The sequence below is a fragment of the Massilia sp. CFBP 13721 genome, from assembly GCF_014842025.1.
In the GTDB taxonomy this organism is placed as follows: Bacteria; Pseudomonadota; Gammaproteobacteria; order Burkholderiales; family Burkholderiaceae_D; genus Telluria.
The window spans coordinates 1-46,105 of the sequence record NZ_JACYUY010000039.1 but is presented as its reverse complement, the minus strand read 5'-3'; the positions used below and the strand labels follow the sequence as shown (position 1 = coordinate 46,105).

Here is a 46,105-nt window from a genome sequence, read left to right as displayed (position 1 = left end):
GTGTGCTGAAAACTGGCGAAAAGTTCAATCCGATGCTGCACGCCGCTTGACAGCCATAACAGTATCTACGGGCGAGGCCGCAGGCCGTAGCATGCGAAACCCGGACGAGCCGCAGGCCGTGGGCCGCGAAAACGATAAATGCCGGGGATCTTTGTGGCAAAAAAAAACTCAGACGCTCTGCCCTGCCACGTAGCCGGAGGCCCAGGCCCACTGGAAATTGTAGCCGCCGAGCCAGCCGGTAACGTCGACGGTTTCGCCGATGAAGTAGAGGCCGGGGACATCTTTCGCCATCATCGTCTGTTGCGACAGGGCACGGGTGTCGACGCCGCCGAGGGTGACCTCGGCCTTGCGGTAGCCCTCCGAGCCGGTCGGGACGATGGCCCAGCGGTTGATGGCATCGCCGAGCTTGCGCAGCTTGGCGTCGGGCATGTCGGCCAGGCGGGCGTCAGGGGCAAGGCCGTTGGCCAGCAGCAGGCCCTCGATTAGGCGCGCCGGCAGCCACTGGGTCAGCACGTTGCCGAGCTGTTTCTTGACCGTCGTTTTCGAACCGATCAGCTCTTCGGCGATGTCCATGTCGGGCAGCAGGTTCACCACGATCGGCGTGCCCGGTTGCCAGTAGCTGGAAATCTGCAGGATTGCCGGGCCGGACAGGCCGCGGTGAGTAAATAACAGATCTTCGCGGAACAGGCCGCGCCTGGCGTTCTTCCCTTTGCCGGAGCCGGTCGAGACTTCGACTTCCAGCGCGATGCCGGCCAGCGGCGCGAACGCTTCCCAGCTCGGGCCGTCGAAGGTGAGCGGCACCAGGCCCGGACGCGCTTCCACCAGCGGCAAACCGAACTGGGTGGCGATGCGATAACCCAGGTCGGTGGCGCCGATCTTCGGAATCGACAGGCCGCCGGTGGCGATCACCACGCTGTCGGCTTCGATGTCGCCGTGGTCGGTGTCGATGCGGTAGCCATCCGCCTCTTTCGCGATGCCGTGCACCTTGCACGGCATGCGCCAGTTGACTTCGGCGGCGCTGCATTCGGCCTTCAGCATGGCGATGATCTGCTCGCTCGAGTCGTTGCAGAAGAGCTGGCCGCGGTGCTTTTCGTGGTAACCGATGCGGTGCTTTTTGACCAGCGCCAGGAAATCCTGCGCCGTATAGCGCGACAGCGCGCTCTTGCAGAAGTGCGGGTTCTCGGACAGGAAGTTGGCCGGCCCGGCGTTGATGTTGGTGAAATTGCAGCGTCCGCCGCCCGAGATGCGGATCTTCTCGGCCAGCTTTTCCGCGTGGTCGATCAGGACCACGCGCTTGCCGCGTGCGCCGGCGATTGCCGCGCACATCATTCCGGCCGCGCCTGCGCCGATAATCGCTACATCGAATTGTTTTGCCATGAGCTGCTGCCGCCAAATTCCAAACCCGCCATTGTAAACGCTGGGCCTCGCGGCCGCACGCCCATCGGCGACAGTGTGGTTTTACTGAGCAGCCAGCGGAGTGCGCCGGCGCACCTCGCGCGCGGCCGCCGTCACCCGCGCCACCTGGTTCGCGATCGACACGGGAACCGGCGCCTCGCCGGCCAGTGCAGCGCGAATCCAGGCAGCAGTGGCCGCCGCATCGCGCGCTTCCGGTACTGCGGACAAGGTATCGGCCGGCGGATCGCGCTCGACCAGCACTTCGCGCGCGCCCCCGTGAAACCAGTCGATCTGCTGGGCGCGGTGCGGGTTGGCGACCGTCTCGCCTTCGGTGCCGCGCATCAGGAAGGCGTCGCCGCGCGCGTGCGGCGCGGCGCTCTGGAAGTACTCACCCAGCGTCTGCAGGTATTCGGGATGGGTGTACGAGACCAGGCGCAGCGCCGCGCCCTCGAAGGGTTGCAGGATCTTGACGATAGTATGCGTCGAGTTGCGCACGCCGAGGATGCGGCGCAGCGACAGCATGTGGGCAAGGTTTGGGGCCAGCGCCTCGATCGGCATGAAGGCGGGGCGGCCCGCTTCGAACGCATCATGTACGGCGGCGCTGGTGGCGGCTTCGGCCAGGCCCAGTTCGGCCAGGATCTCGGCGGTGGTGACGCGGCCCGGGTCGGTGCGCACGCCGTGCACCAGCGTCGGCACGCCTTCGCGCGCCAGCAGCAGCGCCAGCAGTGGCGTCAGGTTGGCGAGTTTGCGCGCGCCGTTATAGCTGGGGATCAGCACCGGGGCGTACTCGCCCGGGGGCGCGGGCAGCGGCGCGAACGCGTTTTCGGCGGCGTCCATGAAGCCGGCCAGCTCGTCCACCGACTCGCCCTTGATGCGCATGGCAAGCAGGATGGCGCCCAGTTCCAGGTCGGAGACGCGGCCATCGAGCATGGCGCCGTAGAGCGCGGCGGCATCGATGCGCGACATGCTGCGCGCGCCTTTGACGCCGCGGCCGATCTCCTTGATGAAGTGGGCGGCGGGGAATGGGTTCACATGGTTTTCGGTCGTCATACCGTCAGCTTACACCCACATGCGTTCGCCCTGCTTTTGCGCTGTTTGCTGCACGTTGCTGCAGATAAGCATTTTTGGCGCTACACTCGTCGATCCGACTTTGTCCAACGGACCGCACCATGCAGATCACACCAGATATCGAAAATACCAACGTTACCTCGTTCGGGCGTATGCCGACCCCGACCGAGCTGCACGCCAAGCTGCCGCTTTCCGAGGGGGCGTTTGCCACCGTCATGAACGGCCGCGCCGCGCTGCGCGACATCCTCGACCGCAAGGACGGACGCCTGTTCGTCGTCGTCGGCCCCTGCTCGATCCACGATCCGGAAGCGGGCCTGGACTATGCGCGCCGCCTGAAAGCCTTGCAGGAAGAAGTCGCCGACACCATGCTGCTGGTAATGCGCGTGTATTTTGAGAAGCCGCGCACCACCACCGGCTGGAAAGGCTACATCAACGATCCGTTCATGGACGATTCGTTCCAGGTCGACGTCGGCATGGAACGCGCACGGCAATTCCTGATCGACGTCTGCGAACTTGGCCTGCCGACCGCCACCGAAGCGCTCGATCCGATCTCGCCGCAGTACCTGGGCGATTTGATTGCCTGGACCGCGATTGGCGCGCGTACCACCGAATCGCAGACCCACCGCGAGATGTCTTCGGGCCTCTCCACCCCGGTCGGCTTCAAGAACGGCACCGACGGCGACGTCAGCATCGCAATCAACGCGGTGCTGTCGTCCGCCAATCCGCACGCCTTCCTCGGCATCAACGGCAAGGGCGCGGTCTCGATCGTGCGCACGCGTGGCAACGGCTACGGCCACGTGGTGCTGCGCGGCGGCGGCGACCGGCCGAACTACGATTCGGTATCGGTCACGATCGCCGAGCAGGCCTTGACGAAGGCGGGATTGCCGGCCAACCTGGTGGTCGACTGCTCGCACGCGAACAGCTACAAGAAGCCGGAGCTGCAGCCGCTGGTGATGTCGGACGTGATCCAGCAGATCAAGCACGGCAACCGCTCGCTGGTGGGCGTGATGATCGAGTCGAACATCGTGGCGGGGAACCAGCCGATTCCGTCGGACCTGAGCCAGTTGAAGTATGGCTGCTCGGTGACCGATGGGTGTATCGGGTGGGACGATACGGTGACGATGCTCAGGAATGCGCACAAGGAGTTGCTGGGCCGTCCTTGATCGTCCTTGATTCGATAACGGTGGATTTCCCGCGACCGTAGGGTGGGCCGGGCGGCGAACCGCTCCGCCCACGCGGTACGGCGCGTGATACGTGGAGGCCTGGCTTAACGGCGCCGCGTATCAACCGGTGATCCGCGTGGGCCGAGCGGTTCGCCGCCCGGCCCACCCTACGGTCACGAATGATCAGGGGCAGACAACTGGCGGCCGGCATCACGCGCCGGTCTGCTTTACAATGCCACCTTCCGCTTTTCCCTTCCGGCTTTTCCCATGATTGTTCTCGGCGTCGAATCCTCCTGCGATGAAACCGGCCTGGCTCTGTACGATACCGAGCGCGGGCTGCTGTCCCATGCCCTGCATTCGCAGGTCGCCATGCATGAGGAGTATGGCGGCGTGGTGCCGGAACTGGCCTCGCGCGACCATATCCGGCGCGCCCTGCCCCTGCTCGAACAGACCTTGAGCGACGCCGGCATCGCCAAGTCCGACATCGACGCCATCGCCTACACGCAAGGCCCGGGCCTGGCCGGTGCGCTGCTGGTGGGCTCCTCGGTCGCCTGCAGCCTGGCGCTCGCGCTCGACAAGCCGGTGCTGGGCGTGCACCACCTCGAAGGTCACCTGCTGTCGCCCTTGCTGGCGACGGACCGTCCGGCCTTTCCCTTCATCGCCCTGCTGGTCTCGGGCGGACACACGCAGCTGATGCGGGTCGACGGCGTCGGCCGTTACACGCTGCTCGGCGAAACGCTGGACGACGCCGCCGGCGAAGCCTTCGACAAATCGGCCAAGCTGCTCGGCCTCGGTTATCCGGGTGGGCCCGCGATTTCGCGCCTGGCCGAATTCGGCGACCCAAGCGCCTACACCTTGCCGCGCCCGATGCTGCACTCGAAGGATTTCAATTTCAGCTTCTCGGGCCTGAAAACGGCCGTGCTGACCGTGGTGAAGAACCACGAAGAGAAGGTCATCGCCAATATCTGCGAGCAGGACAAGGCGAACATCGCGCGCGGCTTCGTCGATGCGATCGTCGACGTCCTGACTGCGAAATGCGTGAATGCGCTGCGCCACTCGGGCCTGAAGCGGCTGGTGATCGCCGGCGGCGTCGGCGCGAATGCGCAGCTGCGCGCCTCGCTGAATGCGGCGGCCGAGAAGCGCAAGTTCCGCGTGTTCTATCCGGAGCTCGAGTTCTGCACCGATAACGGCGCGATGATCGCCTTTGCCGGCGCCCTGCGGCTGGAGAGGAATCCGGCCCTGGCGACGCGCGATTACGCCTTCAACGTGCGGCCGCGCTGGCCCCTGGACGAGCTCGAAGCAGCTTGATGCCTCGATGAACTTGCAACGCCCGCATCGATCCTAACGTGTGACCGCCCTGCCCCAAACGGTGGCAAACTCTGGCGGTTCAGTTTTGGGAGGCACTACATGCGCGTTGTAAGTTGGAACATTCACTGGGGCTGCGGGAAGGACGGGCGCATCCGTATTCACGCGATCATCGATGTGCTGCGCAAGCTCAATCCAGACATCATCTGCCTCCAGGAAGTCGCCGCCAACCACCCGGAACTCGAAGGCAGCGCCACCGCCAACCAGTTCAAGCAGCTGGCCGGCGCCTTTGGCGGCTTCCATGCGATCGAGTACGCGCCCAGTGAAATCTACCGCAACAACGTCCCCCGCCTGTTCGGCAACCTGATCCTCTCGAAATACCGCATCACCCAGGCCCACCGCCACCTGCTGCCCTGGCCGGCCGACCCGGACAACCTGCCCGGCATGCCGCGCGGCGCGATTGAGGTCGTGCTCGACACGCCGGGATCGAAGCTGCGCCTGGTCACCACCCACCTCGAATACCATTCGCCGCTGCAGCGCCTGGCCCAGGTGCAGCGCCTGCGCGAACTGCACGCGCAAGCCTGCGCCCGCGCGCGCATCTTCGCGCTGCATCCGGAGATGGATGCGCCTTACCAGCTCGGCGAACGTCCGGCCGCCGCCGTCTACTGCGGCGACTTCAACATGGCGCCCGGCGCCGCCGACTACCAGGCCCTGCTCGCCCCCGGCCTCGACGGCGCATCGACGCTGGTCGACGCCTGGGCCGCCCAGCACGCCGGCCAGGCGCACGCGCCCACGACCGGCCTGCACGGTTACCCATGGCCGGAAAAGCCCGATTGCTACGATTATTTCTTCGTCACCGAAGACCTGGTGCGGCGCGTGGCGTCGGTCGAGGTGCAATCGGAGACGGCGGCGTCGGATCACCAGCCGGTGGTGCTGGAGTTGATTCCGGGGGCGTGATGCGCGCACCGGACGTACGGTGTGTGCAGCAGGACGTAGGGTGGTCGGCGCCACCCGCCGGCATGCAAACAGTTTGCGCGTGCGCCACCCACGCGTTCAACGCACGTGTGCCATGGCGCGAGTTTTCACGAGCCGGTTGAACGCGTGGGCGGCGCCGGCGTTATCGATATTCATGTGCCCGGGTAGAGCCGTCCACCCTACGGGTATGCCAGACGCGTGGCCGATGACGCAGTAGGGTGTTCGGCGCCACCCGCCGGCATGCAAACCGTTTGCGCGTGCGCCGCCCACGCGTTCAACGCACGTGTGCCATGGCGCGAGGTTTCACGAGCTGGTTGAACGCGTGGGCGGCGTCACCTGTGCCGATATTCATGCGCCCGGGTGGAGCCGACCACCTACAAAACCAACCCACCGATCAAATCAGCGGCGCATCCGCCTGTGCCGCGATCTCGCGCAGCGCGCGTTCAAACACGTCCGGCGGCTGGCCGCCGGAGATCAGGTGGCGCTGGTTGATGACGATCGCCGGTACCGAGCGGATGCCCGCGCGCTGGAAGAACAGTTCGGTCTCGCGCACTTCGTCGGCATATTCGCCGCTGTCGAGGATGCGCTGCGCCTCGGTGGTGTCGAGGCCGACCTGGCCGGCCACGCGCACCAGCAATTCGCGCGAGCTCGGGTCTTCGCAGTGGGTGAAATAGGCTTCGAACAGCGCCAGTTTCAATGCATGCTGGCGGCCCTGCTCTTCGGCCCAGTGCAGCAGGCGGTGGGCGTCGAAGGTGTTGTAGATGCGGCCGCGGCGCGCCATGTCGAAGGTGAAGCCGACCGCTTCGCCGCGCTGGCGGATCTGTTCGCGCGAGGCGATCTGCTGCTCGAGCGGGGCGCCGTATTTTTCGGTGATGTGTTCGACGATGTCCTGGCCTTCGGGACCCATGTCGGGATTGAGTTCGAAGGGCTGGAAGTGCAGCTCGGCGGTGACGTCGGGGGCGACTTTTTCGAGCGCCTGTTCGAGTGACTTGAGGCCGATCGCGCACCAGGGGCACGACACGTCCGACACGAAATCAATCCTCAATTGCTTGCTCACGTTGTACCGCCTTCCTGAATGGGTGCCGGGGCGAGGTGCGCCGGCTTGGGACGGTATGTGGGGATGGTTGTGAGGGAATCAACGGGAATGCGCGACTGCGCGTGCGCTGGTTGAACGCGTGGGCGGAAGATCCGCCCACCTTACGTCCCTTCGATTGGCAGCGCGGCCATACAAGAGCCGGTTGAACGCGTGGGCGGCGTCCACGCAGCGTGAGCATCATGGGTCCGGGTGGAGCCGTCCACCCTACGTCCCTGCGCTTTGCGTCACGGGTCTTACTTCTTTTTTGCGCCGGCGGCCTTGCTGCCGATGCGCGATTCCTTGCCGGCGATGAGGTTGCCGATGTTGGTGCTGTGGCGCCACAGCAGGAGCGAGCTCATGGCGATGACGGCGAACAGGATTTCGTTCACGCCGAACAGCAGGCCGTAGTAGAACGGCGCGAACACGGCGGCGATCAGGGCGGCCAGCGACGAGTAGCGGAAGGCATACGCCACCACCAGCCAGGTCACCAGGGTGGCGAGGCCGAGCCAGACGTTCAGGCCGAGCAGCACGCCCAGCGCGGTGGCGACGCCCTTGCCGCCGACGAAGCGGAAGAAAATTGGAAACAGGTGGCCGAGGAAGACGGCAATCGCGACCAGGGCGATGCCGGCGTCGTCGAGACCGTAATCCGGACCGAGCTGGACTGCCAGGAACACGGCCAGCCAACCCTTGGCGCCGTCGCCGATCAGGGTGGCGATCGCCGCTTTCTTGCTGCCGCTGCGCAGCACATTGGTCGCGCCCGGGTTCTTCGAGCCGTATGTGCGCGGGTCGGACAGGCCGAACACGCGGCTCATCACGACGGCAAACGAAATCGAGCCGATCAAATAGGCGGCGATGGTGGCAATCAGGGTGTTCATTGTGTTGTCTCTCTGTTATGACCCTCTGGCGGGCTCGTGAATATACACCAGCACCGCCGCCGGCGATAGGCCAGCCTAGGTTCTTAGTCCGCCAGCGCGCACTGCACCGCTTTGGCGCCGAGCACGTCGACCAGCACGCGGGGCGCGATGCCGACCAGGTAGCCGCGGCGGCCGCCGTTGATGTAGATTTTTTCCAGCGCCAGGATGCTTTCCTCGACGTACACCGGCATCGCCTTGCGCGTCCCGAAGGGAGAGGTGCCGCCGATCAGGTAGCCGGAGTGGCGCTGGGCCACCTCGGGCTTGCACGGTTCGACCGACTTGCAGCCGATCGCGCGCGCCAGGTTTTTGGTGGACACCTTGCAGTCGCCATGCATCAGCACGATCAGCGGACGCGCCGCCTCGTCCTGCATCACCAGGGTCTTGACGACGTCATGCTCGGGCACGCCGAGGGCGCTGGACGAGACCGCGGTGCCGCCGTGGTCTTCATAGGCATAGGGATGCTCGGTGAAACTCACCGCATGCTTGCGCAGGAACCCGGTGGCGGGTGTCTCGGACACGTGCTCTTTCTTGGCCATGCGTGATACGCTAAACACTGGAATAAAGGGTTTCTATTATGCAGCAAGAAATACGCTTTGCCACCTTTAACGTATGCAACCTGGCGCCGCCGGGTGTGAAGCTGTACGACAACCTGCTGCCGACCACGCAGGCCGAATACGAAGCCAAGCTGGACTGGACTGCACACCAGATCGACCTGCTCGATGCCGACGTCATCGGTTTCCAGGAAATCTTTTCGCAGGCAACGCTGAAGGAAGTGCTGGCGCGCACCCGGCGTTACCGCGAAGCCTTCCACCTCGGCTTCGACCCCGACCCGGCCGCGCTGCGCCTGACGCCGAGCGTGGCCCTGGTGTCGCGCCTGCCCCTGCATGGCCCGGCGCAGCCACTGGTCGAATTCCCGCGTGGCATCGAAATGCCGAGCGGCAGCCGCGACGCCGCGCGCTTTACCCGGGCGCCGCTGCACGCGGTGGTGACCGTCTCGCCCGACGTGCTGGTCGACGTGGTGGTGGTGCATTTGAAGTCGCGCCGCCCCGATTACCGCAGCGGCGACACTGGCGAAGACCCGGCCCTGTACGCGCTGGCCTGCCTGCGCTCGCTGATCCGGCGCGGCACCGAAGCGGCCGCGCTGCGCGTGCTGATGACCGAAATGGGCCGGACTTACCGCCGTCCGCGCGTGCTGCTGGGCGACTTCAACGACGTGGCCGATTCGGTCACCACCAGCATCGTGCTCGGCGCCGGCACGCCGCTGGGCGACCGCCTGTACGACGCCAACCAGGTGCAGCGCCGCGCCGACCATGCGCACCATCTTGGCTTTTCGATCGTGCACGAAGGCCACTATTCGACGATCGACCACATCCTGGTGTCGGAAGAGTTCAACGGCGCCCTGCCGAGCGCGATCGGCGAAGTGGTCGACGTAATTTATTTGAACGACCACCTCGACCTGGCGCTGCCGCACGCCTCCGACCATGGCCAGGTGCTGGCGCGCATCCGCCTCTACGACGAGGGACACGGCCTCATGGAGGCGGGCGTATAGGCGGCGCTGCTGGCAGCGCTACTGGTGACGCCGCGCCCTCCCCCGTGCGCGCATAAAACCCCTGGTATTCGTCGCAGCCGTGCCGTTGCAGGTAATCCAGCTGCGCGGCCGTTTCCACCCCTTCCGCGATCACTTTTAATTTGAGGCTGCGCGCCAGCGCGATGATGGCCGGGATCATGGCGGCGCCCTCGGGTGCGTTGACGATGTCGTCGATGAAGCTGCGGTCGATCTTGAGTTTCGACAGCGGAAAGCGGCGCAGGCTCGACAGGCTGGAAAAGCCGGTGCCGAAGTCGTCGACGGTCAGTTGCACGCCGCGCGCGCGCAAGGTGTCGACGGTGGCCAGCGTGGCGGCGTCGCCATTCATGATCGATTGCTCGGTGATTTCCAGGTCGAGGAATTCGGGCGCCAGGCCGGACGCCTGCAAGGCTTCGTCGACATACGGCAGCAGGTCGTCATGGGTGAACTGGACGTTCGACAGGTTCACCGCCACCACCACCGGGAAGCCGGCGTCGTGCCAGCGCCGCCCCTGGCGGCAGGCTTCCTGCAGCACCCACTGGCCGATCGGCACGATCAACCCGGACTCTTCGGCGGCGCGGATAAAGGCGTCCGGGTGCAGCAGTCCGCGCTCGGGATCGCGCCATCGGATCAGCGCTTCGAAACCGACCGTGCGGCCGCTGCCGATGTCGATTTCGGGCTGGTATTCGAGCTCGAATTCGCCGTTCTCCAGCGCCCGGCGCAGGCGGTTTTCGGTTTGCACGCGCTCGAGCACGCGCGAATTCATGGCGGGGCTGAAGAACTGGAAGGCGCTGCGTCCGCTTTCCTTGGCATGGTACATCGCCACGTCGGCGTGGCGCAGCAGGGTTTTCGGGTCGTCGCCGTCGCTCGGGCAGATGGCGATGCCGATCGACACCGACAGCGACACGGACCCGGGTGGCGCCGCCAGCGGGCGCGCCACCGACTGCATGATGGTGGCCGCCACGTGCGCCGCCTGGTCGACGCCGCCGATGTCGGCCAGCAGCACCACGAACTCGTCGCCGCCGAGCCGGCTGACGGTATCGACCCGGCGCACGCAGCGGCGCAGGCGGTTGGCCACTTCCTGCAGCACGCTGTCGCCGACTTCGTGGCCGTGGCTGTCGTTGATCGCCTTGAAATGGTCGAGGTCGATGAACATCAGCGCGAACTGGCGGTGCTGGCGCGCAACAGTCGCCAGCGCCTGCCCGAGGCGGTCCATGAACAGGATCCGGTTCGGCAGCCCGGTCAGGGCGTCGTGCTCGGCCTGGTGGCGCGCCTGCTCGACCGCCCGGCGGCGTTCGCTGATGTCGGTCAGCATCACCATGTAGCTGGTGACGGCGCCACCGGCGTCGGTGATCGGCGACAGCGCCGCGCGGATCGGGATCGTGCTGCCGTCGCGGCGCACGCCCCAGAGTTCTCCTTCCCAGTGCTGGTGGCCGTCGAGCTGGTCGCGCAGGCGGTCGAAGAAGGCGCGGTCCTGCACGCCCAGCTGCAGGCTCGGCAGTTCTGCACCCACCACTTCCTCGACCGCATAGCCGGTCAGGTCGGCATAGGCGCGGTTGGCGGCCAGCACGCGGTGCTCGCGGTCGACCAGCAGGATGGCGTCGCGCGCATGGTCGAACACCTGGCTGGCGCGGCGCAGCGATTCTTCGAGTTCCTTGCGCGCGGTGACGTCGACTTCCATGCAGAACACTTGCCGCACGTCTTCCTTACCGCGGCCGTCCTCGGGAATCGGGAAATGGCTCGAGTGCAGCCACAGGCGCCGGCCGTCGCGCAGCTCGACATGCCACTCGCGCGCGCGTACCGCGGCGCCGGTGCGCCAGACCGAGGCGATGGTGTCGTCGAATTCCTGCTGCTTGCCCAGGTGCCGCACAAGTTTGGCGAAGGGCTGGCCGACGGCTTCGTCGGCGGAGATGCCGGTGAGCTCGGCACAGGCGCGGTTCCAGAAGCGCACCACGCCCTGGCGGTCCTGGCTGTGCACGGCCACCGACGGGCTCAGTTCGATCGCCGCGACGAAGCGGTACAGCCAGTCCAACGCTTCGCGCGCCGGCCCGCCGGAGGGGGTGGACAGGGGCGGCTCGGGCAATTCGCTGCTCACGACACAATCCTTTTCTCGAAGAAACGACGGCGCGATGCCGCCTCCAAGCGATCCATTCTTGATGCGGCCGCCCCTGCGCCGTTTGTGCGTACGCAAAGATATGACACCAGCATAAGCGGCATCGCGTTCCGTCCGCCTTTTCTGCACTTCAGCGTCCAAAAACCCCTGCTTGTCGCATTCCGATGGCGTCCGGTCTTGTCAATTTCTATAGTCCCCACCATGCGCACGGAGCTTCGCCTCACACAAGGTGGAGCACGCGCGCTCCCTCTTCCCTCCGCGCATTAAAACTCGCGCACTAAAAACCCGAATAACGGCCGCCATGAAAATCGAAACCTTGCCGCTCACGTCAAGCCCTCCTCCCGTTACTACCCGGCGCCGCTGGCGCAAGCCGGCCATCGTGCTGGTCGTGGCGGCGCTCGCGGCTGGCGGCTGGTTCGCTTATCAGGGCAATGCAAAGGGCAAGGCGGCGCCACCCGCGGCAAGCGCGGAGAAAAAGGCCGACAAGCCCACCGTTTTCGAGCTGGCGCAGAACGACGTCGTCACGGTCGAGTCGCGCGAACTGGCGCTGCGCCTGCCGCTGTCGGGTTCGCTCGCACCACTGGCGCAGGCCACCGTCAAATCGAAAGTCTCGGGCGTGGTGCTGAGCACGACCGTGCGCGAGGGCATGAACGTGAGCGCCGGCCAGGTCATCGCGCGCCTGGACGACGCCGACGCGCGCGCCCGCGTGGCCCAGCAAGCGGCCATGCTCAAGGAAGCGAACGCACGGCTGGCGCTGGCGAATAAGAACGAAGCCAACAGCCAGGCCCTGCTCAAGCAGAACTACATCTCGCAAAGTTCGTTCGACACGACGCGCAACAGCGTCGAGCTGGCGCAGGCAGCGGTCGACGCGGCGCGCGCCCAGCTGGACTTGGCGCGCATCGCGCTGAACGACACGACGATCCGCGCCCCCCTGTCCGGCGTGGTCAGCAAGCGCTTCGTGCAGGCCGGCGAAAAGCTCTCGCCGGACAGCCCGGTGATGGCGATCGTCGACCTGCAGCACCTGACGCTCGACGCCCAGGTGCCGGCGTCCGACATCCCGCGCGTGCAGGTCGGCCAGGAGGTGCGTTTCAAGGTCGACGGCTTCGACGGGCGCGCCTTCAGCGGCAAGGTGGCGCGCATCAATCCGGCCACCGAGCCGGGCTCGCGCGCGATGCTGGTGTATATCAGCGTGGCCAACGACGACGGCCTGCTGCGCGCCGGCATGTTTGCCAAGGGCGACATCACGACCGACAAATCGGCCGCGCGGCCGATCGTGCCGCTGGCGGCACTGCGCAAGGAGGGCGCGCGCGACGTCGTCTACCGGGTCGACGGCGGCAAGGTGGTGGCGCAGCCGGTCCATCTGGGCATGAAGAGCGAGGACGAGGGACTGGCGGAAGTCACCGGCGGCGTGGAAGCGGGCGCGGTGCTGCTGGCGGTGCCGCTCGACGGCGTCAAGCCGGGCAGCGCGGTCAAGCTAGCAGCGGCGGCAAAGGCGGCACCGTCTGCCGTTACCTTGGCGAAGAAGGACTGACGCCATGTGGATCACCAAAGTCAGCATCCGCCACCCGGTCTTCGCCACCATGGTCATGGTCGGCCTGATGGTGCTCGGCCTGTTCTCGTACCGCTCGCTCGGCGTGGAAAGCATGCCCAACGTCGAGATTCCGTATGCCTGGGTCGAGACCCAGTATCCGGGCGCCTCCCCGGAACAGGTTGAGAACGACGTCACGCGGCCGATGGAAGAAACGATTAACACGGTTAGCGGCATCAAGAACATCCGCAGCAATTCGTGGGAAGGCCGCAGCGGCGTCTCGATCGAATTCCACATCGCCACCAACATGGACAAGGCGATGCAGGATTTACGGGACAAGGTGGCGCGCGTGCGCCCCGGCTTCCCGAAGGAAGTGAAAGAACCCTTCGTCATCCGCGCCGATGGCGAGAATCAGCAGCCGATCGTGCGCCTGTCGGTGACCTCGAACGAACGCGACATGCGCGCCTTGTCGACGCTGGCGGAACAGGTGATCGTGAAACGCCTGCAAAGCGTGGCCGGCGTCGGTGAAGTGCGCACTGGCGGCGTGGCGCGGCGCCAGATCCTGGTCCACGTCAAACCCGAGCAGCTGCGCAGCCAGAACATCGGCATCGACGAAGTGCTGCGCGCGATCCAGGCGACCAATGCGAATCTCCCGGCCGGCAACCTGCAGTACGGTGCGGCCGAGCGCCTGGTGCGGGTCGAGGGCAAGATGCGCGAGGCGCGCGAGTTCAGGAACATCATCGTCGCGCGCCGCGCCAGCGGTCCGGTCTACCTGTCGCAGGTGGCCGACGTCGTCGACGGCGAGCGCGAAGAGACCTCGATCTCGCGCGTGAACGGCGTGCGCGCCATCTCGCTCGACATCACCAAGGTGCAGGATGCGAACACGGTGCAGGTCGGCACCGGCATCATGAAGATGGTCGAGCAGATGCGGAAAACGATGCCGGCCGACGTCCAGTTCCGCGTGATGGACGACCAGTCGACCACGGTCCAGCAACAGCTCGACAACGTCAAGCGCACCATCATCGAGGGGGCAATCCTCACCATGGTGATCGTGTTCCTGTTCCTGCATTCCTGGCGCAGCACGGTGATCACCGGCCTCACCTTGCCGATCTCGGTGCTGGCTTCCTTCATCGCGATGCGCTACTTCGGCTTTACCCTGAATTTCCTGACGCTGATGGCGCTGTCGCTGTGCATTGGCCTCCTGATCGACGATGCGATCGTGGTGCGCGAAAACATCGTGCGCCACCTCGGCATGGGCAAGAGCCACCTGCGCGCGGCCGAAGAAGGCACCAACGAGATCGGCCTCGCGGTGATGGCGACCACCTTCGCCATCGTCGCCGTGTTCGTGCCGATCGCCTTCATGGACGGCATCATCGGGCGCTTCTTCCTGCAGTTCGGCGTCACCGTGGCAGTGGCCGTGCTGGTGTCGCTGTTCGTCTCCTTCACGCTCGATCCGATGCTGTCCTCGGTGTGGCCGGACCCGGTGAAAGACCGCTTCAAGTATGTGCCCTGGCTGGGACGCGCGATGGCGCGCATCGAGGTCGGCATCGAGCACGTGCACGGCATCTACGGCCGCGTGCTGGCGCTGGCCCTGCGCTGGCGGAAATCGACGCTGGCGCTGGCGCTCGGCATCTTTGTCGGCAGCCTGTTCCTGATCCCGCTGATCGGCGGCGAGTTCGCCCCGAAAACCGACAACGGCTTCATCGAGATGCGCTTCAAAACGCCGGTGGGATCGAGCCTGGCCTATACCGACGGCAAAGTGAAGCAGGTCGAGGATGCGCTGCGCTCCTACCCCGAGATCGACGCGGTCAGCAGCGCCATCGGCGTCTACGAAGGCCACAACAGCGCCCAGGTGATCCTGAAACTGACCGATGTGCGCAAGACCAAACGGCGATCGCAGGAAGCGATGGAAGGCGTGATCCGCGAGCGCTTGTCGTCGATCGCCGGCATCACCATGTCGGTCGGGAACAAGCCGGTGTTTATCGCGATCCTCGGACGCGACGAAGCCAAACTCGACGCCGCCGCGCACAAGTTGATGGACAAGATGCGTGCGATCAAAGGCGTGGTCGACCTCGAGTACAGCCAGGAAGGGGCGAATCCCGCCACCGTCATCAAGATCAACAACGAACTGGCCAGCGACCTGGGCCTGTCGGTGGCGCAGGTGGGCGCGGCGCTGCGGCCTTTCGTCGGCGGCGACCAGATCAGCCAGTGGCTGGCGCCGGACGGCCAGAACTACGAGGTGAACGTGCAGCTGCCGAGGAGCGGCCGCCAGAAGGTGGCGGACCTGGCCGACCTGTCGCTGGCCTCGTCGCGCATGGACGCCGCCGGCAATCCGATCATGGTGCCGCTGCGCCAGGTGGTCGAATTCGTGCCCTCGCTCAGCCCGCAAGTGTTAAAACGCCAGGCGCTGGAACGGCGGGTGGCGATCTACGCCGGCATCGAAGGCCGGCCGTCGGGCGACGTCAACGCCGACATCAAGAAGGCGATGGAGTCGATCGAACTGCCGGAAGGCGTGCGCTTCGACGTCGGCGGCGATGCCGAGCAGATGGCCGAAACCATGGCCAACTTCGTGTCGGCGATCGCGATTGCGATCATCTTCATCTACCTGGTGCTGGCCTCGCAGTTCGGCAGCTTCCTGCAGCCGATCGCGATCATGATGTCGCTGCCGATGTCGCTCATCGGCGTGCTGCTGGCGCTGCTGGCGACGGGCAGCACCCTGAACATTTTCTCGGTGATCGGCGTGGTCATGCTGATGGGACTGGTGACCAAGAACGCGATCCTGCTGGTCGACTTCGCCAACCACGGCCAGCGCGAAGGCCGCGCCCAGTTCGCGGCGATCCTGGAAGCGGGGCAAGTGCGCCTGCGCCCGATCTTGATGACGACGCTGGCGATGATCTTCGGCATGCTGCCGATGGCGATCGGCGCTGGTGACGGCGGCGAAACACAAGCGCCGATGGGCCGCGCGGTAATCGGCGGGGTGATTACCTCGACGCTGCTGACCCTGGTCGTGGTGCCGGTGGCCTACAGTTATCTCGACAATATCGGCAAGCGTGCGCGCAAGTGGTTTGCCAAGGGGCACGAGGAAATTGCCGAGGTCATGCCGGTCGCCGCCAAGGAAAGCGTGTAACGTACGGGGTCATCGAGGCCAATGGCCTCGATGACGGGTTCACCGGGCATGCCCACGCGTGAACGCGCCGCAATGTTAGCTCCATTCGAAGCGAACATTGCGGCGCGTTATCGTATTCAGCAGGATTAGTGCAAGCGATGTGGCATGCGGTTCGAATAACCGAACCTTGCGGTGGGCATGCCCACCCTACGGCGTCTGCGTTTCCTGCGCATCCGCATTCATTGCAGCATCGGCTTCGGCGTCCTCCGCCCCCTCTTCCGTCAGCGCATTTGCCTCCCCATTCGGATTGGCCTTTGCTTCTGCTTTACGTTTGGCTTTTTCTTCCGCCTTGCGTTTCTTTTCCAGTTCCCGCTGCCGCTTCTCGTAACTGAAGTTCGTTTTGGCCATGATCACCTCATATGCTTGGTTGAATTGGTGCGCGACTATTATGCGCCAGTTAGGCTGCCAGGATTTGAATTAACCACGTGGGTGGTGCTGTGCATGCAGGTGCTTTAACCGTTCGCGCGCAACATGGGTATAGATCTGTGTGGTGGAAATGTCCGAGTGGCCCAGCAACAATTGCACCACGCGCAAGTCGGCGCCATGGTTCAACAAGTGCGTCGCAAACGCATGGCGCAGCGTGTGCGGCGACAGCGGAGCGCGGATGCCTGCCCTGAGCGCATGCTTTTTGATGACGACCCAGAACATCTGGCGCGTCATCGCCCCGCCGCGGCCGGTGACGAACAGAGCGTCGTCGACCTGGCCGTTGAGGATGATGCCGCGCGCATCGTTCAGGTAGCGTTCGAGCCAGGCGCGCGCCTCGCCGCCGAACGGGACCAGCCGCGTCTTGGCGCCCTTGCCGGTGACGCGCAGCACGCCGTCGTTCAAGCTGAGTTCGACAATTTTCAAGGCCACCAGTTCCGACACGCGCAGGCCGCTCGCGTACATCAGTTCGAGCATCGTGCGTTCGCGCAGGCCGAGCGGCGTCGACACGTCCGGCGCCGCCAGCAGGGCCTCGACCTGCGCTTCGCTGAGCGTGTGGACGAAACGCGTCGGCTGGCGCGCGGTGGCCATTTTGAGGCAGGGGTCGCTGGCAATGCGGCCCTGGCGCAGCGCCAGCGCATAAAACCGCTTCAATACCGACAGGCGCCGGTTGGCCGTGCTCGGTTTGGTGTCGGGATGGCGCTCGGCGAAATAGCCGGCCAGGTCTTCCGGGCCGACGCCCAGCAGGCCGCGGCCGGGCCGCTGCGTGTCCAGCCAGGTGAGAAACATGCGCATGTCGCGCCGGTAGGCGTCGAGCGAGTTCTTCGCCAGGCCCTGCTCGAGCCAGAGCGTGTCGCAGAACTCGTCGATCAGTCCCAGATCGCCTGCTGCTGCCATGGAGATGCGGTGGCGCCTTCGTGGCGCAGCAGCCAGCGCTTGACGGACAGGTGAAACCCGTTCTCGTCGTCGTGGCTGGCAAAGCCGCCGAGGCCGCCGGCGGCGGTCACGCGGTGGCAGGGAATGACGAGCGGGAACCAGTTGGCGCCGCAGGCCTGGCCGACGGCGCGCGGCGCCGAGCCGATGTCCTTGGCGATCCTGCCGTAGGTCTTGACGGTGCCGCGCGGGATCGCGCTGATCGCATCCCAGACGCGCTTCTGGAAAGCGCTGCCGGCGTCACACAATGGCAGATCGAACGTGAAATCGGGATCGGCCAGGTAGCGCTCGACCTGGCGCGCGGCGGCGTCGGCCACCGGGTCCTGCGCCTCCTTGGCCTCGAAGCGCGGCTGCAGGTAGACGAGCTCGCGCACCCGTCCGTCTTCGGTGCGGATGCCGATCGCGCCGAACGGGGCCGCCACGATGGCGGAAAACAGCTCGCTGCCTGGTTGTGTAGTCATGCCCTCAGTTTACTCCTCGCACGGCGCGGCCACCACCCCTTTTTCGCCTAGGAAATTACTCGTCCGTGCGGCTGACTCAGCGGAAAAAGATTATGCTGATTCCATACGTCAGAGGATTCCCATGCCGCCCGCGAAACGCATCCTGGCTTTACTTCTCCTCCTTGGCTGCCTGGCCAGGGCGGAGTCCGTATCGCAGGGCGCATTGGCGGATGGACCAGCGCTCGCGTCACCAGCGCCCTTGCGCGTCGGCGTCTATCCGAATGCACCGAAACTGTTCATCGACGACGGCGGCAAGGCGTCCGGCATCCTGGTCGAACTGCTGCAGGAGATCGCCAGCGCCGAGCACTGGACGCTCGAATTCGTCGCCTGCGAATGGCAGGCCTGCCTGCAGGCGCTGGAAACTGGCCGCATCGACCTGCTGCCGGACATGGCCTGGTCCGAGGAGCGTGCGCGCCGCTACGCATTCCACCAGGTGCCGGCGCTGCACAGCTGGTCGCAAATCTATACGCAGCGCGGCAACAAGATCCGTTCCCTGCTCGACCTGAGGGGCCGCCGCATCGCCGTGCTGGCCAACTCGATCCAGGCGCTCACGCTGCCCAACGTGCTGGCCGGCTACGGCGCGGTGCTGGTGCCGGCAGACTCGCTCGAACGCGCGTTTGCCCTGGTCGCCGCCGGCCAGGCCGATGCCGTGGCGGCCAGCCATTATTTTGGCGACGCCGCCGCCGGCAGGCATGGGCTCGAGGGGACGCCGGTCGTGTTCAATCCGGCGCGCCTGCACTATGCCGCCATGCCGGGACGCCGCCAGGCGGCGCTCGACGCCATCGACCGCCACCTCGCCAGCTGGCGCGCCGATCCGAACTCGGTATATTTCAACACGCTGCGCCGCTGGCAGGCCGGCAGTCCCGCGGCGCCGCTGCCGACCTCGCTGCTGTGGGTGCTGGCCGCCACGGTCGGCCTGCTGCTCTCGGCGCTGGCGGTGGCCAGCTGGCTGCGCACCGAGGTGGCGGTGCGCACGCGCGAACTGCGCGACAACGAGCGCAAGCTGGCGACCATCCTCGACAGCGTCGATAGCCTCATCTACATCAAGGATGCGCAGTCGCGCTACCAGTACGCCAACGGCGCCATGTGCCGCCTGCTCAAGCGCCCGGCGGCGGCCATCGTCGGCCAGACCGACGAGGTCCTGTTCGGCCCCGAGCAGGCGCAGATGACGCGCGCTGGCGACCTGGCCGTGATCGAGGAACACCAGCGCTTCGTCTCCGAAGAGCGCCTGTTCGACAAGGTCTACATCACCACGAAAATCCCGCTCATGCATGGCGAGGAGGTCACGCAGCTGTGCGGCATCACCACCGACATCACGCCGCACAAGCAGGCCGAGGAATCGCTGCGCATCGCCGCGACCGTGTTCCAGTCGGGCGCCGGCATGTGCGTGCTCAGCCCGGACGCCGTGATGATCGAGGCGAACCGGGCCTGGGGAGAACTCTACGGGCGCAGCGCCGAGGAACTGCCCGGCACGCCGTTCCCGCATTTTTCGCTGGAAGCGGAGGGCGACGACGGCCGCGAACGGATGTGGGACACGGTGCGCGAGCAGCAGTCCTGGCAAGGCGAAGTCTGGATGCAGCGCCACGATGGCCGCCGCTATCCGGCCTGGCTGACGGTGACCGCGGTGCGCGACGCAAGCGGCGTGCTGACCAATTTCGTCTGCACCCAGTCCGACATCAGCGCGCGCAAGCAGGCCGACGAAAAGATCGTCCAGCTGGCCTATTACGACGCACTGACCGGACTGCCGAACCGGCGCCTGCTGTATGAACGGGTCGCGCACTGCCTCGGCCTGCACGGGCGCACCGGCCGCACCGGCGCCCTGCTGTTCCTCGACATGGACAATTTCAAGGACCTCAACGATAGCCGCGGCCACGCCGTCGGCGACGAGCTGCTGCAGCAGGTGGCGGCGCGCCTGCTGGCCTGCACGCGCGAGATCGATACCGTGGCGCGCCTGGGCGGCGACGAATTCGTGATCCTGCTCGAATCGAGCGGCGTCGACGAAGCGGAGGCGCAGCAGCACGCCGAAGTCGTCGGCGAAAAGATCCTGAGTGCCCTGCGCGACCCGTTCGAGGTCGGCGGCGCCGTGCACCACGCCAGCTGCAGCATCGGCATCACGCTGTGCACCGGCCAGAAGGACGAACTCGACGACCTGATGCGGCGCGGCGACCTGGCGATGTACGAAGCCAAGCGGCAAGGCCGCAACACGCTGCGCTTCTTCCAGCCGTCGATGGAACAGGAGGTGACTTACCGCACCGAGATCGAAACCGAACTGCGCGCGGCGCTGCTGCATTCGCAGTTCGTGCTGCACTACCAGGGGCAGGTCGATGGCGACGGCATCATGACCGGCGCCGAAGCGCTGGTGCGCTGGCAGCATCCGACGCGCGGGCTGGTGGGACCGGCCGGCTTCATCGCGATTGCCGAAGCGTCCGGCCTGATCGTACCGCTCGGGCGCTGGGTGCTGCGCACCGCCTGCGAACAGCTGGCGCTGTGGGCGCAATCTCCGGCCACGGCGCAATTCACGCTGGCCGTGAACGTCAGCGTGCGCCAGTTCCTGCAGGCGGACTTCGTCGAAGAGACGCTGGCCATCGTGCGCGCCAGCGGCGCCAATCCGATGCGTCTGAAGCTGGAGCTGACGGAAACGCTGATGATCGAGGGCGTCGAGGAAACCATCGGCAAGATGCGCGCCCTGCGCGAACACGGCATCTGCTTCTCGCTCGACGATTTCGGCACCGGCTACTCGTCGCTGAGCTACCTGAAGCGGCTGCCGCTCGACCAGCTGAAAATCGACCAGAGCTTCGTGCGCGACGTGCTGGTCGACCCCAACGACGCCTCGATCGCGCGCAGCGTGGTGGCGCTCGGCAAATCGCTGGGCCTGAGCATCATCGCCGAAGGAGTCGAGACCGAAGCCCAGCGCAACTTCCTGGCGGGGATCGGGTGCGATCACTGGCAGGGGTATTTGTTCAGCCGGCCGGTGGATGCGAGGACGCTGGAAGAACTCGCGGCGTAGGATGGAAGACCCGCGGCGCCGAGGTAACGTAGGGTGGGCTCCCGAGCCCACGCGTTGCGACGCATGCGCAGCGACGATGTAACAACAACCGAGGAGCAAGCATCGCGGGAGGTTTCCGGAAGCGTTGCGGTACGCATCGGCACGTACGCGTGGGCTCGGGAGCCCACCCTACGGTGCGCGGCGGCCACGTATCGATGCGGGCGCCATCGCTGCGGTGAACCGAAATTTGGACAAAAAAAAGCGCACCCAAAGGTGCGCTTCAATCATCAGGCACGTCCCGGCCGTTTGGTCGATGCCAACGGCTTCTGTCGAACGTGTGTCTCCTCGCATGATCTCCGGTATGGACTACCGTATTTTTGTGCCCTCCCCAAGACGTGTGTCCGGGTTGCCTGCACCGCTTTGGTGCCGCAGTGCCCAATCATAACGCAACTGTCCGACAGAGAATAGTTTTTTATATACGGTTTTTGAATTCCCGGCACGGACGAGGTTTGTGCGCCACACGCCAGTATTGACGCCTCTTCTACTGACCCAGGCGTCATTACTTGCGGGCCGCTTCGCGCGTCATCGCGTCGATCAGTTCCTTGCCGATGCGGCGCTCCATCTGGCGGTGTACCGGCAGCAGCGCCGCGCGCCACTGCGCCTGTTCCTGCGGCGTCAGGTAATAAATCGTGGTCTTGCCGGTCTTGCGGATCGCGTCCAGCGCGCGGTCGTTGTCGCGCTGGGCGATGGTCTTCTCGAACGCGGTGGCGTCGCGCATCGCCCGTTCCAGCGCGGCGCGCACGTCGCCTGGCAAGCCGTCCCAGAACTTGCGGTTGACGATCACGGCGTAGCCGAGGTAACCGTGGTTCGACACCGTGAGGTGCTTTTGCACTTCATGCATGCGCTGGGTGTACATATTCGAAGGCGGATTCTCGGTGCCGTCGACCACGCCCGTTTCCAGCGCCTGGTAGGCTTCCGAAAACGCCATCACCTGGGGCCGGGCGCCGAGCGCGCGCATCTGGGCGTCGAGTACGGTCGAAGACTGGATGCGCATGCGCAGGCCGCGAAAATCGGCCGGCACGTGCAGCGGGCGGTTGGCCGACATGATCTTGAAACCGTTGTCCCAGTAGGCCAGGCCGGTGATGCCTTTCGACTGGAGTTTACGCAACAGGTCGCGCCCGATCGGGCCTTCGGTGACGGCGTACAGCGCCGCCTTCGAGGGAAAGATATACGGCAGGTCGAAGGCTTCGAATTCCTTTACGCCGAGCGGGCCGAACTTGGCCAGCGAGGGCGCCAGCATCTGCACCGCGCCCAGCTGCAGGGCTTCGAGCTCTTCCTTGTCCTTGTAGAGCTGGCTGTTCGGATACACTTCCACCTTGACCCGCCCGCGCGTGTACTGTTGGGCGAGCAGCTTGAAACGTTCGGCCGCCTGCCCTTTCGGGGTCTCGGGTGCGACCACGTGGCTGAACTTGATGACGATCGGGGCTTGCGCCCAGGCGTTGCCGAATGAGGCAACAAAGACCGCCACGGCGGCCAGGAACTTGATGGACATGCGTCGATAAAGAAAAAGCAATAAGGGGTGGCGGTTGCGTTGCCGCGACAGCAGTCCACAATAGCATCCGACAAGAAAACCTTCCACATTCCCATGAAAAACCCGTTCTCGCTGCGCCGCCGCGCCAACCTGGCCCGCCCCTGGCGCTGGCTGGTGCCGCTGCTGCTGGTGCTGCTGTTTCTTGCCGTGCTGTTCTGGCTGCCCTGGCAGGCGCGCCAGATGGAAACCACCGAGCGCCAGGAGCAATTGATTGCGGATACGCTGTGGGTCGAGCAAACACTGCGCTTCGAGCTGACGCGTAGCGAAGAAGCGCTGGCCACGCTCGGCACCGACCTGGTGCGCAAACCGCCGCCGCCCGCTGTCTTGCAGGCGCGCATGGCGCAAATGTTCAAGAACGGCCCGGAGCTGCGCCGCGTCTTGTGGCTGAGTCCGGACGGCGAGGTGCTGGCGCGCCACGGCAGCGACCTGCCCCAGGACACGCCCGCCCCCAGCCTGACCGACACCCAGGAAATGGCGCGTTTGACCCGCGCCGGCCGCTACACCGAACCCTACGGCGCCGGCGCGCATTCTCCCGCCCTGCTCGACTATTACCTGCCCCTGTACCGCGGCGGCGCCTACGCCGGCAGCCTGGTCGCCACCTACAGTCTGAAAGTGCTGCTCGACGAAACGGTGCCCTGGTGGTTCGCCCAGGACAATGCCCTCTCCCTGCTCGACCGCAACGACGCGCCGGTGGCGGCGCGCGCCGACGGCGGCCCGGGGCGCGGCGTCTACACGCACCGGCGCGCGCTCGATTTACCCGGCGCCTCGATCGTGCTGGCCACCGACAGCGTCAAGAACGCGCCGCGCCTGCTGCCGAATTTGCTGGTGGGCTCGGTGATCGTGCTGGCCCTCGGCCTGCTGATGAGCCTGATGACGCTGTGGCGCCACATCTCGCGCACGCTGGCGGCGGAAGCCGCGCTGCGCCAGCAGATGGCGTTTCGCACGGCAATGGAAAACTCCCTGATGACCGGCCTGCGTGCACGCGACCTCGAAGGGCGCGTCACCTACGTCAACAAGGCTTTTTGCGAGATCGTCGGCTTGCCGCCGGAAGAGCTGGTCGGGCGCAAGCCGCCGATGCCTTACTGGGCGCCGGAAGTGCGCGGCGATTACGAACAGCGCTTCGCCGGCGTGCTGGCCGGTACCGTGACGCCGCAGTTCGAAACCGTGTTCCAGCGCTCGGACGGCGTGCGCGTGCCGGTGCTGGTGTTCGAGGCGCCCCTGGTCGACAGCCGCGGCAAACAGACCGGCTGGATGAGTTCGATCCTCGACATCACCGACCGCAAGAAGGCCGAAGAACTCAACCGCCAGCAGCAGGAAAAGCTCGAGACCAGCGCACGCCTGGCGACGATGGGAGAAATCTCGTCGATGCTGGCGCACGAACTGAACCAGCCGCTGGCGGCGATTTCGAGTTACACGGCCGGCGCCCTGAACGTGCTCGAACGCGCCGACAAGGGCGTGCCGATCGAGCCGACCCTGCTGCGCCGCGCGCTGGAGCAGGCGCGCCAGCAGGCACAGCGCGCCGGCCAGATCATCAAGAGCGTGCACGAGTTCGTGAAAAAGAGCGAACCGCAGCGCGAGACGGTCGACATCCACAGCGTCGTCGACGGCGTGCGCGCGCTGATCGAACTGCAGACGCGCCAGTCCTACGTGGCGCTGCAGATCAACCTGCCGGCGCAACTGCCGCCGGTGCTGGCCGACCGGGTGATGCTCGAACAGGTGCTGCTGAACCTGACGCGCAACGGCATCGAGGCGATGGCCGGCGTCGCCCCCGAGCGGCGCATCCTGCAGATCACGGCCGCCGCCGACGCCGCCCAGGTGTCGGTGTCGGTGATCGACCATGGCCACGGCATCGCGCCCGACGTCGCCGAGCGCCTGTTCTCACCCTTCTTCTCGACCAAGGCCGAAGGCATGGGCATGGGCCTGTCGATCTGCCGCACCGCGATCGAATTCCACGGTGGTACGCTGAACCACGCGCCGAACCCGGACGGCGGCACGGTCTTCACCTTCAGCCTGCCCCGCTCCACCGCCGCGGGCGCGGTCGAGCTACAATAACGCACCATCAGGAGACCTTCGCATGCTGCATATCGTCGACGACGAAGACGTGATCCGCGACGCCCTCGCGTGGCTGGCGCAATCGCGCGGCCTCGCCGTGCGCGGCCATGCGGGCGGCCAGGCCTTTCTCGACGCCCTCGGCGAACCCGATGCCGACGGCGATTGCGTGTTGTTAGATGTGCGCATGCCCGACATGAACGGCATCGCCGTCTTCGAACAGATCATCCAGCGCGGCTGGCTGGCGCGCATGCCCGTCATCTTCCTCACCGGCCATGGCGACGTGCCGATGGCGGTCGATTCGCTGAAACGCGGCGCCTTCGACTTCTTCGAAAAACCCTTCAACGACAACGACCTGATGGACCGCGTCGACCAGGCCCTGGCCGCCTCGCGCAACGCCGCCAGCGCCGCGCAAGTACAGGCCCGCCTGGCGACCCTGTCGGCGCGCGAGCGCGAAGTGCTCGACCTGATCTTGGCCGGCAAGATGAACAAGGTCGTCGCCGACGAACTGGGCATCAGCATGCGCACGGTCGAGGTGCACCGGGCGCATATTTTCGACAAGATGCAGGTCAAGACGGCAGTAGAGTTGGCGGGGTTGTTGAAATAGTTCGTGGGGCTGTTGCCTGCACGGTTATCGGTATGTTGAATCCGCGTGGGCAGAGCCCACCCTACGGGCACCGCTAACGCCAAGATCATACGAAACCCGGATACGTACCGTGTCCCGTAGGGTGGGCTCCGCCCACGCGGATCGTGCATACTGCTAGCGGCTCAGCAACAGCTCCACCGCCGCTCGCACACCCGCTCAGCCACAACTTCCAGTCACAAACCAGCGCGCACAGAACGTGCCGCCCACCCGCCCTTTTCGACGATCGCTTGTAAAATCCAAAATTGAACGCGTCGCCGCTTGCGCCCCGCGACGCCAACTTCTTTAGGGAAAGCAGATGAACGAAAAGACAGTTGCAGACAGGATGTTTTTGCGTAACGCGAAAGCGATGCAGATCATCAATGGCGGCGTGCACCCGACGGTTGTAGCGCAATTTCCGCAGGAATTGATCCAGGAAGGCGATGGCCCCTTCGACGTGATCATGATGTTTTGCATGAATCGCAAGGACCTGGAACAGTACCTGCCGCAGGCCAAGGAACGCCTCGGCGACAAGGGCTCGCTCTGGATCGCCTACCTGAAGCAGACCGCCTCGAAAGCCACTGATATCAATCGCGACTCAATCAACGCCTATCTGAAGGAAAACGGTATCACAGCCGTGGCGATGATCTCGATCGATGGCGACTGGTCGGCGATGCGCGCCAAGCGCATGGAACTATGATTGGTGGCGTAGCAACGCCCACTCGACGTGCTCGCGCACCAGCGCGGACGGGTGTTCTGCGCGCGCCCGCAATGCCGCCACGATGAGCGGATCGCCGCGCCGCCCTTCCGCCGCATTTCCCATCCCGACCGCCAGGTTGCGCAGCCAGCGCTCGTGACCGATGCGCCGGATCGGACTGCCTTCCATGCGGCGGTTGAATTCTTCTTCTTCCCACGCGAACAACTCGACCATGCTGGAACCGCCGAGCCCGTTGCGTTCCTCGAAATCCGGCACCGTCGCGCGCTGGGCGAACTTGTTCCACGGGCAGGCCAGCTGGCAATCGTCGCAGCCGTAGATCCGGTTGCCGATCAGCGGGCGCAGCTCGACCGGAATGCTGCCCTTGAGTTCGATCGTCAGGTAGGAAATGCAGCGCCGCGCATCCAGCCGGCCGGGGCCGAGGATGGCCTGCGTCGGGCACAGGTCGATGCAGTTGCTGCAGGCGCCGCAATGGTTCGACGTGGCAGCATCGACCGGCAAGGGCAAGTCGACCAGGATCTCGCCGATAAAAAAGGTCGAGCCGGCGTCGCGCGAGAGCAGCAGCGTGTGCTTGCCGCGCCAGCCCAGGCCCGCCTTTTCCGCCAGCGGCAATTCCATCACCGGCGCCGAATCGGTAAACACCCGGTAGCCATACTCGCCGATCTCGGTTTTCACGCGCTCGGCCAGTTGCGCCAGGCGGTTGCGCAGCACCTTGTGATAGTCGCGCCCGCGCGCATACATCGACACCACGGCCGCGCCGGGTTCGACCTGGCGGGCAAGTTCGCGTTCGCGCCAGCCATCCGTCAAAGGCAGGTAATCCATGCGCGCCACGATCGCGCGCACCGTGCCCGGCACCAGTTCGGCCGGCCGGGCGCGCTTCATGCCGTGGCTTGCCATATAATCCATCTCGCCGTGGTGCCCCGCCGCCAGCCAGGCGCGCAGCCCTTCCTCGGCGTGCGCCAGGTCGACGTCGGCGATGCGCACGTCGGCAAAGCCGAGTTCGCGGCCCCAGGCCTTGATGGCGCGGGTCAGTTCCTGCAGGTCGGGAGATTCGATGGACATTCGGTCTGAAGACAATCGCGGCGCAGGTGCGCGCCGCCAAACCTCACATTTTAATTGATGCAGCACTTCACAGCCTACCTGCCGGACGAATCGGCGACCGCCGACTTTGGCGCCGCCCTGGCGCGCGCCGTCGTGCCCGGCCTCGTCATCTACCTGCACGGCGACCTCGGTGCCGGCAAGACCGCGCTCACGCGCGCCCTGCTGCGCGCGGCCGGTTATGCGGGCACGGTCAAGAGCCCAACCTATACCTTGTCGGAACCCTATCGCGTGGAATTGAATGGCGCGCCGGTGAACGTCATCCATTACGACCTGTACCGCATGTCGAGTCCGGAAGAATTCCTCGATGCCGGCTTTCGCGAAGACTTCGACGGCAAGAATATCTGCATCGTCGAATGGCCGGAAAAAGGCGAGCCGGTGTTGCCGCCACCCGACGTCCGCGTTTTGCTCAACGTCAGCGGCGTTGGACGTACTGTAGAATTACAGGCGTTGTCTCAACAGGGCCTGTTATGCCTCGACCGCCTCTCCTACGCCCAGCCACGCTGACTTCCCCCGCCCGCCGCCGTACCGTGCTCAAGCTCGGCGGTACGCTGCTGCTGTCCGTGGTCGCCCCGCTGCCGGCGCGCGCCGCCCAAATCCTCGCCGTGCGCGTCTGGCCGGCGGAGGACTACACGCGCGTCACGCTGGAAAACGACACCGACCTCAAGGCCGAGCACTTCCTGGTGCCCGATCCGCCGCGCCTGGTGGTCGACATCGATGGCCTGGCCCTGAACGACACCCTCAAAGGCCTGGTCGCCAAGATCGAATCGAACGACCCGTACATCAAGCAGGTGCGCGTCGGCCAGAACCGCCCCAACGTGGTGCGCCTGGTGTTCGACCTGAAGGAAGCGGTCAAGCCGCAGGTGTTCACGCTGGCCCCGGTGGCCGAATATAAACACCGGCTGATTTTCGACCTGTATCCGGTGCGCGAAGCCGATCCGATCGCCGCCCTGATCGAAAAGGGAGAATGGTCGCCCGGCGACGGCACGGCCACCGCGGTGCCGGCCGTGCCGGTGCCGCCGGCGCAGCCGGTCGCGCCCGATCCGGTGGCGCGCCTGGAAGCGGAAATCGCCGCGATGAACGCCAATCCGGCGCCACGCGTGACCCAACCCGCATTGATACCGCCGCAGGTGCTCGGCAAGCCGGGGGCAAAGCCGGCGCTCCCCGCCAACAACGTGGTGCGCATGGTCACCATTGCGCTCGACCCCGGCCACGGCGGCGAAGACCCGGGCGCGATCGGCCCGAGCGGCACGCGCGAAAAGGACATCGTGCTGGCGGTGGCGAAAAAACTGAAGGCGCGCCTGGAAGCGCTGCCGAATACGCGCGTCATGCTCACCCGCGACGGCGATTATTTCGTCCCGCTCGGCACGCGCGTGGAAAAGGCGCGGAAGGTGCAGGCCGACCTGTTCGTCTCGATCCACGCCGACGCCTTTATCGAAGCGCGCGCACGCGGCTCCTCGGTATTCGTGCTCTCCGAAAAAGGCGCCAGCTCGACGGCGGCGCGCTGGCTCGCGACCGACCAGAACAAGGCCGACCTGATCGGCGGCGTGAATTTCGCGAAGCACGACCGCCAGCTGGCGAGCGTCCTGTTCGACCTGTCGACGACGGCGCAGATCAACGACAGTTTAAAACTGGGCAAAGCGGTGCTGGGCGAGATCGGCGGCATCAACCGCCTGCACAAGGCAGCCGTCGAGCAGGCGGGCTTCGCGGTGCTGAAGGCGCCCGACATCCCCTCGATCCTGGTCGAGACGGCGTTTATCTCGAATCCGGAAGAGGAAGCGAAACTCCGCGACGACGGCTACCAGGACCAGCTGGCGAACGCGATCACCAAGGGCATCAAGCGGTATTTTTCGGCGAATCCGCCGATGGCGAAGAGCCGGACGACGTAAGACAGCAATCGCGCTCCTAACCGTGTGGACACGCCACGTCCTTAACCGGTTGCCTGCGCTGCTGGCAGGCGCTTCCGGGTTGACTCAAGCGTTCCGGGAAAAGATGAAGCGGTCCATATCGGTTCCTACCGCAATCACCTTCAGCCTGGGCGCATCCAGCCCCTGCTCGTGCCGCTTCTTCAGCAAGGTGTAAAGCCGCACGACATTATGGAAGTCGCTCGGTACGATACAGCCGATGCTGCCGTTGTGTCCCCGCCCGTGAATGGCAAATCCGTCTCTTCCGTACACGGCCGTCCCTTCGAGCGGAAGAATGCGAATCCAGTTTTCCTTTGTTTCGTGGGGATGGAGTTCGTAAACACCCATCGGAATGGGGCCGCCGATCTTCGTGATTTCCCCTCCCGATGAAACGCCCTTGACGTGGACTGCAAAAGGATTGTTGGCAAGGCGTGGATCGAGCGCGCCGGCTGTTTTGCTGCCCGCTCGTCCACCGGAGCCGGCATAGGCGTTGAATACTTCCTTCTTGCCATCGCATTCTAGTTCGCCGGTCAACCGGCTCTCGGGAATATTGTAGAGAAATTCACAGGTAGCGCTCATCTCACACTCCTTCAGGTAACGAGCATGGTCCATGGCGTGATGCGATTCAAACAATCATAGTCGGACCTCCCGTGAATTTTCAATTCCAATGCACGCGTAACGGCTTCAGTGTCGCGTGTTGGATACGGCTTGCCTGTCACGCCCCGCGTGGCATACTAGCCGGCCCACATTCGAACCGTTTTCGACATGAACTCTTCCGACGCCGCCATCGCCACCACCTTCGGCCAGTTGCCATCCCTGCTGCTCAGCGCGCCCGACGGCGCCCAGGCGAGCATCACGCTGTACGGCGCCCACCTGGTGTCGTGGCGCGGCGCCGACGGGCGCGAGCGCCTGTTCTGCAGCGCCAAATCCGCGCTCGACGGCAGCAAGGCCATCCGCGGCGGCGTGCCGGTGATCTTTCCCCAATTTGCCGAACGCGGCAGCGGCATGCGCCACGGGTTCGCGCGCGTCAGCACCTGGCGCGTGCGTGCATCCGGTATCGACGATGGCTGGGCGTATGCCGTTCTTGCATTGACCCCGGCCGACCTGGCCCCGGATCACGCGCAAGCCTGGCCGCACGGTTTTGAACTGGCGCTGCGGATGGCGATCCGCGCCAACGAGCTGACGATGCGCTTCGAGGTGCGCAACACGGGCAGCGCTGCCTTCCCGTTCGCGGCGGCGCTGCATACCTATTTCCTGGTCGACGACGTGACCGGCATCCGCATCCTCGGCGTCGAACGCGAAGAGCTGGCGATCAGCGACAAGTTCGACCGCGTGTACGAAGGGGTCGAGCCGCGCCTGGCGCTGGTCGATGGCGGCGTGGTGCTGACCTTGCGCCAGCAGGGATTTCCGGACGCGGTCGTGTGGAATCCGGGAGCGCAGGATGCGGCGGCGCTGGCGGACATGGGCGATGAAGAATACCGGCGCTTCGTGTGTATCGAGCCGGCGCTGTTGGACGGGCCGATGCTGCAACCTGGTGAAAGCTGGTTAGGCGAATACCACGTCAGCTGAGTGCCATCGCTTGCTAGGGCGACGTAACGTGAAAGAAACCACTATCGAGACGTGCGCAGTCCTGGCCAGTCAAGGCCATTATTTTTGATGACAACAAGTTCAAGCAGGTTGATTGATCAACCCGAACTTGGTCAGTGCCTTGATCCAGCGCGGCGCGTTTTTCTTCACTGACATGGCTTCGTAATCGGTGGCGCTATCCCGGTAGTACTGGCCCCTTTTGAGCATGTGGAAGATGGTGCGCAGGATTNGCCTGAAATTTCGATTTGAAGACGGACGTCGTTCGGCTGGCCGAGTGTGCGAACTCGCAAAGCAGGCGGCGTACGTAGAGGTTGCCTTTGGTGGCGCGGCCTGATTTGCGTTTGCCGGCCGATTCGTTGTTGCCAGGGCAAACCCCGACCCAGGATGCGAGACGATCCGGGCTGCCAAAGGCATCCATGTCGGTGCCAATTTCGACGAGGAGCATGGCAGCGCCAATCAGGTCGATGCCTGGAAGGGTTTGCAGCAGTGCCAGCGCATTGCGCTGCTCGGCCATGCCAGCCAATAATTGACTGTCGAAGCGCGCGATGCGCGCTTCAATTTCTTCGATGTGCTGCATCAGTTCGTGCAGGACGAAGCGGTGACTTGGCGTCAGGTCGCCCTGCAGAGCTTCGAACAACTCTTCGCGGCTGGCCTTGAAACGCGTGCTGGCCAAGGCCAGTATTTCCTGCACGCTGGCCTCGGCAATGAGGGCCTTGACCATCTTGCGCGCCGCTACACCGTGCACATCGCTGACGACAACGCCAAGCCGGATTCCACTGTCGCTGAGCACCTTGTGCAGCCGGTTTTTCTCGGCCGCTAGTTGGCCAACGAGCTTCTGCCGCTGACGCGATACCAGACGCAATTCACGCAGGCGCGCGGGCGGAATGAACGAGCCGCGCAGCAGCCCTGCACGGCCCAGCGTAGCCAGCCATTGCGCATCGCTGACATCGGTTTTGCGCCCAGGCACGTTTTTGACATGTTTGGCGTTGACAACGAGCGTTTTGAGACCAGCCGCTTCCAGTGTCGCGTACGGACTTTTCCAGTAGATGCCCGTACTTTCCATCACCACCAACTCGACCTTCAGCGACGCAGCCCACTCAGCGAGCGCCTTGCGGTCGCGCTTGAAGGTGCCGAACTGACGCTGTATGAGCTGCGGTTCGCCATTCTCATCTTCAATCAATGCACACGCCGTTATCTGTGCCTGGTGCACGTCCAGACCCAGCACGCGTTTATAGAGTGCCGCCAGATTCATTTTTCACCTTTTAAGGTAAAGTTAGAAAATGGAAGGCAGCGATGCGGAAAAGCTGAAGTAGCCTGAAGGCGACAAGTCGCCAGCGGCCTGCTTAACGTTCGCTCTCTGAGGAAGCAATCCGGGGTACGAGTCAGCTCCGCGGGTCACGTTAGGGTCGGGGTTGGCACCTCCACGATAATGCGCGACCTCTATCGTTGCCTTCCACCCCTATTTTCTTTCATGCTCCGGGGCGGCGGCGCTCGCAATGACCGTTAGGGTGGGCGGGTTCCCCGCCCACGCGTTCAACGCACGTATGCAAACCATCATCCTCGATCGGTCACGCGCTGGTTGAACGCGTGGGCGGGGAACCGCGGGGCCGCCTAGGCCCACCCTACGTCGCAAAGGCAAACGCTGCGTAATTCTTACAAAAAAAAGCCGGCAACGCCGGCTTTTCCTTTAATTCGACTCCTTCACCATCCGCCCTTCGCTCGCCTGCACCGGCCGCGCATTGAGCGGATACAGGCGCGAGAACAGCGCCATTTGCGCCGGCGAAGCCGTCATCGGCTGCTTCATCACGATCCACAGCACGTTCTCGGTGCAGGGCGGCTCGGTCAGCGAGCCCATGTAGGTGTAGTATTCGCGCCGGTTCGGCAGCAGCTCGAACGCGTCGAGTTCGATGCCGGGTGCGCCGAGTTGCCCCTTCTCCAGCGGGATGTTGTTCCACACCGTCTGGATGGCATCATTGGCCTTGCCGCGCTCGAGCAGCACCGCCACCACCGCCAGCCGGCCGCGCGCATCGCGGTGCACCAGGTGGATCACCATCTCGGTGCCCTTGCCGTTGATCTTTTCTTCCGACGGACGATGGAAGTGGAACTGCACCAGTTCGAAGCGCTCCACGCCCACATTCAGGAAATTGCCGCGCGCGAGGTTCACCTGCACCGTGTGGCCGTTGTCGATCTCGGTAAAGGTCGAGGGACGGTAGTCGAAATCGATCTCGTCGAGGTCGACCTTGATGCCGTCGCGGATGTCGATCGGCGACTGGCGGTTGCCCTTGCCGCACTGGGACCAGGCCGGGTTGATCTTGCCCCAGTTGTCGGGGCCGAACTCGCCGTCGTAATCCCAGTGGGTGCTGACCTTCGGCGCGGCGGCGACCACGGCCAGCGCCGCTTCCTTCTTACGCCTGGCGTCGGCCGCCTTTTTCGCTTTCGCGGCGGCGGCCACGCGTGCGGCCTGCTTGGCGCGCATCTCGGCCAGGCGCTCGGCAATGCGTACGGACAGGTCGACCTGGTCTTCGTCGTCGGGCGCGGAGATGGCGGCGGCGGCCTTGTCGGCTGTGGCCGCAGTCACGGCTGCCTTGGGCGGCTTTTCGACCAGGGACTTGTCGATGAGCGGCTTGTCGATCAGTGGCTTGGCGACGATCGACGGCGCCGCTTTGGCGCCGTGCTCGGCGGCCGGCTTCTCGATCGCCTTGGCCGGTTTGGCCAGTTCGGCCGCCAGCTTGGCGGCGGCGTCGGCGGTTTTCTTCGCTGCATCAGGCGCCGGCTTGGCAGCCTCGGCGGCTGGCTTGGCGGCGTGCGGCGCGTCGGACGCGCTTGCGCTGAGCATGACAAAACTGCAGGCAAACAGGGCGATCAGGTTACGCATGGGGTAAGGGAAAGTACATTCACCCTCCCTTAACGACGCTTCCGTACGGAAACTTGAGCGCAGAAGTAAAAACGCGCCGGATAATCCGGCGCGCTGGTCCATCCGGCAACGTCGCTGCTTAACGGCTGAGCACCTTGCGCCCGAACTTGTACAGCCCGCCAATCGCGAGCGGCACCAGCGCGGCGCTGACGCCGACCAGGACGATTTCCGTCAGGTGGTTGCGCACCACCGGGATATTGCCGAAGAAATAGCCGGCAGTCACTAGGCTGGCCACCCACAGCACGGCGCCGGTCACGTTGTACAGCTGGAAGCGCCAGTGGGTCATGTCCGACACGCCGGCCACGAAGGGGGCAAAGGTACGCACCACCGGCACGAAGCGCGCCAGGATGATGGTCTTGCCGCCGTGCTTTTCGAAGAAATCGTGAGTGCGGTGCAGCGCATCCTTGTTGATCCAGCGGTAGTTATGGGTAAACATGCGCTGGCCGACGGCTTCGCCGATGTAGTAATTCAGGGTATTCCCGGTGACTGCGGCAACGATCAGCAAGGACATCAGCAACGGATAGCTCATCTGGCCGGTGGCGCAAAAGGCGCCGGCGATGAACAGCAAGGTGTCGCCTGGGAAGAAAAACAGGACCACCAGGCCCGTTTCGCAGAACACGATAGCGAACAGGACAATATAGACATAGATGCCGTACTCGGCCAGCAGCACACCCAGCGTCTTATCGACATGAAGAATCATGTCGAAAAATTGCATCAGATCCATAATTTTCCTAAACGGTAACAGCGAATCATACCATCAGACAGCCATGCCAAACGGCTGGGACGCCATGCGCCGCACCAGATTTTCACTGAGTGTTAAGTTTTTTATACAGGCCAAAAATCGCGATTACAATTGCTCAACATTAACAACGGGGAGCGGGAGATGAAGGCAGTCAGGATGGTAGTCGGGGCCGGCATGGCGCTGGCCGTGCTCGCAGGCAGCACCGTGCAGGCGGCGCCCAAGAAAGAATTGCCGCCGAAACCGAGCGTGGGCGACATCGTCAAGGAATCCAAGGCAGCCGACTGGCGCCCCCTCGACCTCGAGAACACGCTGTACATGGACTTGCCGGGCGGACGCGTCGTGATCGAACTGGCTCCTACCTTTGCGCCGCTGCACGCCGCCAACATCAAGGCGCTGGCGCGCGAACAATATTTTGATGGCCTCGTGATCCTGCGCTCGCAAGACAATTTCGTCGTCCAGTGGGGCGACCCGGACGAGAAGAATCCGCGCCAGCCGAAGAAGGCGAAGATGACCTTGCCGGGCGAATTCACGGTACCGCTCAAGAACGACACGAAATTTACGCGCATGAAGGACGTCGACGGCTACGCGCCGCAGGTCGGCCACTCGAACGGGTTCCCGGTCGGGCGCGACCCGAAGGCGGGCACAACCTGGCTCGCGCACTGCTACGCGATGGTCGGCGTCGGGCGCGATACCGATGCCGACAGCGGCGGCGGCACCGCCCTGTACGTCGTCACTGGCCAGGCGCCGCGCCAGCTCGACCGCAACATTACCGTTGTCGGACGCGTCGTGTCCGGTATGCCGCTGCTGTCGACCGTGGCGCGCGGCCCGGCGCCGATGGGCTTTTTCGACAAGCCGGAGATGCAGGTGCCGATCAAGGCCTTCCGTGTGGCCGCCGACGTGGCGGAAGGCGAGCGCAGCAATTTCGAGGTCATGCGTACCGAGAGCGCCACTTTCCAGAAGGTGGTGGAAGCGACGCGCAACCGCGGTGGGCCGTGGACCAAGGTCGCGGCCGGCCACGTCGACCTGTGCGCGGCGCCGATTCCCGTGCGCGAGGCGAAATAAAGACGACGGCCTTATGCCGCTCGGGCAGCGCGATATAATCGGTATATGAACGCGCCTTTGCCGACCCACCGCCCCATCCAGCAGCTGAACGACCAGCTGATCTCGCAGATCGCCGCCGGCGAGGTGGTCGAACGGCCCTCGGCCGTGGTGAAGGAGTTGCTGGAAAATGCGCTCGACGCCGGCGCGACCCAGATCACGGTGCGCCTCGAAGAAGGCGGCGTGAAACGCATCGCGATTACCGACAACGGCCGCGGCATCGCGCCCGACCAGTTGCCGCTCGCCCTCGCCCGCCATGCCACCTCGAAGATCGCTTCGCTGACCGACCTCGAGAACGTGGCCACGCTCGGCTTTCGCGGCGAGGCGCTGGCTTCGATCGCCTCGGTGGCGGCGGTGTCGATCACCTCACGCACGGCCGACGCCCCGCACGCCTGGGAAATCGTCGGCTCGCACCAGGGCACCGTGGCGCCCTCGTCCGGCCCCTGCGGCACCACCATCGACGTGCAGGACCTGTACTTCAATACCCCGGCGCGCCGCAAATTCCTGAAGAGCGAACAGACCGAATACGGCCATTGCGCCGAAGTCGTGCGCCGCATCGCGCTGGCGCGCCCCGACGTAGCGTTCAGCCTGACCCATAACGGGCGCACCATCGACCATTGGAAAGAATGCGAGATGGCGAAGCGCAGCGCCCAGATCCTGGGCAACGACTTCGCCGAGGCACGATTGGCCATCGACGAAGCGGCCGGCCCCTTGCGCCTGTACGGCTATGCCGGCTTGCCGACGGCCTCGAAAGCGCGCGCCGACGGCCAGTTCTTTTATGTGAACGGGCGCTTCGTGCGCGACAAGCTGCTGGTGCACGCGGTGCGCGCCGCCTACCAGGACGTGCTGCACGGCGACCGTTTTCCCTCCTACGTACTGGCGCTCGACCTCGATCCGGCGCTGGTCGACGTCAACGTCCATCCGTCGAAAATCGAAGTGCGCTTCCGCGACAGCCGCGCGGTGCACCAGTTCGTGTTCCACGCGGTGCAGCGCGCGCTGGCTGCTACTTCGGCCACGGCCCATGGCAGCGTGCCGGCGCCGATCACGGCGGCCGAAGTCACGCCGAGCGGTGGCTCGGACTGGCGCCGGCCGCATGAGCAGACCTCGTTTGGTACGCAACTCACCCAAACGTTTTCGCCTTCGCCCTTTCCTCCAGGGAGCCGCTGGGACGCGCCCGAACAGGCCGGCGTGGCGCAAAGCACGGCGAACTATGGCGCGATGTTTGCCGAGTCCGCGGCGCGCCCAAGCGCATCCTCCGCAATGCCAATGCCGGCGTCATCGAATGCCCCCAGCAACGACGACTTCCCGCTCGGCTTCGCGCTGGCCCAGCTGCACGGCATCTACATCCTGGCGCAGAACACGCGCGGCCTGGTGCTGGTCGACATGCATGCCGCACACGAGCGCATCCTGTACGAGCAGCTCAAAAACGCGCTCGACGCCCAGGTCGACGGCCACGACATGCAGGTGCAGGCGCTGCTGATCCCGGTGACCTTCTTCGCCGATGCGATCGAAGTCGCCACCGCCACCGACCACCAGGAAACATTAAAAGCGCTCGGCTTCGACATCGCCGCGCTGTCGCCGACGACGCTGGCCGTGCGCGCGGTGCCGACGCTGCTGAAAAACGCCGACGCCCAGACCCTGGCGCGCGACGTGCTGCGCGACGTGCGCGAATTCGGCGGCTCGCGCGTGCTGATCGAACGGCGCAACGAACTGCTCGGCACCCTTGCCTGCCATACGGCGGTGCGCGCCAACCGTATCCTGAGTACCCCCGAAATGAACGCACTGCTGCGCCAGATGGAAAGCACCGAGCGCGCCGACCAGTGCAACCACGGCCGCCCGACCTGGGTCCAGCTCGACATCTCGGCGCTCGACAAACTTTTCCTGCGCGGCCAATAAATGACAATGGAAGCAAACGACGCCAAGCCGCTGGCGGTGGCGATCATGGGCCCGACCGCGTCGGGCAAGACCGCAGCGGCGCTGGCCATCGCGCGCGAACGTCCGGTGGAGATCATCTCGGTCGACTCCGCCCTCGTCTACCGCGAAATGGACATCGGCACCGCCAAGCCCAGCGCCGAAGAACTGGCCAGCGTACCGCACCACCTGATCGACATCATCGATCCGCTCGACGCGTATTCGGTCATGCAGTTCCGCACCGACACCCTGCGCCTGGTGGCCGACATCAGCGCGCGCGGCAAGCTGCCGCTGCTGGTCGGCGGCACCATGATGTATTTCAAGGGGCTGACCGACGGCCTGGACGACCTGCCCACCGCCGACGCGGGCGTACGCGCCGCGCTGGATGAAGAGGCCGCGCGCATCGGCTGGCCCGGCATGCACGCCAGACTGCGCGAACGCGACCCGGTCACTGCCGAGCGCCTGGCGCCGAACGACGCCCAGCGCATCAACCGCGCCCTGGAAATCATCGCCTTGACCGGCAAGCCGATGTCGGCCCTGCTGGCCTTGCGCGCCAAGCCCGAGCTGCCGTTCAATCTTGTCTCGTTCGCGCTGGAACCGTCCGACCGCGCGGTGCTGCACAAGCGCATCGCGCTGCGCTTCGACCAGATGCTGGGCGAGTCCGACGACGACGGCATCGTCGCCGAAGTGGCGCGCCTGCGCGCACGCGGCGACCTGCATCCGAATTTGCCCTCGATGCGCTGCGTCGGCTACCGCCAGAGCTGGGATTACCTGGACGGCAAGATCGACCGCGCCGGCTTGCGCGAGACCGGCATCATCGCCACCCGCCAGCTCGCCAAACGCCAGCTGACCTGGCTGCGCGCGATGCCGGACCGGATCGTCATCGACTGCCTGGGGCGCGACCCGACCGGTGAATTGCTGACCCGTTTAAAAGGCTTGTCGGCTTAGCAGCGTCGAAAAACCGTGCTTGCTCGGCGCACACAGCCTTGACAGGAGGCGCCGCGCCTTGGATAATAGCGTTCTCTTTCGGTGATATAGCTCAGTTGGTTAGAGCACAGCACTCATAATGCTGGGGTCGGTGGTTCAAGTCCACCTATCACCACCAGAATTCAAGCAAATGGCTTGGCTCTACGAGTCGGGCCATTTTGCTTTATACCGCTTTGGTGATATAGCTCAGTTGGTTAGAGCACAGCACTCATAATGCTGGGGTCGGTGGTTCAAGTCCACCTATCACCACCAGATTGAAAAAGCCGCCCTCTCGCAAGAGTCGGCGGCTTTTTTGTATTCGGCGCCGCGCTTTATCCCACGTCGACGTCTTCATCGAGCGCGAATTCGCCGCGTTTGAATGCCTCGATGGTCGCCTGCGCTTGCTGCACATACGAAGCCGGCACCAGAATACGGACCCCGCCCAGGGCCGGCGCCAATAATAGATCGGCTTGCATCAAATGGGCGTCGGCCAATACCGCCGGAATGCCGGACGCTTCCATGCAGCCCTGCATCAGCGCCGCTTCCATCGGGATCAGGTAACGCGCCACGATGAACAGATCGCGGCCCGGAATCGCTTCGATTTCGGGATGCGCGGCGAGCCATGCATTCAGCGGTTGGTCCATGACTTCTTCTCCCTGGTGGATGAGTCGATAGTACGCTTTGTCCGCTACGTTCGACGCGCGCTAGTGCATGAACCCCGGCAGCGACGACAGCAGGTACAAGGTCACGCCAATCAAGCCGCCGACGATCGTGCCATTAATGCGTATAAATTGTAGATCCTTGCCGATATTCAGTTCGATCTGTTCCGACATCTCGGCGCTGTCCCAGTTTTTCACGGTATCGGCGATGTGCCGGGTCAGGTAGCCGGCAAACTCGGGGGCGGCGGCACGCGCGGCCAGTTCCAGGTTGTCGTTCAGCGACTGGCGCAGCTGCGGATCTTCGGCCAGGGTCTTGCCGAGCCAGGCGCCGGTGGCTTGCAGGCGCCGGCGCAGGGTCGAATCGGCGCTGTCCAGGTCCTTTTTCAGCCAGGCTTTCAGGTCGCCCCACAGCGACGCCAGGTAGCCGTTGAGCGTGTCGTCGTTGAGCAGGTAATTTTTGATTTCTTCGCTTTTGTTGGCGAATTGCGGATCGGTTTTCAGGCGCTCGATGAATTCGGCGGTGAACACGTCGAAGCGCTGGCGCAGCGGGTGGTGAGGATCGTGTGCGACCTTGTTGAGGATACCGGAGGCCAGCCGGACGGCGATATCGGCGCCCTTGCGGCCGATGAGTTCCGACGGCAGCATCCGCTCGATAAAAGCATATTCTTCCTTCAGCCAGTCGACGATGCCTTCGGAAATCGTCGTCTGCGTGTCGACATTGTCGAGCAGCTGCGCCAATTGATGGATGCCTTCGTTCAGCAATTCCTGGTGGCGTCCGCCCCTGGTCAAACTTTCCAGGATGGTGCCGGCCGATTTCGACAGGTCGACGCTGCCGACCATCGTGTGCACGGCCTTGCGCAGGAAATTCTGGATCGCCGATTCTTCGGTGAAGTCGAGCATCCAGCTGGCCACCTTTACCAGGTAACCGCCCATCTGTTCGGTATTCGCCGGTTTCACCAGCCAGTCGGCGACTTTCTGTGCCGGGTCGTGCTTCTGGATCAGGCGGATGATCGATTCGGTATCGAGGAATTTTTCGTGCACGAACAAGGCCAGGTTGTCGGCGATCTTGACCTTGTTGTTGGGGATGATATTCGTGTGGCGCGAGACGACCGGAATCGGCACGCGCTTGAACAGCGCCACCACGGCGAACCAGTCGGCCAGGGCGCCGACCATCGCCGCTTCGGCAAACGCTTTTAATAAGCCCGTCCACCACGACGGCGGCAGGAAGAAGCTCAGCACGAACAGCAGGGCGGCGCCGATAAAGAAACCCAGCGCCAGCCGTTTCGATTTGTCGAGTTCACGTTCCTTTGTCATGCGGCTCCCGGTCGCTCAGCGTTACCCGGGTAATCCTATATGACGCCGGCCGTTTTCAGCGATTCGATTGCGGCCGGCGACCAGCCCCAGTCGGCCAGCACCTGTGCATTGTGCTGACCCGGCGCGGCGGCGGCCTGCCCTGCTGCGGGTGCGGTGCGGCTGAAGCGCGGCGCCGGCGCGGGCTGGATGACGCCGTCGATCTCGATGAAGCTGGCGCGCGCGGCATTGTGCGGATGGCCTGGTGCTTCCGCCATGTCCAGTACCGGCGCGACGCAGGCGTCCGTCCCCTCCAGTAACGCGCACCAGTCGTCGCGGGTCTTGGTCGCGAACAGCGCGGCGAATTTCGCCTTCAGTTCCGGCCAGCGCTTCTGGCTCCACTGTTTTACAAACGCGGGATCGGCCGCGCCGCACAGCGCCAGCAACTGCGCATAGAACTGCGGCTCGATCGCGCCGACCGACAGGAATTTGCCATCCAGACAGGCGTAGGTATCGTAGAACGGCGCGCCGCCATCGAGCATGTTCGCTTCGCGCGCGTCTTGCCAGGAACCGAAGGCGCGCAAGCCGTACATCATCGCGCCCAGCAAGGCGGCGCCATCGGTCATCGCGGCGTCGACTACCTGGCCGCGGCCCGACGTCTTCGCTTCCAGGGTTGCGCAGACGACGCCAAAGGCGAGCATCATGGCGCCGCCGCCGAAGTCGCCGACCAGGTTCAGGGGCGGACTTGGCGGCGTGTCGGCGCGGCCCATCGCATGCAGCATGCCGGACAGGGCGATGTAGTTCAGGTCGTGGCCGGCGGCCTGCGCCAGCGGGCCGGTCTGGCCCCAGCCGGTGACGCGGCCGAAGACGAGTTTGGGATTGCGCACGTGGCAGGCGTCGGGGCCGAGGCCGAGGCGTTCCATGACGCCGGGACGGAAACCTTCGATCAGGATGTCGGCTTGTTCGACCAGGTTGAAGACGACCTCGCGTGCTTGGGGATGTTTCAGATCGAGGGCGAGCGAGCGGCGCCCGCGCGCCATGACGTCGAATTTCGTGCCCAGCATCGGGAACGGGTTGTCGGCGCCGGGTACGGTTTTGCGGTCGATGCGGATGACCTCGGCGCCCATGTCGGCCAACATCATGGCGGCGAAGGGGCATGGGCCGAGGCCGACCATTTCGATGATTTTGATGCCTGCTAGGGGTCCGGGCATGTTGATACTTTCGTGGCTGATCGGGCGGTGTTCCGCGTGGGCGGAGCCCACCCTACGAAAACCGTCACAACGAACGGGCGATGATCTCTTTCATGATCTCGTTGGCGCCGCCGTAGATGCGCTGGACGCGAGCGTCGACGTACATCTGGGCGATCGGGTAGTCCAGCATGTAGCCGTAACCGCCGAACAGCTGTACGCACTGGTCGACGACCTTGCATTGCAGGTCCGAGATCCAGTATTTCGCCATCGAGGCGCGCACGGTGTCCATGCGCCCGGCCAGCATGTCTTCGATGCAGCGGTCGATGAAGATGCGTGCGACCGTCGCTTCGGTCTTGATCTCAGCGAGGATAAAACGCGTGTTCTGCATCTCGACCAGGGCCTGGCCAAAGGCCTTGCGCTCTTTCGCGTGCGCGACGGTGAGCGTCAGGGCGCGCTCGATCGCGGCCACGCCGGCCACGCCGATGATGGTGCGCTCGTACGGCAGTTCGGTCATCAGCTGGACGAATCCCCTGCCCTCCTCGCCACCGAGCACACCATCGAAGCCGACGTGGGCGTCGTCGAAGAATAGTTCGCAAGTGTCCTGCCCCTTCTGCCCCACCTTTTCCAGGATGCGGCCCACGCGAAAGCCTGGGTTATCGCGCGTCTCCAGCAGCATCAGCGAGATGCCTTTCGCACCGCCGGCCGGATCGGTTTTCGCCACCACCAGCACCAGATCGGCCAGGTAGCCGTTCGAAATGAAGGTTTTCGAACCGTTGATGCGGTAGCCGTCGCTTCCCTTCACGGCGCTGGTACGGATGCCCTTCAGGTCGGAGCCGGCGCCCGGTTCCGACATGGCGATCGCGGCGATCATCTCGCCGCTGGCGAGTTGCGGCAAGTAGCGCTGTTTCTGCGCTTCGGTGCCCTGGTTCAGTAGGTAATGGGCGACGATCGCGTGCACGTGCAAACCAAAAGCCATGTCGCCGGCATAGCCGAGTTCTTCGAAAACGATGGCCATGTGGGCGAAGTTGCCGCCCGAGCCGCCGTATTCCTCGGGGATGTCGGCGGCCAGCAGGCCCATGTCGCCAGCCTTGTTCCACAGGTCGCGATCAACGTGCTGCTGCTGGCGCCAGCGTTCGCCGTGCGGCGCGATTTCGCTGGCGACGAAACGGCGCACGGCGTCGCGAAAACTGTCCAGCTCCGGGTTCATCCAGGAGGGCGTCATCAGCTCCATGTTCATGCCGCCTGGTACAGGGTGACCACGCAGGCGCCGCCCAGGCCGAGGTTGTGCTGCAAGGCCGTGCGCGCACCCGCGACCTGGCGCGCGCCGGCGCTGCCGCGCAGCTGGTGGGTCAGCTCGAAACACTGGGCCAGACCGGTGGCGCCGAGCGGATGGCCTTTCGACAGCAGGCCGCCCGATGGATTGGTGACGACCTTGCCGCCATACGTGTTGTCGGCATCAAGAATGAATTTGGCGGCGCCGCCTTCGGGACACAGGCCGAGCGCTTCATAGGTGATCAACTCGTTGTGGGCGAAGCAGTCGTGCAGTTCGACCACGTCGAGTTCGTCGGGGCCGATGCCGGCTTGGCTGTAGACCTTGTCGGCGGCTTCGCGGCTCATCTCGTAGCCGACCAGGCGCATCATGTCGTCGGCATCGAAGGTGTTAGCGCGGTCGGTGGTCATGGCCTGGGCGGCGATGAAGACGTCATTGCGCAGGCCGCGCTTCTTTGCAAACGCTTCCGAGACCAGCACTGCAGCGGCGGCGCCGCAGGTCGGTGGGCAGGCCATCAGGCGTGTCATCACGCCGGGCCAGATGGCCGGCGCGTCGAGTACGTCCTGGGCGCTGACTTCCTTCCTGAACAGTGCCAGCGGATTGTTGACGGCGTGGCGGCTGGCCTTGGCACGGATCTCGGCAAACGCCGACAAGGGCGTGCCGTATTTTTCCATGTGCGCCAGGCCAGCGCCGCCGAAGTAGCGCAGCGCCAGCGGGATCTCGGGCTTGCCGACCAGGCGGTCGGTGACGGCGTCGAAGTCGTCGAACGGCGCCGGGCGGTCGGTGAATACCGAACCGAGGGCGCCGGGACTCATCTGCTCGAAGCCGAGCACCAGCACGCAGTCCGCCGCACCGCTGGCGATCGCCTGGCGCGCCAGGAACAGCGCCGTCGAGCCGGTCGAGCAGTTGTTGTTGACGTTGACGATCGGGATACCGGTCATGCCGACGCCATACAGGGCTTTCTGGCCGCAGGTGGAGTCCCCGTAGACGTAACCTGCGTAGGCCTGCTCGACCTCGTTGTAGTCGATGCCGGCGTCCTGCAGCGCGGCGCGCGCGGCCTCGGCGGCCATGACGTGGTACGGGGCGCTGGCGCCCGGTTTGGCGAACGGGATCATGCCCACGCCGCTGACGAATACCTTGTTCATGCTGTCTCCTGTTTGTGACCGTCTGGTCTTTATCGAATCGATTATAGCCAGCCGAAGATGCCCTGGCGTGGCCGGGCCACCGAAGGTCTATTCTATTTTCCGACCATGTCGTCAACGTCGCTTATACTGCCGGGATTCCACCCCGATAAGGAGACGTCCTGCATGCATCATGAACTCAGCCTGATTACCACCATCGCCGCCGCCCTCGGGTTCGGCCTGATCTTCGGCATGCTTGCCGTGCGCCTGAAATTGCCGGCCCTGGTCGGCTACCTGGCCGCCGGCATCGTCATCGGCCCGGCCACACCCGGCTTTGTCGCCGATGTCGGGCTGGCCTCGCAACTGGCCGAGATCGGGGTAATGCTGCTGATGTTCGGGGTGGGACTGCATTTCTCGCTGCGCGACCTGCTCGACGTGCGCAAGATCGCCCTGCCCGGCGCGATCCTGCAGATCGCCGTGGCGACCGTGATGGGCATCGGCATGGCGCACCTGTGGGGCTGGAGTTTAGGTGCGGGGCTGGTGTTCGGCCTGGCGCTGTCGGTGGCCAGTACCGTGGTGCTGCTGCGCGCGCTGGAAAGCCGCGGCATCCTCGACTCGATGAATGGCCGCATCGCGGTCGGCTGGCTGGTGGTCGAAGACCTGGTGACGGTGCTGGTGCTGGTGCTGTTGCCGGCGATTGCCGGCCCGCTCGGCGGCAAGGGCGCCGATGCCGCAGGCGCTGATACCTCGCTGCTGTACGCGCTCGGTAAAACGCTGCTGCAGGTGGGAGCCTTCGTCGCTTTCATGCTGATCGTCGGCCGTAAACTGTTTCCCTGGTTCCTGTGGAAGGTCGCCAAGACCGCCTCGCGCGAACTGTTTACGCTGGCGGTGATCGCCGCCGCCGTCGGCATTGCCTACGGCTCGTCGGAACTGTTCGGCGTGTCGTTCGCGCTGGGCGCGTTTTTCGCGGGCATGGTGCTGCGCGAGTCGGACCTGTCGCACCGCGCCGCCGAAGAATCGCTGCCGCTGCGCGACGCGTTCTCGGTGCTGTTCTTCGTCTCGGTCGGCATGCTGTTCGACCCGATGGTGCTGGTCGAGAGTCCGTTCAAGGTGCTCGGCGTGGTACTGGTGATCATTTTCGGCAAGTCGATTGCGGCCATGCTGCTGGTGCTGGCCCTGCGCTATCCCTTGAATACCGCGATCACGGTGTCGGCCAGCCTGGCGCAGATCGGCGAGTTCTCGTTCATCCTGGCCGCGCTCGGCATCTCGCTGGGGCTGATGCCGCAGGAAGGCCAAAGCCTGATCCTGGCCGGCGCCATCATCTCGATCGCGGTCAACCCGCTGCTGTTCACTGCGATCGAGCCGCTGCAGCGCTGGCTGCGCACCAATTCGCAGGCGGTGCGCAACATGGAGGCGTCACCCGACCCGCTGGCCGAACTGCCGATGACGGTGCCGCACGAGCGCCTCACCGGCCAGGTGGTGCTGGTCGGCTTCGGGCGCGTTGGCCGCCGCATCGCCGACGAACTGACGGCCCAGGGCGTGCACTTCGTGGTGGCGGAACAGAACCGCGAACTGGTCGAGATGCTGCGCCGGCGCGACCAGCCGGCGGTGGTCGGCAATGCGGCCGAACCGGCGGTGCTGATCCAGGCCCACATCGCGCGCGCCGCAGTGCTGGTGATCGCCACCCCCGATACCTTCCATGTCCGCACCATGATCGAGACGGCGAAGATGCTCAACCCGACCATCCGCTGCGTGGTGCGTACCCATAACGAGGAAGAAGCGGAGCTGCTGCGCAGGGACACGGGCGGCACGGTGTTCATCGGCGAGCAGGAGCTGGCGGGGAGCATGACGCGCTATGTGGTGGAGACGCTGGAGCAGAAGGAGCATGCGCATTGAATTGGTGATGCGCCGCTGCTGATCAGGCTTTATGCGCGGGCATGCCCGCCCTACGGATCGCTTCGGTCAACAAATGGACCGTAGCGTGGGCGGGTTCGCCGTCCACGCGTTCAACGCACGGATGCACGTCGAAACGCCGATGTACACGCGGCGAGATCATCGGGCCGGCATGGCAGACGGTAACGATCACCGCGTGGACGGAAACCCGTCCACCCTACAAAACGTTAAGCACAGACGCGTTCAATAGTCCCATGCAAATAGCGATTCGATTAGCACCCGTGCGTTGAACGCGTGGGCGGGAGACCCGCCCACCCTAACGGTCATTGCGAGCGGCGCCACCCCGGAGCATGAAAGAGAATAGAGGTGGAAGGCAA

The 46,105-nt window shown here is 64.9% G+C and carries 37 protein-coding genes, 2 tRNA genes and 1 pseudogene; 19 read left to right on the top strand and 21 right to left on the bottom strand.

Annotation, left to right across the window (positions count from 1 at the left end):
• Positions 1–168 precede the first annotated feature (168 nt).
• Complete coding sequence (locus IFT60_RS24950; RefSeq protein ID WP_192056810.1) at positions 169–1,377, bottom strand: BaiN/RdsA family NAD(P)/FAD-dependent oxidoreductase; 1,209 nt, start codon at positions 1,375–1,377, stop codon at positions 169–171.
• 81 nt (positions 1,378–1,458) lie between these two features.
• Entirely contained in the window at positions 1,459–2,445 is a 987-nt protein-coding gene (gene ybiB, locus IFT60_RS24945) for a DNA-binding protein YbiB (RefSeq protein ID WP_192056809.1), read from the bottom strand.
• A gap of 119 nt (positions 2,446–2,564) precedes the next feature.
• On the opposite strand from ybiB, the gene IFT60_RS24940 reads away from it, so the two are divergent.
• From IFT60_RS24940 to IFT60_RS24930, 3 genes are all read left to right on the top strand, one after another.
• Positions 2,565–3,626 carry a 3-deoxy-7-phosphoheptulonate synthase gene (locus IFT60_RS24940; protein ID WP_192056808.1) on the top strand — a complete coding sequence of 354 codons (1,062 nt, stop codon included), beginning with the start codon at positions 2,565–2,567 and terminating at the stop codon, positions 3,624–3,626.
• A gap of 267 nt (positions 3,627–3,893) precedes the next feature.
• Positions 3,894–4,934 (top strand): tRNA (adenosine(37)-N6)-threonylcarbamoyltransferase complex transferase subunit TsaD, encoded by a 1,041-nt coding sequence (gene tsaD, locus IFT60_RS24935; RefSeq protein ID WP_192056807.1) that lies wholly within the window; start codon positions 3,894–3,896, stop codon positions 4,932–4,934.
• Positions 4,935–5,033: 99 nt separating this feature from the next.
• The gene (locus tag IFT60_RS24930) at positions 5,034–5,888 is read left to right on the top strand and encodes an endonuclease/exonuclease/phosphatase family protein (protein ID WP_192056806.1); all 855 of its coding nucleotides are present in this window, start codon (positions 5,034–5,036) and stop codon (positions 5,886–5,888) included.
• 412 nt (positions 5,889–6,300) lie between these two features.
• Here the strand turns inward: IFT60_RS24930 and IFT60_RS24925 are convergent, their stop codons facing one another.
• The 3 genes from IFT60_RS24925 to IFT60_RS24915 all read right to left on the bottom strand — a co-directional run bounded on the left by IFT60_RS24925 (position 6,301) and on the right by IFT60_RS24915 (position 8,431).
• The gene (locus IFT60_RS24925; RefSeq protein ID WP_192056805.1) at positions 6,301–6,963 is read right to left on the bottom strand and encodes a DsbA family oxidoreductase; all 663 of its coding nucleotides are present in this window, start codon (positions 6,961–6,963) and stop codon (positions 6,301–6,303) included.
• Between the two features lie 272 nt (positions 6,964–7,235).
• Positions 7,236–7,856, bottom strand: a complete 621-nt coding sequence (gene plsY, locus IFT60_RS24920; protein ID WP_192056804.1) for a glycerol-3-phosphate 1-O-acyltransferase PlsY — start codon at positions 7,854–7,856, stop codon at positions 7,236–7,238.
• 83 nt (positions 7,857–7,939) lie between these two features.
• Positions 7,940–8,431, bottom strand: coding sequence for an aminoacyl-tRNA deacylase (locus tag IFT60_RS24915; protein WP_192056803.1), 492 nt, complete (start codon positions 8,429–8,431; stop codon positions 7,940–7,942).
• A gap of 38 nt (positions 8,432–8,469) precedes the next feature.
• Here IFT60_RS24915 and IFT60_RS24910 point away from each other — a divergent pair, with 38 nt between their 5' ends.
• On the top strand, positions 8,470–9,444 hold the full coding sequence (locus IFT60_RS24910; protein WP_192056802.1) for an endonuclease/exonuclease/phosphatase family protein: 975 nt from the start codon (positions 8,470–8,472) through the stop codon (positions 9,442–9,444).
• Here the strand turns inward: IFT60_RS24910 and IFT60_RS24905 are convergent.
• Positions 9,425–11,554: a putative bifunctional diguanylate cyclase/phosphodiesterase gene (locus IFT60_RS24905; RefSeq protein ID WP_374001278.1), complete on the bottom strand. Its 2,130-nt coding sequence runs from the start codon at positions 11,552–11,554 to the stop codon at positions 9,425–9,427. The two genes, IFT60_RS24910 and IFT60_RS24905, sit on opposite strands and share 20 nt — an antisense overlap.
• Before the next feature lie 319 nt (positions 11,555–11,873).
• Between IFT60_RS24905 and IFT60_RS24900 the strand changes: the two genes are divergently transcribed.
• Entirely contained in the window at positions 11,874–13,103 is a 1,230-nt protein-coding gene (locus IFT60_RS24900; protein WP_192056801.1) for an efflux RND transporter periplasmic adaptor subunit, read from the top strand.
• A 4-nt stretch (positions 13,104–13,107) separates the two neighbouring features.
• Entirely contained in the window at positions 13,108–16,227 is a 3,120-nt protein-coding gene (locus tag IFT60_RS24895; protein WP_192056800.1) for an efflux RND transporter permease subunit, read from the top strand.
• Positions 16,228–16,413: 186 nt separating this feature from the next.
• Here IFT60_RS24895 and IFT60_RS24890 read toward each other — a convergent pair whose 3' ends face one another.
• The 3 genes from IFT60_RS24890 to IFT60_RS24880 all read right to left on the bottom strand — a co-directional run bounded on the left by IFT60_RS24890 (position 16,414) and on the right by IFT60_RS24880 (position 18,083).
• Positions 16,414–16,614, bottom strand: coding sequence for a hypothetical protein (locus tag IFT60_RS24890; protein WP_192056799.1), 201 nt, complete (start codon positions 16,612–16,614; stop codon positions 16,414–16,416).
• Between the two features lie 69 nt (positions 16,615–16,683).
• Complete coding sequence (xerD, locus tag IFT60_RS24885) at positions 16,684–17,586, bottom strand: site-specific tyrosine recombinase XerD (protein WP_192056798.1); 903 nt, start codon at positions 17,584–17,586, stop codon at positions 16,684–16,686.
• Entirely contained in the window at positions 17,559–18,083 is a 525-nt protein-coding gene (locus IFT60_RS24880) for a methylated-DNA--[protein]-cysteine S-methyltransferase (RefSeq protein ID WP_192056797.1), read from the bottom strand. The genes xerD and IFT60_RS24880 overlap by 28 nt, the downstream gene beginning before the upstream one ends.
• Before the next feature lie 121 nt (positions 18,084–18,204).
• Here IFT60_RS24880 and IFT60_RS24875 point away from each other — a divergent pair, with 121 nt between their 5' ends.
• Positions 18,205–21,129 (top strand): EAL domain-containing protein, encoded by a 2,925-nt coding sequence (locus IFT60_RS24875; protein ID WP_192056796.1) that lies wholly within the window; start codon positions 18,205–18,207, stop codon positions 21,127–21,129.
• Positions 21,130–21,667: 538 nt separating this feature from the next.
• On the opposite strand, the gene IFT60_RS24870 is transcribed toward IFT60_RS24875, so the two are convergent.
• Positions 21,668–22,660, bottom strand: a complete 993-nt coding sequence (locus IFT60_RS24870) for a TRAP transporter substrate-binding protein (RefSeq protein WP_192056795.1) — start codon at positions 22,658–22,660, stop codon at positions 21,668–21,670.
• A 93-nt stretch (positions 22,661–22,753) separates the two neighbouring features.
• Between IFT60_RS24870 and IFT60_RS24865 the strand changes: the two genes are divergently transcribed.
• From IFT60_RS24865 to IFT60_RS24855, 3 genes are all read left to right on the top strand, one after another.
• On the top strand, positions 22,754–24,751 hold the full coding sequence (locus tag IFT60_RS24865; protein ID WP_192056794.1) for a sensor histidine kinase: 1,998 nt from the start codon (positions 22,754–22,756) through the stop codon (positions 24,749–24,751).
• 22 nt (positions 24,752–24,773) lie between these two features.
• Entirely contained in the window at positions 24,774–25,355 is a 582-nt protein-coding gene (locus IFT60_RS24860) for a response regulator transcription factor (RefSeq protein WP_192056793.1), read from the top strand.
• A 334-nt stretch (positions 25,356–25,689) separates the two neighbouring features.
• On the top strand, positions 25,690–26,070 hold the full coding sequence (locus tag IFT60_RS24855; protein ID WP_192056792.1) for a DUF3052 family protein: 381 nt from the start codon (positions 25,690–25,692) through the stop codon (positions 26,068–26,070).
• On the opposite strand, the gene queG is transcribed toward IFT60_RS24855, so the two are convergent.
• A complete protein-coding gene (gene queG / locus IFT60_RS24850; RefSeq protein ID WP_192056791.1) occupies positions 26,065–27,147 on the bottom strand; it encodes a tRNA epoxyqueuosine(34) reductase QueG in 1,083 nt (360 codons plus the stop codon). The genes IFT60_RS24855 and queG overlap by 6 nt on opposite strands.
• A gap of 57 nt (positions 27,148–27,204) precedes the next feature.
• Between queG and tsaE the strand changes: the two genes are divergently transcribed.
• Both tsaE and IFT60_RS24840 read left to right on the top strand, forming a co-directional pair.
• A complete protein-coding gene (tsaE, locus tag IFT60_RS24845; RefSeq protein WP_192056790.1) occupies positions 27,205–27,690 on the top strand; it encodes a tRNA (adenosine(37)-N6)-threonylcarbamoyltransferase complex ATPase subunit type 1 TsaE in 486 nt (161 codons plus the stop codon).
• Positions 27,654–29,072: an N-acetylmuramoyl-L-alanine amidase gene (locus tag IFT60_RS24840; RefSeq protein ID WP_192056789.1), complete on the top strand. Its 1,419-nt coding sequence runs from the start codon at positions 27,654–27,656 to the stop codon at positions 29,070–29,072. The genes tsaE and IFT60_RS24840 overlap by 37 nt, the downstream gene beginning before the upstream one ends.
• Positions 29,073–29,156: 84 nt before the next feature.
• Here the strand turns inward: IFT60_RS24840 and IFT60_RS24835 are convergent, their stop codons facing one another.
• Positions 29,157–29,666 (bottom strand): hypothetical protein, encoded by a 510-nt coding sequence (locus IFT60_RS24835; RefSeq protein WP_192056788.1) that lies wholly within the window; start codon positions 29,664–29,666, stop codon positions 29,157–29,159.
• Positions 29,667–29,852: 186 nt separating this feature from the next.
• On the opposite strand from IFT60_RS24835, the gene IFT60_RS24830 reads away from it, so the two are divergent.
• Positions 29,853–30,656, top strand: coding sequence for a D-hexose-6-phosphate mutarotase (locus tag IFT60_RS24830; protein ID WP_192056787.1), 804 nt, complete (start codon positions 29,853–29,855; stop codon positions 30,654–30,656).
• 99 nt (positions 30,657–30,755) lie between these two features.
• Here the strand turns inward: IFT60_RS24830 and IFT60_RS26710 are convergent.
• The 4 genes and pseudogenes from IFT60_RS26710 to IFT60_RS24815 all read right to left on the bottom strand — a co-directional run.
• Positions 30,756–30,903: pseudogene (locus IFT60_RS26710) on the bottom strand (IS110 family transposase); the annotation flags it as partial.
• Position 30,904: 1 nt separating this feature from the next.
• Positions 30,905–31,926, bottom strand: a 1,022-nt coding sequence (locus IFT60_RS24825) for an IS110 family RNA-guided transposase (RefSeq protein WP_229511177.1), incomplete at its 3' end; no start/stop codon positions are given.
• A 435-nt stretch (positions 31,927–32,361) separates the two neighbouring features.
• Positions 32,362–33,510 (bottom strand): carbonic anhydrase, encoded by a 1,149-nt coding sequence (locus IFT60_RS24820; protein ID WP_229511175.1) that lies wholly within the window; start codon positions 33,508–33,510, stop codon positions 32,362–32,364.
• Between the two features lie 157 nt (positions 33,511–33,667).
• Positions 33,668–34,312: a VTT domain-containing protein gene (locus IFT60_RS24815; RefSeq protein WP_192056785.1), complete on the bottom strand. Its 645-nt coding sequence runs from the start codon at positions 34,310–34,312 to the stop codon at positions 33,668–33,670.
• A gap of 159 nt (positions 34,313–34,471) precedes the next feature.
• Here IFT60_RS24815 and IFT60_RS24810 point away from each other — a divergent pair, with 159 nt between their 5' ends.
• From IFT60_RS24810 to IFT60_RS24790, 5 genes are all read left to right on the top strand, one after another.
• The gene (locus tag IFT60_RS24810) at positions 34,472–35,392 is read left to right on the top strand and encodes a peptidylprolyl isomerase (RefSeq protein ID WP_192056784.1); all 921 of its coding nucleotides are present in this window, start codon (positions 34,472–34,474) and stop codon (positions 35,390–35,392) included.
• Positions 35,393–35,437: 45 nt separating this feature from the next.
• Entirely contained in the window at positions 35,438–37,324 is a 1,887-nt protein-coding gene (gene mutL / locus IFT60_RS24805) for a DNA mismatch repair endonuclease MutL (RefSeq protein WP_192056783.1), read from the top strand.
• Between the two features lie 6 nt (positions 37,325–37,330).
• A complete protein-coding gene (gene miaA, locus IFT60_RS24800) occupies positions 37,331–38,287 on the top strand; it encodes a tRNA (adenosine(37)-N6)-dimethylallyltransferase MiaA (RefSeq protein ID WP_192056812.1) in 957 nt (318 codons plus the stop codon).
• 80 nt (positions 38,288–38,367) lie between these two features.
• A tRNA-Met gene (locus IFT60_RS24795) sits at positions 38,368–38,444 on the top strand.
• A gap of 57 nt (positions 38,445–38,501) precedes the next feature.
• Positions 38,502–38,578, top strand: a tRNA-Met gene (locus tag IFT60_RS24790).
• Positions 38,579–38,637: 59 nt separating this feature from the next.
• Here the strand turns inward: IFT60_RS24790 and IFT60_RS24785 are convergent.
• The 5 genes from IFT60_RS24785 to IFT60_RS24765 form a co-directional block, all read right to left on the bottom strand.
• Positions 38,638–38,949, bottom strand: coding sequence for a putative signal transducing protein (locus IFT60_RS24785; protein ID WP_192056782.1), 312 nt, complete (start codon positions 38,947–38,949; stop codon positions 38,638–38,640).
• Between the two features lie 60 nt (positions 38,950–39,009).
• Positions 39,010–40,278 carry a DUF445 domain-containing protein gene (locus tag IFT60_RS24780; RefSeq protein ID WP_192056781.1) on the bottom strand — a complete coding sequence of 423 codons (1,269 nt, stop codon included), beginning with the start codon at positions 40,276–40,278 and terminating at the stop codon, positions 39,010–39,012.
• Between the two features lie 35 nt (positions 40,279–40,313).
• Positions 40,314–41,465, bottom strand: a complete 1,152-nt coding sequence (locus IFT60_RS24775) for a CaiB/BaiF CoA transferase family protein (RefSeq protein WP_192056780.1) — start codon at positions 41,463–41,465, stop codon at positions 40,314–40,316.
• A gap of 64 nt (positions 41,466–41,529) precedes the next feature.
• A complete protein-coding gene (locus IFT60_RS24770) occupies positions 41,530–42,681 on the bottom strand; it encodes an acyl-CoA dehydrogenase family protein (protein ID WP_229511173.1) in 1,152 nt (383 codons plus the stop codon).
• Entirely contained in the window at positions 42,678–43,859 is a 1,182-nt protein-coding gene (locus IFT60_RS24765) for a lipid-transfer protein (RefSeq protein ID WP_192056779.1), read from the bottom strand. The genes IFT60_RS24770 and IFT60_RS24765 overlap by 4 nt, the downstream gene beginning before the upstream one ends.
• 162 nt (positions 43,860–44,021) lie before the next feature.
• Between IFT60_RS24765 and IFT60_RS24760 the strand changes: the two genes are divergently transcribed.
• Positions 44,022–45,731: a cation:proton antiporter domain-containing protein gene (locus tag IFT60_RS24760; protein WP_192056778.1), complete on the top strand. Its 1,710-nt coding sequence runs from the start codon at positions 44,022–44,024 to the stop codon at positions 45,729–45,731.
• The last annotated feature ends 374 nt before the right edge of the window (positions 45,732–46,105 follow it).

Bases quoted from the DNA above. Each gene is read 5' to 3' on its own strand.
- IFT60_RS24950 (WP_192056810.1), bottom strand. From the start codon at position 1,377: ATGGCAAAACAATTCGATGTAGCGATTATCGGCGCAGGCGCGGCCGGA.
- ybiB (WP_192056809.1), bottom strand. From the start codon at position 2,445: ATGACGACCGAAAACCATGTGAACCCATTCCCCGCCGCCCACTTCATC.
- IFT60_RS24940 (WP_192056808.1), top strand. From the start codon at position 2,565: ATGCAGATCACACCAGATATCGAAAATACCAACGTTACCTCGTTCGGG.
- tsaD (WP_192056807.1), top strand. From the start codon at position 3,894: ATGATTGTTCTCGGCGTCGAATCCTCCTGCGATGAAACCGGCCTGGCT.
- IFT60_RS24930 (WP_192056806.1), top strand. From the start codon at position 5,034: ATGCGCGTTGTAAGTTGGAACATTCACTGGGGCTGCGGGAAGGACGGG.
- plsY (WP_192056804.1), bottom strand. From the start codon at position 7,856: ATGAACACCCTGATTGCCACCATCGCCGCCTATTTGATCGGCTCGATT.
- IFT60_RS24915 (WP_192056803.1), bottom strand. From the start codon at position 8,431: ATGGCCAAGAAAGAGCACGTGTCCGAGACACCCGCCACCGGGTTCCTG.
- IFT60_RS24910 (WP_192056802.1), top strand. From the start codon at position 8,470: ATGCAGCAAGAAATACGCTTTGCCACCTTTAACGTATGCAACCTGGCG.
- IFT60_RS24900 (WP_192056801.1), top strand. From the start codon at position 11,874: ATGAAAATCGAAACCTTGCCGCTCACGTCAAGCCCTCCTCCCGTTACT.
- IFT60_RS24895 (WP_192056800.1), top strand. From the start codon at position 13,108: ATGTGGATCACCAAAGTCAGCATCCGCCACCCGGTCTTCGCCACCATG.
- IFT60_RS24890 (WP_192056799.1), bottom strand. From the start codon at position 16,614: ATGGCCAAAACGAACTTCAGTTACGAGAAGCGGCAGCGGGAACTGGAA.
- xerD (WP_192056798.1), bottom strand. From the start codon at position 17,586: ATGGCAGCAGCAGGCGATCTGGGACTGATCGACGAGTTCTGCGACACG.
- IFT60_RS24880 (WP_192056797.1), bottom strand. From the start codon at position 18,083: ATGACTACACAACCAGGCAGCGAGCTGTTTTCCGCCATCGTGGCGGCC.
- IFT60_RS24875 (WP_192056796.1), top strand. From the start codon at position 18,205: ATGCCGCCCGCGAAACGCATCCTGGCTTTACTTCTCCTCCTTGGCTGC.
- IFT60_RS24870 (WP_192056795.1), bottom strand. From the start codon at position 22,660: ATGTCCATCAAGTTCCTGGCCGCCGTGGCGGTCTTTGTTGCCTCATTC.
- IFT60_RS24865 (WP_192056794.1), top strand. From the start codon at position 22,754: ATGAAAAACCCGTTCTCGCTGCGCCGCCGCGCCAACCTGGCCCGCCCC.
- IFT60_RS24860 (WP_192056793.1), top strand. From the start codon at position 24,774: ATGCTGCATATCGTCGACGACGAAGACGTGATCCGCGACGCCCTCGCG.
- IFT60_RS24855 (WP_192056792.1), top strand. From the start codon at position 25,690: ATGAACGAAAAGACAGTTGCAGACAGGATGTTTTTGCGTAACGCGAAA.
- queG (WP_192056791.1), bottom strand. From the start codon at position 27,147: ATGTCCATCGAATCTCCCGACCTGCAGGAACTGACCCGCGCCATCAAG.
- tsaE (WP_192056790.1), top strand. From the start codon at position 27,205: ATGCAGCACTTCACAGCCTACCTGCCGGACGAATCGGCGACCGCCGAC.
- IFT60_RS24840 (WP_192056789.1), top strand. From the start codon at position 27,654: ATGCCTCGACCGCCTCTCCTACGCCCAGCCACGCTGACTTCCCCCGCC.
- IFT60_RS24835 (WP_192056788.1), bottom strand. From the start codon at position 29,666: ATGAGCGCTACCTGTGAATTTCTCTACAATATTCCCGAGAGCCGGTTG.
- IFT60_RS24830 (WP_192056787.1), top strand. From the start codon at position 29,853: ATGAACTCTTCCGACGCCGCCATCGCCACCACCTTCGGCCAGTTGCCA.
- IFT60_RS24820 (WP_229511175.1), bottom strand. From the start codon at position 33,510: ATGCTCAGCGCAAGCGCGTCCGACGCGCCGCACGCCGCCAAGCCAGCC.
- IFT60_RS24815 (WP_192056785.1), bottom strand. From the start codon at position 34,312: ATGGATCTGATGCAATTTTTCGACATGATTCTTCATGTCGATAAGACG.
- IFT60_RS24810 (WP_192056784.1), top strand. From the start codon at position 34,472: ATGAAGGCAGTCAGGATGGTAGTCGGGGCCGGCATGGCGCTGGCCGTG.
- mutL (WP_192056783.1), top strand. From the start codon at position 35,438: ATGAACGCGCCTTTGCCGACCCACCGCCCCATCCAGCAGCTGAACGAC.
- miaA (WP_192056812.1), top strand. From the start codon at position 37,331: ATGGAAGCAAACGACGCCAAGCCGCTGGCGGTGGCGATCATGGGCCCG.
- IFT60_RS24785 (WP_192056782.1), bottom strand. From the start codon at position 38,949: ATGGACCAACCGCTGAATGCATGGCTCGCCGCGCATCCCGAAATCGAA.
- IFT60_RS24780 (WP_192056781.1), bottom strand. From the start codon at position 40,278: ATGACAAAGGAACGTGAACTCGACAAATCGAAACGGCTGGCGCTGGGT.
- IFT60_RS24775 (WP_192056780.1), bottom strand. From the start codon at position 41,465: ATGCCCGGACCCCTAGCAGGCATCAAAATCATCGAAATGGTCGGCCTC.
- IFT60_RS24770 (WP_229511173.1), bottom strand. From the start codon at position 42,681: ATGAACATGGAGCTGATGACGCCCTCCTGGATGAACCCGGAGCTGGAC.
- IFT60_RS24765 (WP_192056779.1), bottom strand. From the start codon at position 43,859: ATGAACAAGGTATTCGTCAGCGGCGTGGGCATGATCCCGTTCGCCAAA.
- IFT60_RS24760 (WP_192056778.1), top strand. From the start codon at position 44,022: ATGCATCATGAACTCAGCCTGATTACCACCATCGCCGCCGCCCTCGGG.